The sequence below is a fragment of the Ravibacter arvi genome (assembly GCF_039540405.1).
GTDB classification, from domain to species: Bacteria; Bacteroidota; Bacteroidia; order Cytophagales; family Spirosomataceae; genus Ravibacter; species Ravibacter arvi.
This window is the reverse complement of record NZ_BAABEY010000001.1, coordinates 230,686-288,356: the sequence shown is the minus strand read 5'-3', so window position 1 is coordinate 288,356 and position 57,671 is coordinate 230,686. Positions and strand designations below refer to the sequence as shown.

Here is a 57,671-nt window from a genome sequence, read left to right as displayed (position 1 = left end):
GCAATATCGTACCGATTTACTCACCCGGTCACTTACGCTACTGATCTGGCTATACAGCCATGCGCCCACAAATGCGCCGGTTTCGCCCTGGAGCGACATCTCCGGGAAGACAGACCCCTCCGGCCCTTTTCCGGGCTTGGGATGTGAAGGCTTGCCCTCCTGGTAAATTTCAGCCGGCTTCCCCCTGGGCTGCCATTTGGTCTTCCAGTCATCTTTTCCTCCATACCAGCTCACTGAAAAATCATTGGGGTTGGTCGACATCGGGATATTGCTGTTCCAAAGCACGTAGTCATTGCCCAGCAGGAGCTGAAAGAATGATTCACCCATCATCGTGTGAATCGGCCAATCATTGACAGTCAGCCGCAGAATATCTCCATTACCGAGTCTCAGGCGCTGGAATGTGCCCGCGCCGGTGACGCGGTCTATTCCCAATGCCTCCCCGGCCGCCCATCCGTTTTTGAGAAGCATCCGGTCCGGGACCGCCAGGTTTACTTTTTCAAGGTTGTAAAGGTTTTTGTAAACCCCGCCCTCGTTAATGGTGTTGAACAGGTTACCGAGATACCCCGCCAAACGGAAATTCCGGTACGCATATGCGCCATTGGTGAAATAGCCCGAACGGGGCCAGCCCCCGTCGGTATAGCGGGCCTGTGCGTTTTCAACCGACCTGAGTCCCCGCCGCAATGCGGCCGGCGGCATATTCAGGTTCATTTCCAGGCCATAACCATACAAAGCGCCAAAATAGTCATCGTACAAGCGTGTTTCCGCCGGGGACCGCACCCCTAACTCCCGCTGATAACGGCCGTAGAGTCCTTTGAATACTTCCTCGGCTTTTTGGTAACAACGCGGACAATCCCCCTCCAGGTTGCCGTAATTCTCAGCGAGTTCGGCTATGGTAATGAACCCCTTGTCAATAATCGAATTCCTGACAATCCAATCCGGCTGCTGCATCTGCCCTTTGCCGTCATACACCTGTATATTCTTCCATTTCCGGTTGTGGGGCACCCGATCCAGCCAGTTATAGATGTATTGGAAATGAGTTGCTTTTTTTAAGATCCGGTCTTTGGGAACCCCGGCAACATAACGGGTAACGCCAAATCCTTTATCGGCCGGCAGTTTCAGGTCGTAGGGAAGCAGCTGGTAGTGCGGCAGCCAGCTTGCACGCAGAAGATCCGCCGGGACGGCGATCCCGGCGCCAACCGGTTTACCATCCGTGACCGACAGGTAAATGGTTTCCATCATCGCCGAATTGTCGTCGGCACCGCCGCTTCCCTGCCCCATCAACTGCCACATATTGGCCTTCAATTGTGCGAAATCCGGCGCATTGACATAAATCACCCGAAAAGCATAATTCCCCGGCGGCAGCTTCATCCCGGATCCCAGTAGCTGTGCCGCCTCGGGTTCCGGGACGGGATTATCGTAAAGATCCCCCAACAGGAACCTCCTGCAGCGGTTCTTCCCGTTCCATGACATCTTGCTTTCCGGGACCACCAGCTTTACCTTCCCGTCAAGCACCTGCACATCAGCGTTTTCGCTCGGGATCCACTCAAACAAATACCCGTTGTCCCGGACACTGAAAACACCCGGGTTCTGAAATTGCCCGGCTGCAGACGTAATCAGGCCCAAAAAACAGCAAAGCCAAAGGGGAAATAGTCTCATGCTTTTTTAGTTGTGGGGTGTGAGGTGTGAGCAGTGAGGGGTTAGGGGTGATGAAGGTCTCATTCCTCACACCTCGCCGCTCACACCTCTACCAACACCGCCGTTGCGCCGCCTCCTCCGTTACAGATGGTGGCTATTCCATAACGACCGCCACGCGCGTGTAGTACATTGACGAGCGTTGTCAGGATGCGCGCGCCGGAAGCCCCCAGCGGGTGGCCAAGCGCCACAGCGCCGCCCCAAACGTTCACCCTGTCGGGGTCCAGTTCAAGTAAATTGATATAGGCAAGGGCCACAACGGAGAAGGCTTCGTTTACTTCGAAAAAATCGATTTCGTTTTTCTTCAGGCCTGCTTTTTTGAGCAATTTTTCGGTTGCAAGTACAGGAGTGGTCGTGAACCATTTGGGCTCCTGCTCCGCGTCTGCGTAGGCTACTATGCGCGCCAATGGTTTTTTACCGGCCGCCTCCAGCTGTTCCGTGCCGGCAAGTACCAAGGCCGCAGCACCGTCATTCAGGGTAGACGCGTTTGCAGCCGTCACAGTCCCCTCCGGAGAGAACGCCGGGCTTAAGGTGGGAATTTTCTCGAGCTTTACCCGGGTAAACTCTTCGTCACGCGATACTATGAGCGGTGAACCTTTCTTTTGCGGCACCGTTACGGGCACAATCTCCTGGTTGAAGAGGCCCTTTTCCCAGGCTTCAGCAGCGCGTGCGTAGGAGCGTACCGCATAGGCGTCCTGTTCCTCCCGCGAAATTTTGTACCGGGCAGCCGTTGCGTCACCGCATGCACCCATTGCCGATTGGTCGTAAGCATCCTGGAGCCCGTCCCTTACCAGCCCGTCGATCAGTTGCCCGTTGCCATAACCATAGCCGAAACGGGCCTTGGGAATATAAAAAGGAGTATTCGACATGCTTTCCATTCCGCCTGCGACCACCACGGACGCATCGCCGAGCTGAATGGCCTGGGCGCCCAAGGTAACCGCTTTGAGCCCCGACGCACAAACTTTATTGACAGTGGTACAAATCACTTTTTCGGGCAACCCCGCCAGGCGTACCGCCTGGCGCGCCGGCGCCTGTCCCAGGTTGGCGGAGACCACATTTCCCAGATAAGCTTCGTCAATCGCGTCCGGATCTATGCCCGAGGCCCTGACGGCTCCCGAGACCGCTATCCTTCCCAGTTCCGTTGCCTGCAGGGTAGACAAACCGGCTCCGAAACTTCCCACGGGCGTGCGCACCGCCGACGCTATAAAAACATCCTTTATCATGATTCGTATTAGTTCTTCAATTTGTACAATTATTCAAACATACCGAATCCCGGCATTTTATCAAAACGCAGCCGGTCCGCCCCATTGGCAAAGCTGCTTGTCATAATCTGAAAAGGGCATTCTCAGCAAATGCAGCAACAATTTCATTTACAAGCGACTCCAGGTGCCAACCCATAAAAAAATTGTTTAACGCGCATTTCCATAAAATCATTGAATTCGTGTTATTAAAATTTTTAACTTTGCCACAGGTTCCGGGCTCCATCAGGAATGACATAAGTCTACTATTTTAGTCTACTTTATAGACTAAGTTCATTAAAAGTGGCGCTTATAGAGAACTGATCTAAACCGATCCTTGTTATTCGTTTATTCTTCATAGCTGGCAGAAGAACAATTTCTATTCAAGTGAAAAGGCAAACCAGAATTATCCGTACCCAAACGCAGAAAACAGGTTTCAGGGAGCATTCCACCCCGCTGTTTCTGACAAGCAGCTTTACTTTCGAGTCTGCTGAACAGGGGAAAGCCCTCTTTGACGAAACCGAACAGGGAAACTTGTACAGTCGTTTTTCAAACCCGACCGTCCAGGAGTTCGTAGACCGCGTCTGCGTGATGGAGGGGTACGAAGACGGAGTTGCCACCGCTACCGGCATGGCTGCAGTATTTGCGGGCTTTGCCGCCTACCTCAGTTCCGGGGACCACATCGTCTCCAGCAGGGCGCTTTTCGGTTCGGCACACCAGATAATTACCCAGATCCTGGTGAAATGGGGCATTACCTACACCTATGTGGAAGCAAGCGCTTCGAAGCAGGAATGGGAAGCCGCCATTCGGCCCAATACCAAAATGATCTATCTTGAAACTCCTTCCAATCCCGGACTGGAGCTGGTGGACCTGGAAATGATCGGATCGTTAAGCAAAAAACACGGGCTGATTTTCAACGTGGACAACTGCTTCGCAACACCCGCCCTTCAGAACCCAGTTGATTACGGCGCCGACCTGGTTGTTCATTCAGCCACTAAATTTATGGAAGGCCAGGGTCGTGTTTTAGGCGGCATTCTTGTAGGAAGCAGGGAGATGATCAAACCCGCCCGCTTTTTTTGCCGGCAAACCGGCCCGTCCATGTCTCCGTTCAACGCCTGGGTGCTCACCAAAAGCCTGGAAACGCTCGATTTGAGAATGGAGCGTCATTGCCGGAATGCGCTCAAGCTTGCCCAGGCACTGGAAGCGAATGAGCTCGTCGGCAAAGTCAACTATCCTTTCCTTCAGTCCCATCCGCAATACGAACTGGCTACCAGCCAGATGCGGGCCGGAGGCGGGATTCTGACCGTTGAGCTGGACGGTGGATTCGAACGCATCAGCGCTTTCATGAAGGCGCTTCAAATCGTGTCGCTGTCCTCCAATCTTGGCGACACCCGCACGATTATTACCAACCCGTATACCACCACCCACGCGAAGCTCACGCCGGAAGACAAGCGCTCGCTCGGTATTACGGAAGGCCTGATCAGGGTTTCTGTCGGCCTTGAAGACGTCGACGACCTGATCGAAGATTTTACTAACGCAATTGAAGTATCGGCCTCAGTGACGGCCAAATAAAACCACATAGTCAGGATGCGAACGGTATGAGTAACCCATTTACCAATATTGAATCCCTGAGAGAAGCCATCGCGGGAAAAAACGAAACCGATGCACTGGCTGCGCTGGCCGGGCTATTCCCGGGACGGGTAGTTTTCTCTTCCAGTCTTGGATACGAAGACCAGGTTATTACCGACTTCATCTTCAGGAACAACCTGGATATCAACGTGTTTACGCTCGATACCGGGCGATTATTCGAAGAGAGCCAAAAGACGCTCCAGCGTACCAATAAACGGTACGACACCCATATCAAAACCTTCTACCCCGACCGGGACCAGGTTGAAAAACTGGTATCTGAGAAAGGTCCTTACAGCTTTTATGACTCAGTCGAAAGCCGGAAGGAATGCTGCTTTATCAGGAAAGTCGTCCCTTTGAACCGTGCGCTGAAAGACGCTGCTATCTGGGTAACGGGTATCCGTGCCGAACAATCCGGTAACCGCCAGGCCATGGAGAAACTGGAATGGGACGAGGGGCACCAGCTCTATAAATTTCACCCGCTGCTGGACTGGAGTTTTGACGCCGTCAAAGACTACGTAAAAACCAACCATGTCCCTTACAATCCGTTGCACGACAAAGGATTTGTCAGCATCGGCTGCGCCCCCTGTACGCGTGCCATCGTTGAGGGCGAAGACTTCCGTGCAGGCAGATGGTGGTGGGAAGACGAAAGCAAGAAGGAGTGCGGTCTGCACGCCCGGTAAAAGAATCAGGCATTTAAATTCAATAGTAATTTTCAAGAATGACAGTACAAAGCAATACGCAGATCGACTACCTCGACGACCTGGAGGCCGAAGCGATCTACATCATGCGCGAGGTTGCGGGGCAGTTTGAACGTCCTGCGTTGTTGTTTTCAGGCGGGAAGGACTCCATTACGCTGGTGAACCTGGCCAAAAAGGCTTTTGCACCTTGTAAAATCCCCTTTACGTTGGTCCATGTCGATACGGGCCACAATTTCCCGGAGGCGATCGCCTACCGCGACAACCTGGCTGAGCAGCTGGGTGCAAAACTCGTGGTGCGCTACGTTGAGGACACCATCAAAGCCAAAAACCTGAAAGAGCCCAAAGGCAAGAATGCCAGCCGCAACTGGCTCCAGACTTTTACCCTGCTGGACACCATCGAAGAGTTCGGTTTCGATGCCTGCATCGGCGGCGCCCGGCGCGATGAAGAAAAAGCCCGCGCCAAAGAGCGGATTTTTTCATTCCGTGACGAATTCGGTCAATGGGACCCAAAACAGCAAAGACCGGAGCTATGGAGCCTTTTTAACGGCCGTATCCATAAGGGTGAAAATGTCCGTGTATTCCCCATTTCCAACTGGACGGAGCTGGACGTATGGTCGTACATCAAAAGGGAAGAAATTCAGTTGCCCTCTATCTATTTTGCCCATGAAAGAGAGGTGATACTACGCGACGGCCGCCTGTTGGCCAACGCCGAGTTTATTGAAAAAGACGATCAGGACCGCATCGAAACCCGCGTCGTTCGTTTCCGCACCGTAGGCGACATGACCTGTACCGCGGCAGTCGAATCTGCCGCCTCTACGCTCGATGACGTAGTAGCCGAGATTACCGTCTCCCGCATCAGTGAGAGAGGAGAGACGCGCATAGACGACCAGCAGACGGAAGCGGCCATGGAAGACCGCAAAAAAAACGGGTATTTCTGATTAGTTCGACAGTTTACAAGAGAAATGGATATATTAAGATTTATAACAGCAGGTTCGGTTGACAACGGGAAAAGTACGCTGATCGGGCGTTTGCTGTACGACACCAAAAACATTCTCGCGGACCAGATGAACGCCATCGAAAAAGCGAGCAAGAGCCGTAACAACGGTGAAATTGACCTGGCTTTGCTTACCGACGGCCTTCGCTCGGAGCGCGAGCAGGGAATTACGATTGACGTCGCCTATAAGTATTTTCAGACGGCCAACAGAAAATTCATCAGCATCGACGCTCCCGGACACCTTCAATATACCCGGAATATGGTAACCGGCGCGTCCAACGCCGACCTCGCTATTATACTCGTCGATGCACGCCTGGGCGTAATTGAACAAACCAAACGGCATTCCCTGATTGCCGGGATGTTGAAAATCCCGTACGTGATCGTCGCTATCAACAAAATGGACCTCGTTGATTTTTCTGAGGATACCTTCCTGAAAATAGCTGCAGATTACCGGGAGCTCGCCGATAAACTCAAAATAGAAAACCTGAAGATTATCCCGGTAAGCGCGCTGAATGGCGATAATATTGTGGATAAATCCCCCTCAATGCCCTGGTACCAGGGCGAGACGCTCTTGTCTGTCCTGGAAACAGCCGACGTGCACCGCGGCGCAGCAGAACAAGGCGCCAGGTTCCCCGTTCAGTTCGTGCTGCGGCCCCAAACCAGTGAACTTCACGATTACCGCGGCTATGCAGGTCGCCTGATCAGCGGCAAACTCAGGAAAGGAGATCGGATTTCGGCCCTGCCTTCCGGAAGCTCGTCTGTAATCGCCGGTATTGAAGTTTACGGGAAAGAAGTAGATGAAATTGTAGTTCCCCAGTCAGCCACTATCCTTCTGGAAGACGATATCGACATTAGCCGCGGCGATATCCTGACCGCCGGCACCGATCAGCCAGTGCCCACCCAGGACGTGAAAAGCCTTATCTGCTGGATGGACGACCGGAAGGAATTGAAGCCTGGTAACAAATACCTGCTGCAGCACGGCACGTCGCGCGTCAGATGTTCCGTCAAACAGATCGACTACCGTATCGATATCAACTCCTACGTACAGGAGGAAGGAGTAGAAGCCCTGCGTCTCAACGACGTGGCCAGTGTCTTACTGCGGACAGCCCAACCTATTGCGTTCGATCCGTATTCGCACAACAGGGCCAACGGCGGTGCGATTCTCATCGACGAAACGAGCAATGTAACGGTAGGCGCCTGTATGTTGGAGGAGGTGTGAGGTGTGAGACATGAGGTGTGAGGGTGTGGGCGCTTGTGTTAAAAAAATTCCTATATTTGTTAATCTATTAATTCCATAGGGTATATGAAAGAAGTTAAATTCAGCGACAGGGTCAGTGAACGTGCGAAGAAAGACATTCTCGAACTCCAGGGAAAGATCGAGAACCTGAATAGCGGTGACCTTCCGGCGGAAATGTTCCGAAAATTCCGTCTGGCGCGCGGGGTATACGGCCAACGCCAGCCCGGTGTTCAAATGATCAGGATTAAATTGCCCTATGGAAGGCTTACAGCTGATCAGCTGGTCCGGATTGCCGATTGCTCTGACAAATATGCAACCGGTAACCTGCATGCGACAACACGCCAGGACATCCAGCTTCACTTCGTCAAGCTGGTAGATTCACCCCATTTGTGGGCAGAATTGGAAGATGCGGGCATTACCATTAAGGAAGCATGCGGTAATACGGTCCGGAACATTACGGCTTCCCCTACTGCCGGAATTGACCCCGACGAGCCTTTCGACGTCAGCCCTTACGCGCAGGCCGCCTTCCGTTATTTCCTTCGGAATCCCATCTGCCAGGACATGGGCCGGAAGTTCAAGATTTCTTTTTCTTCTTCGGAAAAAGATACCGCTTTCGCGTTCATGCATGACGTGGGGCTGATTCCTAAAGTCGTCAAAAATGAGAAAGGCGAACCCCAGCGCGGGTTCCAGGTGCTGGTAGGCGGTGGTCTGGGCGCCCAGCCGATGGCTGCCCAGGAATTGTACGAGTTCCTGGAAGAAGAGTATATCATACCATTAATCGAAGCGATTATACGGGTGTTCGACCGCTACGGCGAAAGGACCAAGCGCCACAAAGCCCGTATGAAATACCTGCTGGCCGATGTGGGAATCGTAGAATTCCTCCGCCTGGTAGAAGAAGAGTGGCCCGCTATCAAAAACAAATCTTTCGATATCGATAAGACGGAAGTCCCGGCGCCACCGTCAGAAAGTACGCTTGTCCTCTCAGACCTGCTGAAAGACGAAGATGAATCGTTTAAAAAATGGCTGATTACCAACGTATTCGAGCAAAAGCAGGCCGGCTGGTTTGGGGTTCGGATCCGGGTTAAACTGGGTGATATGCATTCCGACACAGGGCGCGCCCTGGCTTCTGTCGTGAAGGAATTTGCCGCAGATGACATCCGTGTAACGGCCAACCAGGGGTATCTGCTCCGGTTTGTGAATGCACAGAACCTGAAGCCGCTTTACCACAAGCTAACCGAACTGACCCTGGCCACGCCGGGCTTCGACAGCACCATGGACATTACGACTTGCCCGGGAACCGACACCTGTAACCTCGCAATTACCAGCAGTTACGGTATCACCCGCGTGCTGGAAGACCTGATGCTGAACGAATACCCAGATCTCGTCTTCAACAGCGATATCAAAATAAAAATCAGCGGCTGTATGAACGGCTGCGGACAGCACAGCGCCAGCAACATAGGTTACCACGGCAGCTCCATCAAACACGGACAGCACGTTTTGCCTGCATTGCAGGTATTGCTGGGCGGTGGGTTCTCGGCTGTTGGCATCGGGACCGTAGGTGAAAAAGTAATCAAAATACCCGGCAAACGTGGCCCGCAATCACTCCGGCTACTGCTCGACGACTACCAGGCCAATTCGCTTGACGGTGAATATTTCAACAGCTATTACCTGCGCAAAGGCAAGAACTATTTTTACCAGCTGCTCCGGCCGCTTGCAGATCTCTCTACCATCACGGAAGAAGACTTCAGGGACTACGATCACGACGAGATTTTCAAAACCGAAATCGGGGTCGGTGAGTGCGCCGGTGTAATGCTTGACCTGGTGTCGACTACTTTGATAGAAGCCCGTGAGAAACTCGAGCTTGCCCGTGAGCTGCTCGCCGCCGGTTTGTGGGCCGATGCCATCTACCACGGCTACAATACCATGATTACCGGCGCCAAAGCCCTGCTTTTGGGTGAAGGTGTGGCTACGAACACGCAGCATGGGATCATGAAGGACTTTGACGAGCATTTCGGCGACTACTTCTGCCCTTCCGAAACCAACGACGGTTTCAGGCAGATTGTACTCACAATCAATAAAAATGAACCGTCGGAAGAATTTGCCCGTTATTATGTGAGCAATGCAAGCGAATTCCTTACCTACATTCACAGCTTCCGGGAAAAACATAATCATACCGGGGAAGCTGAGCCGAAACTCCAGGAGCTGGTGTTCGGGATGGACAGCTAGGGATCGACAGGGAAAGCAAGACACTATGAAACTCACCCTAATCGGAGCGGGTCCGGGAGATCCGGAGCTAATTACGCTAAAAGCGGTCAAGGCGCTTGGCAGGGCCCGGGTTGTGCTTTACGACGCCCTGGTAACACCCGAAGTGCTGCAGCATTGTGACGATTCCTGTGTCAAAATCCCGGTAGGTAAACGAGGCGGTAAACCCAGCTGCAAACAAGACGAAATTAACCGGCTTATTTTCAAATATGCCACCGAATACGGTGAGGTCGTCCGCTTGAAAGGCGGCGACCCCTTCGTTTTCGGAAGGGGGTATGAAGAAATTGAGTTCGCTGCTTCACTGGGTATTTCCTGTGAGGTAATCCCGGGCATTTCCAGCACTTACGCCGCTCCTGCATTAGCCGGTATCCCCGTAACTTTCCGGGGAAAAAGTGAGAGCTTTTGGGTGATCACCGGGACTACCAGGGACCATGTTCTTTCGTCGGATGTAGCCCTGGCTGCCCGTTCAACCGCTACGGTCATCATATTAATGGGCGTCCACCGCCTGCCTGAAATCGTCGAAACTTACCTGGAGATCGGGAAAGCCGCAGAACCGGTTGCGATTATTCAAAACGGAAGCCTTCCTAACCAGAAGGCCGTCTCAGGTACCATAGATACGATACTGAAAATCGCGCAGGATGCTACCATCGGCGCTCCGGCCGTAATTGTAATCGGCCCGGTAGCCGCTTTCCTCGAAAAACACGGTGACTGGAGCAAGCCTTACTCAGAAACTTCCGCCGCGGTTAACAGGTAGATCATCCTTCCCTGGTCCGTTTCATTCAGCTCCAGCACGCCGTTTAGTGTCCTGATCTCATCGGTTTTGAAGCGCTGTTCCTTGCGCGTGAACACCACCTCCATGAGTGTTTCCGGACCGGCACTTCCGCAAAAGAAGCAGGATGACATGGGATTTTCCGAAATTACGTAAAGGTGGTCCGGCAGACTTACGGGAATCATGTAACCCTTAATAACAATCCGTTTCCCCGCCAGGCGCTTTACCGACGGCCCGAAAGCCGGGATTTTGTAAAAATTTTTCTGACTGACATCAAAGCGCTCCTTAAAGGTCACCTCCTTCAGGTCCCGCCACCCGATCTTCAATACTTCTTCCGAAGCACTACCTATACTCAGCAACACTGCCAGAAACAGTACTAATTTCCCTGTCATTGTGGTGGGATTGGAAGTCGGAAATCGGAAGTCGGAAATCGGAAATCGGAAATCAGAAGTCGGAAATCAGAAGTCGGGGATCGGAAATCAGGGACATGAACCGGACGGAACGGTCTACGCCTCCAGCGCGACGCAGCCGATTTCCGACTTCCGATCTCCGATCTCCAACTCTCCTACTTAACAACTTCTACCGCCGTCAGGATATAGTTAAGATGCTCTACGTCCTCTGCGTTCAATTTTAACACACCCCGCAGGGTGCGGATTTCATCGGTTTTAAAGCGTCTCCCCTTTTTGCGGAAATCAAGCTCAATCAAGGATTCGGGACCCGAACCGCCACAGAAAAAACACTGTGCCATAGGCTTTTCAGAAATTACGTAGAACTCCCCGGTTTCATCCACCGGGATCATATACCCCCGGATGGTCACTACCTTTCCCTCCAGTTGCCGGACTTTGCCGCCGAAAGTGGGGTACATAAAATACATTTCCTCTTTCTGATTGAATTTCCGGTTGTAGGAAACATCGGTAAGCGTTTCCCAGGTAATCGCCGTTTCTCCCTTTTCCACCGGGAAAGAAGAAACAGTGAACCCGTTTAAAACCAGAAAAAAGAAGACTACGCTCAATACACGCACAATTTGCCGGGCTGGTTTCATGTAGGGTGATGTTTTGGGGAAATCGGAAATCGGCGGTCGGAAATCAGAAATCAGCATCGGCAGCCCGATTTCCGACCTCCGATTTCCGATTTCCTTATTCCTTACTCATTGCCAGTAGTTCAATTTTTATCTCTTCGACCGCCGTTTTTGCATTCTTCTGATAGGAAAGCATCGATTCGTCAGTCATTGCGGGAACTGCCTTGTGTTCGTGCTCATGGTTATGCCCGTCCGCTTCATGGTTGTGTTCGAACCCCGGCACCTCGTAAAGGCTCTCTTTCCAGGCGTGAAGCAACTGATGGACCGAGTCGACCCGGACCAGGAGCGCGCTGTCATTTCTGGCTACCGCTTTGCCTTTTGCGGCATCCAGCAGTGTATGCGCTTCATCGTAGATCTCGACGGCCTCGAGGTGGATCTTATTGGCCTCGACCAGCATTTCACCGGGTTGTTTCTTTCCCGAACAGGAACCACTGATCAGGCCCGTAAATAAAATGGCGTACAAAAGCACCTTTTTCATAATCCGACAGTAATAATAATGAACCGCAAATTAGCGCTTTTTATCCGGATCATCCAACCTGGACAGGAGTTAACAGAGCCTGCTTCCATTGGGAAGCGGTCGTTCTACTGCCGTCAGTACGATATCCCCATTTTCATCGGGAAAGCCGGTAACCAGGCATTCCGACATGAAGGAGGCAATTTGTTTCGGCGGGAAATTCACAACGGCAACTACCTGCCGGCCGGCCAGTTCCTCCGGCTGGTAATGCCTGGTAATCTGAGCGCTCGTTTTACGAATCCCGATTTCGGGCCCGAAATCAATCCAGAGCTGGTAGGCGGGTTTCCGTGCTTCCTTGAATACCCGGGCCTCTAATACTGTTCCGACCCTCAGGTCTACTTTTTCAAATTGTGCCCAATCGATGGTTTCCATTTTTTTGAGGGGTGAGATGTGAGATGTGAGGGGTGAGGGGTTATTTGGTGCCTGGGCCGGCTGGCGTGGCTATGGGGGTCAGGATGAGGTTTGAAGCAGACTTGGCAATAATTTTTCCCTGTTGCCCCGTTATTACACATTCGCAATGCACCACGTTTCGCCCTTTTCGCACTACCCGTGACGCCGCCACGAGCCGGGCGCCTACCGGGGCAGGACTCAGGAAATCACAGTTCAGGTTTACCGACGTATGGGCAAATTCATGCCCGAGCAGGTAAACCATAATCCCCATCATTTCATCCATGATCATAGCGGCCACACCACCGTGCAGCACCTGCATCGGATTGGTCATATCCTCCCGCACCACAAATTCTGCCGCCATATGACCGGGTCCCACCTCCTTCAGGCGCCCGTCCAGCCAGCGGGTAACCCCCGCCGGCACTTCTCTGAACGCCAGTTCCGGGTTGTTTTTAAAGTACTCCAGCCTCGGATTCGTTTCCTCAATGTGCATTATTCAAAAATTTTTATTTATTTTCCTTCGTGAGAATCACGCCCGGCCAAAGGGACCGAAAATAGGAATTATCTATGAAAATGTCTTTTACCGGTTCTCAAATTATGCATTTTTTTGGTACGGAGCCGAGGAAACCTTAACTTTGACCGCATATAACGCCCCATGGTATAAAGGATGAATTATCATTTATCGCAAATCCCTGATAGAAATTCAAAACCACGTGAGAGCGGCTTGACCATGATGATGGACAAGGGGCTTAGCATCCGCCAGGTAGAAGACTACCTGTCTGTGGCAGAAAATTACATCGACATTGTAAAATTGGGTTGGGCAACGTCCTATGTTACTCCCAACCTGGAGCAAAAAATAGAGGCTTATCACCAGGCCGGCATACCGGTTTATTTCGGTGGGACGCTTTTTGAAGCATTCATCGTCCGGGATCAGTTCGATGATTACCGGCGTATTCTGGACAAATTCAAGATCTTCCACGCTGAAGTTTCCGATGGTTCCATCGAAATCGAGCATGACGCCAAATGCCATTTCATCCAGGAGCTGTCCAAAGACTTTGTGGTGCTCTCTGAAGTAGGTTCCAAAGACGAAGAGAAAATTATTCCGCCTTATCAATGGATTAAGCTCATGAACGCCGAACTGGCTGCCGGGGCCTGGAAAGTCATCGGCGAAGCGCGTGAGTCAGGTAATGTAGGGCTTTTCAGGGCTTCAGGTGAGGTTCGACAAGGCCTGGTAGACGAAATATTGACCTCCGTCCCCAGCGACAAGATCATCTGGGAAGCTCCTCAGAAATCCCAGCAGGCATGGTTTGTAAAACTGTGCGGGCCCAATGTCAACCTGGGCAACATCGCCCCGGAGGAGCTCATCCCGCTGGAAACCATAAGGCTTGGATTAAGAGGGGACACGTTTTCGCATTTTCTCAATCAAAAAACTAAAATTGAATGGAAATTATCAGCCAGATCCTAGACTTTTTTCTTCATCTGGATCAGCATTTAGCTGCCATCATCGCAGACTACGGCACACTTACCTATGCAATTCTTTTCCTCATCATCTTTGTAGAAACCGGGGTCGTTTTTATGCCCTTCCTCCCCGGCGACTCCCTGCTCTTCGCCGCCGGAATGCTGGCCGCCCAATACCCCGATTCGCTCAATGTGTGGCTGGTAATAGCACTCCTGATCATTGCAGCGATACTCGGCGACACCACCAATTACTTCATCGGCAGGTTCTTTGGAGAAAAAGTACTCCATGTAAAAATATTCGGCAAGAATTTTATCAAGCCCGAACATATTGAAAAAACCCACGGTTTTTACGACAAATACGGCCCGGCCACTATTGTAATCGCCCGATTTGTGCCGATCGTGAGGACGCTCGCTCCCTTTGTAGGCGGTGTCGGCCACATGAATTACCGCATTTTCATTACCTACAACGTCGTCGGCGGGCTGATCTGGGTAATCGGGCTTACGCTGGCAGGCTATTTCCTCGGCAACATCGATATCGTAAGAAATAATTTCGAGAAGGTCATACTGCTTATCATCTTCATATCGGTACTGCCAATGGTCTGGCAGTTTGTCAAAGCCAAGTTTTTTGACACAAAAACAACCTGATCATGCTAAAAATGCCAATCAAGCTGCTGTTTCTGACCTGGGCATTTCTGCAGATCCCGGGCCTGATGACAGAGGCAATTGGCCAATCTAACGGCATCAGGATTGCGAAGCTGAAGTATGGCGGCGGGGGCGACTGGTATGCCAACAAAACCGCGCTTCCTAATCTGATACGCTTCTGCAACGAAAACCTGCGCACGAACATCCGCAGCCAGGAGGAAGTGGTGGAGATCGGAAGCCCGCATCTTTTCAGCTTTCCCTACGTATACATGACCGGCCACGGTAATGTCGTTTTTACAAACCAGGAAGCCTCCAATCTCAGGAACTATCTTCTTGCTGGCGGCTTCCTTCATATCGATGACAACTACGGGCTGGACCCTTTTATACGGAGAGAAATGAAAAAGGTATTTCCGGAGCTTAGCTTTATGGAAATCCCTTTTGATCACGCAGTTTACAGGCAACAGTTCCGCTTCGAGAGCGGCTTGCCGAAAATCCACGAGCACGACAATAAACCCGCCCAGGGTTTCGGCCTTTTCTGGCAGGGACGGCTCGTCTGCTTTTACTCCTATGAGTCTGACCTCGGTAACGGATGGGAGGACGCAAGTGTACACAATGACCCGGAAGAAGTCCGGCAACAGGCGCTCCGGATGGGCGCTAACCTGATTAGTTTTTCTTTTACGAATTTCTGACAGGTGTTAAAAAAACCAGTTAAAATTATTAGATTCGTGCAAATCTGCCTACCGTATTAAGTAATGTACATCGTTTTAGTAGTTTTCATCGTTCACTGGTATCTTTCTCTTTTCTGCCAAACGTTTTTCCTGCACCGCTACTCGGCACATAAAATGTTCACAATGAACAAGTTCTGGGAGCGATTCTTCTATTTCCTGACTTATATTTCGCAAGGCTCGTCGTATTTAAGCCCCCGGGCATATGCGATTCTGCACCGGATGCACCATGCGTTCAGCGATACTGAAAAAGACCCGCATTCCCCCCATCATACCAAAAACGTGTTTACGATGATGTGGGATACCAAAAAAATATACAACGCCGTTTTATCCAGGAAACGGGAGGTCGAACACCGGTTTGAGAGAAATTACCCGGAATGGAACCTGATCGAAAAGCTGGGTGACAGCTGGGTATCCAGAATCGGCTGGGGGCTGCTTTATTTAGCCTTCTATATCCTGGCATTCCTGTACCTGGATATGCATTGGGCATTTTTCTTCCTGCTTCCGATTCACTTCCTGATGGGTCCCATCCACGGTGCTATCGTGAACTGGAGCGGCCACAAGTACGGCTATCAGAACTTTGACAATAAAGACGAGTCAAAAAACTCGCTGATATTCGACTTTCTTATGCTGGGCGAATTGTTTCAGAACAACCACCACAAGCGCCCCAACTCTATCAATTTCGGTCAGAAATGGTTTGAGCTTGACCCCACTTACCCGATCATCCGACTGTTAGATAAACTGAAGGTGATCCAGGTAAAAAAACGGCACTAGGTCGCGTTTTCCTGTCATATAGCCACGAATTCACTAATTTTTATCTTGGTCACGCTGTAAAAATCAGTGAATTCGTGGCTTAATACTTTAGCCGCACGGGATCAATTGACCTCGTGCCCGGGAGGCTACCCTAAAAACAAACTTTGCCCGGCACGACCTGTACCGGGCAAGTTTTCAATACACACCACAAAAAAATGAAAAGAGTATATCGTTATAATCGAATGCTCTAATTCTGATATAACAAAATAACCAGCCTCTTATTAAAATGGAGTTAAAGACAAATTAAAATTTGCTTAATTTCTCAATAAAATATAACAATTCTCTTCTGTCCGGACGGACTCGGCGTGAAACCCTTAATTTTCTCCGGAATTCGTCAAAGCGATTTCAGCTCCAGTAATCCCTCTACATAACTTCGCTCATTGCTCAGCCGGGGTACCTTGTGCTGGCCGCCCAACTGGCCGCGGTTGTTCATCCATTGATAAAACGTACCTTCCGGGACCTGATGAACAATCGGCGGCACCAAAGCGATGTCCTTGTAGCGTTTGGCATCATAATCGGAGTTCACCTCTCTCAGCTTGGCATCCAGCACGCTGCAGAAACGCGAAAAATCGTCGGGCTGCGTCTCAAATTCGAGCACCCACTCATGGCCCCCTTTTCCGGACTCGTCCATAAAGACAGGCGCGGCGGTAAATTCTCTTATTTTCGCATTGGTCTGCAGGCAGGCCTCCGTTATCGATACATCAGCATTTTCCACAATCACTTCTTCTCCAAACGCATTGATGAAATGTTTGGTCCGGCCACTCACCTTTAACCGGAAAGGGTATTTGCTTGTAAATTTAACAGTGTCACCGATCATATAGCGCCAAAGCCCCGCGTTGGTGGACATCAGAAGGGCATAATTGGTGTTCAGCTCCACTTCGTCGAGCGTTAGCGTCTTCGGGTACTTTTTATGCACTTCGCCCATCGGAACAAACTCGTAATAAATGCCATAATCGAGCATCAGCAGCATCTCACCGATCTTCGATAAGTCATCCTGAACGGCAATATATCCCTCGGAAGCATTGTATACTTCCATGTAGTCTACCGATGACGACGGGAAAAATTTTGATTTAAACAGGTCCCGGTAGGGTGCGAACGATACCGCTCCGTGTACAAACACCTGGAAATCCGGCCATATTTCCAACATATTGCCGGCCCTTCGCTTTTCCAGTATACGATCCAGCAAAACGATCGCCCACGTGGGAACGCCCAGCATATTCGTCACGTTTTCCTCGCTGCATACCTCCACCATCCTCGAAATTTTCTCCTCCCATTCATCCAGCAAGGCGATTTCAAGGGGTGGCGTGCGCAAATACTGTGCCCAGGAAGGCAGATTATTCACGATGATAGCCGAAATGTCCCCGGCCTGGGTATCCTTATCATAGGGGTTCGGGTGCAGCGTCCCTCCTATCGAGAGCCCTTTGCCATCAAAGACACTTGTATTCGGGCGATTCTGCACCAGCAGCGTCATCATGTCCTTTCCCCCTTTATAATGACATTCCTCCAGCGATTCGGCCGAAACCGGGATGTACTTGCTGCGCGCGTTGGTTGTACCCGATGATTTGGAAAACCAATCGGCAGAGGAAGGCCACAAAACGTTGGGCTCCCCCTTCAGAACGCGCTCAATAAAAGGGAACAGGTCCTCGTAAGTTGAAACCGGGACCTGCTCCGAAAATTCCTTTGCTGTTTTTATTTGTCCGTAACCGTATCTGATCCCCCATTCGGTAAACCGGGCAGTTTGCAGAAGCTCGTCCAGGACGCCCTGCTGCGTCTCGACGGGGTACTTTTTAAAATGCTCGATGCGCTCAAAGCGCTTCTTCATAAACCAAATGACAATATCATTGATCAGCTTCATTCACGCAATATGGGTTGATGGACAATAGGTACTCGTCCTGGTCGAGGAACAAAAATAACCATTAATCTGAGAGTACCTACGATTTTTACAGCCACTACCCCCTGAAGCGCCGGTAGAGGAACAGGCAAAGTATGGAGCCGAGCACTGCTATCACCAGGCTGCCGAAGTTAAAGCCATCAACACTTCCAACCCCCAATAACGAGCCGATAAAGCCACCGACGATGCCGCCGATTATGCCGATGATGATGGTCACGAAAAAACCGCCCGGATCCTCGCCGGGATGAAGAAACTTTGCAATAGCACCTGCTATCAGGCCGAAAATGATCCAGGACAGAATTCCCATAGCTATTTGGTCGGTTAGGTGAAACTTTTTTTGGTATTAAACTACGAACTTTTTAGCTTAATAAGACAAAAAACTTTTCCCGCCCAACCAAATCGTTAATTCAAATTAACCCGTCCAGAAACTTTTTTGCCATTTGAGCGTATGTCAGCGGGTTCGCCAAAGCCGGGTCCTGCTCGGCTTCAACCACCAGCCAGCCCGAATAGCCCGACTGGCGAAGCACCGAAAACAACCCTTTGAAGTCGATGCATCCTTCGAGATCGCCGGGAACGGTAAACACCCCCTTCCGCACGGCGTCAAGAAAACTCATGGACTCACGCCGCACGCTTTCCAGTACGCCGGGGCGGATATCTTTCAGGTGCACATGTGCGGTCCGCCCCGCAAAACGCCCTAGACACGCTACCGGGTCTTCCCCTGCAAAATAAAAATGCCCGCAATCATAGTTCAAAAAAACATGGTCGGGATGGGTGTCGTTCAGAAAACGCTCCGTTTCTTCGGCAGATTGGATACAAGTCCCCATATGATGATGGAAAGCCAGTTTGAGGCCGCTATCGGCTGCAATTTTCCCAAGCTCATTCATGCCCGACGTAAAGGATTTCCATTCGGCGTTCGTAGCGAGCATTCCCTTCCCGGAGAATACCGGGACGTCGACCCTGCCCTGGCAGCTATTGCCGGTTTCCCCCCCTCCTATCACGGGAGCTCCCATTGTCTTCAGGAAGGACAGGGTTTGACGGAAAGCAGCCACGTTTTCCGCCAATGATTTTGTAGTCAGCTCATAGCTATGCCATTGGTTGCAAATCCGGAGGTTCCTTAGTGCAAGCGCTTTTTTCAGGACCGAAGTATCCCGCGGGAACTTATTCCCCACTTCACACCCTTCAAAACCGGCCAATGCCATTTCACTGATGCATTGCTCGAACGTGTTTTCGGCCCCCAACTCGGGCATATCGTCGTTTGTCCAGTTAATGGGAGCGATCCCCAAAGATACTTTCATCCTGTTCGTGCTTAAGTGTTGGTAAAGTTGAAAGGTAATATCGCTTTAAAGATAAATTTGCTGGGATTTTTTATTCTCCAGATAGGTTTCATAAGCCCGCTGCACGTCGGCATCGTCAGACACCTCGGCTACCGGCACCTCCCACCAGGCATTGTATCCTTTGACAGTCCGGTAAAGGCTGGTTTCGATGTATATCACCGTTGCTTTGTCCGCCGATCTGGCCGCTTCCAAAGCCTGTAGCAACGACGCCCGATCGCTCGCCTTTATCACATTTACCCCCAGGCTTTGCGCATTCAAAGCGAGATCAACGGGGAGCGTTTTGCCGTCAAGCTGCCCGGTTGCGCCCCGGTACCGGTATTGTGTCCCGAAACGTTTACCGCCAATGCTTTCTGAAAGCCCGCCGATGCTGGCAAATCCGTTGTTATTAAGGAGGAGCACCGTAAATCTGATCCCTTCCTGGATCGCCGTGACAAGTTCATGATTGTTCATGAGGTATCCGCCATCCCCGCAGATCACGTACACTTCACTTCCGGGGCTGGCCATTTTCGCCCCTAATCCGGCGGCAATTTCGTAACCCATAGTGGAGTAACCGTATTCCAGGTGGAAGTTCTTCGGCCCGGTGGTCCTCCAAAGCTTATGGAGATCGCCCGGCGCACTGCCAGAAGCATTGATCATAATATCATGGTCATCCATGAAGTCATTCAGCGTACCGATCACGACCGCCTGGTCAATCGGCGGGACCTCCCCGTTCCCTTCGGCATAGATCCTGGTCACCTCACTGTCCCATGCCCTGTTAAATCCTTCCACTTTTTCCCGGTAGGCAGGCGCAACCTCATAGCCCTGCAAAAGCCCGGACAACTCTTCCAGGACCGCGCGGGCATCTCCGACTACCGGAAGCGCGGCGTGCTTGAAAGCATCGAATTCGCTTATGTTTATGTTAACAAACCTTACATCCGGGTTCTGAAAGATCGATTTTGACGCCGTGGTAAAATCACTGTATCGGGTACCGATCCCGATCACGAGGTCCGCCTCATTTGCAAGTTCAATTGCATAACGGGTACCCGTTGCCCCTAGCCCCCCAATGTTATACGGCGCATCGTAGCGGGTCGCGCCTTTGCCGGCAAAAGTTTCCCCTACCGGTATGCCTGTCCGTCCCGCGAAACTGCCCAGTACTTGCGAGGCATCACTGTAAATCACGCCGCCTCCGGCAACAATAACGGGCCTTTTTGACGCCGCAATCCATTCGGCCGCCATTTTTAAAACTGATTGGTCCGCCCTGTTCCGCTGAATTTTCCAGACGCGCCTGCGAAACAACGCTTCCGGGAAATCATAGGCATGGGTCTGCACATCTTGCGGCATAGCCAGCGTCACCGCTCCTGTCTCAGCAGGCGAGGTCAATACCCGCATCACTTCCGGTAACGCATAAATTAACTGTTCCGGCCGGTTAATCCGGTCCCAATACCGGGAAACCGGCTTGAAACAGTCATTCACCGAAAGATCCTGCCCGGCCGGGCTTTCAAGCTGCTGCAGCACCGGGTTCGGGGCGCGGCTTGCAAAAATATCGCCAGGCAGTAATAGCACCGGCAGCCGGTTAATCGTTGCGAGGGCGGCGCCGGTCACCATGTTCGTAGCGCCGGGACCGATTGAAGTAGTACACGCAAAGGCTCCCATACGATTCTTTACCTTGGCGTAAGCCACAGCCGTGTGCACCATAGATTGCTCATTCCTGCACTGGTAGTACTCAAATTCCGGGTATTGTTGCAATGCCTGTCCGAACCCGGCGAGGTTGCCGTGTCCGAAAATCCCGAAGCAGCCACCGAAAAACCTAGCTTCCACGCCATCTCTTTCTACATATTGCTGTTTAAGAAATTCAATGGTAGCTTGTGCCACCGTTAGCCTTCTGGTCATATTTTCCGTGTTTGATTGGAGTAGAAACCCTGGAAAGGCGGAAATTCAGGAAAACTCTGCGGCTTTCCCTTCAGCCCCCAGCAATGCTATTTTTGTACCGATATAGTCCGTGTAAGCTTCCATATATAAGGCCCCGGCGGTGGTGGGTGTGAACTCCTCAGGGCGGTCCCTGAAAAACTCCCGGTTGACCATGGTCCAGAGCAACCGCATGTCAGTGGCAATATTTACCTTGGTAATTCCAAGCGGAATCGCCCGTCGTATCTCCTCGTCCTGAACACCCCTGGCTGCTTCGCCCAACTTGCCGCCTGCCGCGTTGATCCGTTTGATTACACCACTTTGTACATTGCTCCCGCCATGCAGCACCAACGGAAACCCGGGCAGCTTTTCCCCGATTTCTTCCAGGATGTCGAACTGCAATCCTTGCCCGCCCGAAAATTTGTAGGCACCATGGCTGGTTCCTACGGCAATTGCCAAGCTGTCACAACCGGTTTCCCGGACAAAATCGAGAGCCTGTGCCGGGCTGGTGTAAAACGATTTTTCCGCTGATACCAGCAGATCGTCCTCGACACCAGCCAAAATCCCGAGCTCCGCCTCTACGCTTATCCCCTTTTCGTGCGCCATCCGGACTACAGCGGCCGTCCTCTTCACGTTCCGTTCGAAACTGTCATGCGAGGCATCGATCATCACCGAGGTATAACGGCCGCTGCCGATTGCCCCGGTTATATGCGACTCGACGCCGTGATCGAGGTGCAGGGCGAACACTACGTCCGGAAAGGTCCTTTCCGCAGCCTCTACCATAGAAACCAGCATATCAGCCCCCGCATAATCCCTTGCAAACGGGGTGGTCTGTACAATGATGGGAGCTGCCCAATGCTGTGCCGCCCTGAAAAGACCGATCACCTCTTCCATGAAGAAAACATTGACCGCCGGTACCGCATACCGGCCGTAGCACTGGTTCAGTAAGGTTGCTGTTGTTACCTTCATTCTTAATCGTATTTGCTGCAACACGCCTCCTTCCGCTACCAAAAAACTGTATAGAGCCCTGCCAGCACGCCGCAAATCAGCAAAGCCACATAGACAAAACCCGGTGATGTCCTGAACATGGACGGCTCGATTTCGAGGCCTTTCGGGTTGTTTTTGCTTTTCGGGTCCATCAGCGAAAGCACGACGATTATCGCCACCAAAATCAGAAATATGTACCCCATACGGTCCAGGAACGGCACGTTCTCCAGCCAGAATTTAAAGCCTGCGGAAAGCGGAATAGTAAGCAGGGCAGCTACCATAGCCGCCAGGCTGGTGGTTCTTTTCCAAAACATCCCGAGGAAAAAAATCGCGAATACCCCCGGTGTAATAAAGCTGGAATACTCCTGGATAAACTGGTAAGCCTGCTCCAGAACCCGCAATTGAGGCGCAATAACCACTGCAATGGCCATGGCCACCCAAATCGTTATTTTCCCTACGCGCACCAAATGTTTTTCTGAAGCCTTCGGATTAATATATAGCTTATAGATATCCAGCGTAAAAATGGTCGAAATACTGTTTGCCTTGCCTGCAAGCGACGCTACAATAGCTGCCGTCAGCGCCGCAAAGGCCATCCCTTTCAGACCGGCGGGCAACAGGTTTAACAGTACCGGGTAGGCATGATCCGGCTTCACGGTTCCGTGTACATCAAGCATCTCCTGTCCGAAAACCCCTTTCTGGTACAGCACATACGCGGCAATCCCCGGAATAACCACAATAAGCGGTATCAGCAGCTTCAGAAAGGCGGCAAACAGAATCCCTCTCCTGGCCGTTTTCAGGTCCGCCCCCAGCGTCCGCTGGATGATGTATTGATTGCATCCCCAATAATTGAGGTTGTTGATCCACATTGCCCCGACTATCACGGTCAGGCCGGGGAGATCCTTGTAATAAGGATTGTCCCTCGGCAAAATCATATGAAAATGGGTATCTGCTTCGCTCTTCAATGCGCTGAATGCTCCAAGGATATTGGGTTTGTCAAAGAAATCCGCTACCATGTCCAACGCCAGGTAGGTGGTCGCCAACCCGCCCAGCACCAGCACTACCACCTGCACTACGTCGGTATACCCGATCACTTTCATACCTCCGACCGTAATGACTACCGCGAAAACAGCCAGCCCTGCAATGGCCCATGTGAAGTCGATGCCGGCAGTTACCTGCAAGGCAAGCGCTCCCAGGTACAAAATCGACGTCAGGTTGACAAATACATAAAGCAGCAGCCAGAAAATAGCCATGATGGTAGCCACCACCGGGTTATAGCGCTGCCGCAGAAACTGCGGCATGGTAAGTATGTTGTTTTTCAGGTAGATGGGCACGAAAAACCACGCCACTACAATAAGTGCTGCTGCCGACATCCATTCGTACGAAGAGATGGCAAGTCCCATCGCAAAACCCGAACCCGACATACCGATAAAATGCTCGGCAGAAATATTTGAAGCAATCAGCGAAGCACCGATCGCCCAGTAGGTCAGGGCACCTTCGGCCAGGAAGTAGTCGGCAGAAGTGGTCTCGCCTTTCGACTTTCTCTTGTAAATCCAATACCCGTAACCGGAGATACCAATGAAATACAAGAAGAATACAATCAAATCCGGAGTTTCCAATCCTGTCTGCTTCATTCCGTTTTAAGTTAATAGGCTCGGGGTAACTAAACTTTTCCGGGATCAGGGAGTTTCTGCTTTTTGCTCCAATACGGCCAGCACCTCATTCATGGCTACGGGCCTTCCTTCGGCGAGCGAAATGCCGGCAGCCTTCCCGATTGCGGTTGCCATTAGCCCGTCATGGGCATCCACGGTACTGGAAGCACCTGTTTCGACGCAGGTCAGGAATTCTTTCAGGCAAGCCCTGAAAGCCTTTTCGTACCTTTCCAGGAAGAAATAGAGGGGAAGCGCCCCGGAGACACCGTCTTTCCCGGAAAATACCACGTCATTCTCATGGCGGTTTTCAGCCCTCGCCATTCCTTCCGAACCGAAAATTTCCAGCCGCTGATCGTAGCCGTACACCGCCTTCCGGCTGTTGTCAATTACGCCGATCGCCCCGTTCTCAAAAGTCAGAACCGTCACTGCGGTGTCTACATCATCGAACTTAGCGATTTCGGGGTTAATCAGTGCCCCGCCCTTCACATATACTTCGGTTACCTCGCTTCCGACAATGAAACGCGCCATATCAAAGTCATGGATCGTCATGTCCAGGAAAATGCCACCCGATACCTCCAGGTATTCCAGCGGCGGCGGCGCCGGATCGCGGCTCGTGATTTTCAAAAGGTGCGGCTCACCTATTTTGCCGGACGCTACCAGCGCTTTTACCCGCGCAAAATTATCGTCAAAACGGCGGTTGAAGCCTACCATGAGATTGACACCGTTCTGAGCCACCACCTGCCGGGCCTCAGCGATGGCCTTCAGGTCTACATCCAACGGCTTTTCGCAAAAGATATGCTTCCCGTTTTCAGCAGCCAGCTTCACGTACGGGATATGAAACGGGGTGGGAGCGCAAATAATTACAGCCTCCACTTCAGGGTGCATAAGCACTTCCCTGGCATCAAATACGATCCGGTCCACACCCAGCTTCCGGGCAAAATCATGAGACTCTTCAAGGGGGTCAGAAACAATTACAACCTCCGTTTCGGTAAAATACTGAATCAAATTGCCGAGGTGTATCTTGCCGACACGGCCCAGGCCTACCAAGCCGATTTTCATAATGCGAAGTTAGTTTCCCGTCAGAACTTGCGTGACCATTCCTTTGGCCACCGTTCAATCACGACTTTAGTTTGTGTAAAAAATTCGATGGCATGGCTTCCCTGTCCGTGGAGGTCACCATAAAAGCTGTCTTTCCACCCTGAAAACGGGAACTGCGCCACTGGGGCCGCTACCCCGATATTGATCCCGATATTACCGGCTTCGGCTTCATTTCTAAACCTGCGCGCGCTCTGACCGCTGCTGGTAAACAAACAGGCCATGTTTCCGTACCTGTTCCGGTTGATGTAAGTAATGGCGTCGTCGATCGTTTTAAAATGGATCAGGTTCATAACCGGGCCAAATATTTCAGTACCGGCAAGCTGCCCGTCCAGCGGGACATCCTCAATGATTGTGGGCGCAATGAAATTTCCTTCTTCATATCCCGCGACCTTCGCTTTCCGTCCGTCCAAAAGCAGCCGCCCTCCTTCCTGAACGCCCTTTTCGAGGAGTCCGCTGATCCGCTCTCTGCTGGCCGCCGTAATAACAGGTCCCATATGTACCCCTTCGTCCAGGCCGAAGCCGGTTACCCGCGATTTCGCCGCTTCCACCAGGCTTTCAGTCACCTCGCTTCGATTTCCGACCGTGATGATGTCACTGGCGGCGAGGCAACGCTGCCCCGCGCAGCCATAGACGCTGTCGGCTACAATCTGGGAAGTCATATGAAGATCGGCATCCGGTAGAATCACCACAGGGTTTTTCGCGCCCCCCTGCGCCTGGACCCTTTTTCCATGAGCGGCGCCCAATGCGTAAACGTGCCGTGCCACATGTGACGACCCCACGAAACTCACCGTCCTGACGTCCGGGTGGGTAATCAGCGCATCCACCACCACTTGTCCGCCGTGCACCAGCGACAAAATACCTTTGGGCAAATCCAGCTGCTCCATCAGCTCGAAAACCAACACCATCGTCAGCGGAACTTTCTCGGACGGTTTAAGTATGAAGGCATTTCCGCAGGCAAGCGCGTAAGGCAGAAACCAGAAAGGGATCATCCCCGGGAAATTAAAGGGAGAGATACAAATGCTGACTCCGACGGGTTGTCGGATCATAAATTCATCGATTCCTCTTGCAATATCTTCAGAAAAAACACCTTGCATCATTGCCGGTGCACCGCAGGCATTTTCCACATTCTCTATAGCCCGGACCAATTCCGCACGCGCTTCGCCGATGGTTTTCCCGGATTCAAGCGTTATCGTTTCAGCAATCTTCTCACGGTTTTGCTCCAGGATGGTTTTCAGTCTGAACAAAAATTGTATGCGTTGGCTTACCGGCGTGCGGCTCCATTCTCGGTAAGCCTTTACTGCTGCCTCAACGGCATCATTTACATCCGCTGCGCTGCCTGCCGGCACATCCGCCAATACTTCCTGGGTGGCTGGATTGGTTACCTCCAGATAATTGGTGGAGTGACTGTCCCTCCACTCGCCTCCTATGTAATTCCTTAATCGCATGGAATGAATATTTATTTAAAATCAAAATGCAGCTAATCAAATACTAAAGTCCTCCCCTGTCGGCCACAAACTGTTCAACTTCGGCGTAGGTAGGCATAAAATTGGCGCAGCCTTCTCTTGTTACAATGATCGCGCCGCAGGCATTGCCCATCCGCACGCTTTTGTAAAGCGACCAGCCCTTCAGAACGCCATAGGAAAACCCAGCGCAAAATGCATCCCCGGCGCCGAGTACATTTACCACATCCACCGGAAAGCCGGGGACTTCCACCTCCGGTTCACCGGGACGGAACAACGAAGCGCCCGCCTTGCCCCGTTTAACTACCAGGGTATCCGCACCGGCCTTCAACACCCCCGCAATAGCAGCTTCTATATCGCCTCTCAGCTCGGGAGCCGAAATTTGCTGGTGTTTTATTTCGAGCTGCGAGCGATCGGTCAGGTAAGTTGCCAGTAACTCTTCTTCGGTGCCCACTACGATCGAGAACATAGGTAGCACTGAGCGCAAAACAATGCCAAAAGCCCTCGGGTCGCGCCACTGATCGGCCCTGAAGTCAACATCAAGCAAAGTGGCAATACCGTGAGCGCGACATTTCTCAAGGGCAAGCAGCATCGCCGTCCGGCTGGGATCTTTGCTGAATGCCGTTCCCGAGAACACCACCAACCGGATTTTTTCAAACGGGATCGCCTCGATATGGTCAAGGTCGAGGTGAATATCCGCACAGTTTTCCCGGTAATACACCAGCGGGAACCGGTCGGGCGGCTCAATTCCCAACAGTACGGCGGAGGTCCTTGCGTCGTTGATACGGGGGATCCAGGCGGTTTCTACGTTCTCGTTCTCCAGGAAATTGTGAATAAAGTCGCCCACTTTATCATTACCGAGCCCGGTAAGCAGGGCTGATTTTAAGCCGAGGCGGCTTACGCCCGTGGCTATATTAAGGGGGCATCCCCCTACAAATGCATTGAAGGCTGTAATCTTTTCGAATGGCTGCCCGATGTCCGAAGAGTACAGGTCTATTGAAGACCTGCCGATGGTAAGCAAATCGGCGGCAACATCGGTCCGGGGAATGGTAGTCTTCATCACACTCTGCTTTTCCCGTTCATTTCGGCGGTTACCAGGGGTAGACGGGGGTCCCGGCCCTTCCAGGTGCCATAAATCCACTCGTGATCCGGATCGGATGTATTCGCCAGCGACTGATCGCTCCCCGCCAGGAAATTGAGGTAATATACGTTGTATCCGTGCCCGGCTACTACGGGGTGATAACCTTCAGGCACGAGCACCGCTTCATTGTGATGCACCCGTACAATTTCATCCAGGGACCGGTCAGCACTATACACCTGCTGAATGGCGTAACCCTGCGGTTTATCCATCTTGTAAAAGTAAATCTCTTCCAGGTCTGCCTCCAGCAATTCTCCTTCTCCGGAGACGGTCCTTACATCATGTTTATGGGCGGGAAACGAACTCCAGTTGCCCGATGGCGTATACACTTCCACGCAAACAATCCGCTGGCACCCGGCGCCCGGCGGTATCAGGCCGTTAATCTGGCGATTCGCATTGTCACCTCCCCGGATCTCGATGGGAGCATCTTCGGGGCGCTGCATGAAAGTGGGATGATCCTCTTCGGTTTTCACCCAGCAGATCGCGATGTCGGTCTCCTCTTCTGCCGCGGTAAGAACAAAATGTTTATGCCTGGAGAAGTACATGGCATGACCAATTCCGCTAAAAACGTCTTTTCTCCCATTCATCGTTTCCCAAACCCTGCCGTCGCACTCCACGCTGAAATTCCCCCCGAGCAATACTACACAGTATTCGTTTTCGCCGGTGAACTCATCCAGGACCTCTCCTTTTTTCAAGGTTCGGGCTTCAAAATTCAGGTATTCCCACCCGGCCGAGGCGGCATCAATGTGTTGGTAAACCGGCGAACTTTGTGCTTTTCTTAGTAATGACCCCATATGTTTGCCTGGTAGGCTATGGTAAACTACCATTGACACACAATTATAGCAGTACCGATTTTCATTACAAAATGCAATTATTTCAATAAAGCATGCAAACGTTTGAAAAAATTCAACGATTTAAAGATCGCTTTCTGCGCCACTGATTCAACAACGGAGGTGAATCAGGATTTACCGGAAGGAGTACGGTATTTCTGAAAGGGGATTTTAAAAAGGTTCCCGATCCGGCTGTTCTCCTCCTTACTCATGTGGGTGTCCACACCATAGACCAGGGAATGCTGGTCTACCGTCGCGAAGGTGCCGAACAAACGGTCCCAGAAGGAGAAAATATTACCGTAATTGGTGTCGGTATAGGGTTGCCGGTAGTGATGATGCACATGATGCATATTGGGCGTGACGATAACCAGGCTGAGGATTCTGTCCAGTGATGCCGGTAGCCGGATATTGGCGTGGTTGAACTGTGAGAGGAGCACAGATATTGACTGATAAGCAAATACCAGCCACATGGGTGCACCGGTCACCAGCACTGCCAGCATCGTAAAGGCGAACCGGAATACGCTCTCCCCGGGGTGATGCCGGTTGGCGGTAGTCGTGTCGACGTAAGTGTCGGTATGGTGTACCAGGTGAAATTTCCACATCCATTTCACCTTATGTTGAATCCAGTGTATCAACCAGGCCCCGACAAAATCCAGCAAAATAAGCCCGATCAGGAATTCGGCCCATAAGGGTAGTCCGGGAAGCCATTGCAGTATGCCGGTTTTATTTTCAACCACCCACCGGCTGGTAAGGACGAGCGCAAACGCCAGGATAAAATTGACCACTACCGTGGTAAGCGTGAATACGATGTTAACCCCGGCGTGCCTGAATTTGTGATAACGAAACCGGAACAAAGGAAAAGCATTTTCAATCAGCCAGAAAATGGTAATGCCACCGACCAGGATGAGTGCCCTGTGCGTAGAAGGAATGCTGTTAAAATAACCTGCAATCGTTTCCATACTTTGTGTCCGGCGCTATAATAATCGAGTATTCAACGACTATTTACGTAAAATTCTCAACCTGCACAAACAAGCCGGGGCGATCACGAAAAAGCCTGCCGTATCACGTCGAAGGAGCGGAGTTTGGCCTGATGGTCAAAAATATGACTGGTTACAATCAGTTCGTCATAATGAACATCCCTGTGAAAGTCGGCAAATTGAGATCTAAGCGTTTTCCGGTCGCCTATAAAGGTGCAGGCGGCCATCCGCATCACGGCCTGGCGGATTTCCTCGTTCCAATACGCATCCAACGAATCAACCGGCGGCGGAAGCGGAGCACGGCGGTTGGTAACCATCCCGATAAACATCTGGAAAAGACTCGTTGCCAGCCGGTAGGCTTCAGCGTCCGTATCCGCTCCGAATGCGTTGACGCACACCATTACGTGTGGTTCTGCCAATTGTTCCGACGGACGGAATTCGTTTCGGTAGATATTTACAGCAGACCGCAGCTGAGAGGGGGCAAAATGAGCGGCAAATGCATAAGGTAACCCCAGGTGCGCCGCCAGGTGGGCGCTGTCGGTGCTCGATCCAAGCATATAAAACGGAATCTTCAGCCCTTCTCCCGGAAACGCCCTGACCTTTACGTCGGGATCGTCGTTTTTGAAATAAGACATCAACTCCTGCACGTCTGCCGGGAAACTAAAAGCGGTATTCAGGTTGCTTCTGCGCAGAGCCAGGGCGGTGGTTTGATCGGTGCCGGGCGCCCTTCCCAAACCCAGTTCTATACGCCCGGGGTAAATGGATTCCAGGGTTCCGAATTGTTCGGCAACCATGAGTGGCGCATGGTTTGGGAGCATAATTCCCCCGGAACCTACGTGAATCCGGTGGGTGTGGCCCGCTATATGTCCGATCAGTACCGCGGTCGCAGAACTTGCCACATGCTGCATGTTGTGGTGTTCGGCCAGCCATATACTCCGGTACCCCAGTTGCTCCACATGTTTTGCAACGGACACGGTATCGGCTATCGCCTGACCGGCGTTTCCGCCTTGTGCAACAACCGCCAGCTCCAGAACTGAAAGTGGTGTATTTTCAATCGGCATAAAATCCGGCTCAAATTTAAGTTAACGCAAAGAACTGCTACTTCTATTACAAACTGGTATTGCCGGCAGTTCCCGCGTTGCCTGAATTTCTGTTGGCGGTCCTTCATTTACCGGTCCGCCTCCTGCCGCTATTGGCTGTCGTTCCAATATATGAGTACATTAAGTGTAGCACGGCCCGAGGCAATGACGTCGGGCTTTCCGTCCAGGTCCAGATCGGCCACCTTCAGATCTTCACAGGCCATTCGTATGCGGTCATCCAGAGGAAACATCTGCCAGGCGTTATTTTCACGAACCAACAACCTCACCCCAACTTCTTTATCTTTGTTGGGATTACGCCATCCTGCAACCAGCTGACTTTCACCCTGGCTCAAAAAATCGGCGGCGGCTATGGCGTGCCCCTGCGCAAAATCCGCCGTCAGGATGGTCCGCTTACCGTCCTGCTGCGTAACCATCAGCCGGGTGCCGTGCATCGGCTCAATGGTTGCAGTGACTACCTCGCCGTTTTTCTGCCGAAATACCGTCACCTCTCCTGTCTCATGATTCCGGACGAGCCATTTTCCCGTCGCGCGCCAGCGGCTACCCTTGTATTCAATTATCTGAACCCCTTCCTTACCGGCCACGGCTGCCTGCAGTGACTTCCCGTTTTCGTAAACATGAAAATTGTGCGTCAGGTGCATACCAGTGTCCAGAAGGTCGTATTTCCAGGTTTTACGGACATCATCCGGCACCGAAAAAGCAATCCAGTTTACGCCCGCTCCCGCCCCATCGACATTGCCCCGCCCATGCAACGGCAAAACCAGCAACTGAAAGCTGCCGGCAGGCGTCTTTCCCCACGCCATGCGATGAATGGTTACGTCGTGGTACAATTTGACAGGTGACCACTTTTGCGTGGGATCGGCGGGCGGAACCAGGTAGAACACCGCACCCGATTTTGCCGGGTCATTGGTCTCGGCAGGGTTCCACTGCGCACCTACAGCTACCTCCACCCTGCCATCGCCGTTGATATCGCGTGCGGCAATACAAACATTGTCAAACTTCGTCAGGTTTTCAGCCATAATGTGGCATTCCCATTTCTTGTCCCTGGCGCCCGGATTCCTGTACCAGACAATTTCGGTTTTGTCAGCCAACAGAATGTCGGGCAGGGCGTCGCCGTCTACATCCCCTATTGCCAGGCCGTAACCTATATCTATCTGGTTATCTACTACTTCGGCTGAAAACTGAGGGGTTTGAGCCGTCAACGGGCTATAAAAACCGGGAAATAACAAGGCACAAACGCATATCGCGTTAAAAAAGTAAGTGTGTTTCATAAGAGTATCCGAAACGCTGAAAATGATATTTCCTAACGGTAAGTAAGCTACTAAAATTCCGGTAAATTTACGAGTATCAGCGCGGCTGAAATCAACAAACCAATCAGGAACCGGCTCGCCAGGAGGAGCTTCATGTAATGGGAAAAGTAATGAAAAACGAAAGCATTTCGGTTTTTGATATATTTAAAATCGGCGTAGGGCCGTCGAGTTCGCATACGCTCGGTCCGTGGCGCGCAGCACAGGCATTTGTCGGATCGCTGGTGCAAAACGGGGTGATCGACCGGGTTTCACGCATCGGAGTGGATTTGTACGGTTCATTAGCCAAAACCGGGAAGGGACACGGGACCGACCTGGCGGCCATTTTAGGACTGGCCGGCTTTGACCCCGTAACCATTGATACGGCCTCCATTCCGGATGTCCTTGAAAAAATAAACCGGGACGGCAGTCTCACCCTGTCGGATTCATCAATTGTTGCCTTTCTAAAAAAGGAAGATATCCGGTTCCATTTTACGGAAAGTCTCCCGTTTCATCCCAATGGCATCAGGTTTTCCGCCCACCTGGAGGGAGAGACTATTTTTACCGAGACTTACTATTCAATAGGCGGCGGCTTTATCAACCGGGGGGAGGAGGCTCCGGCGAACGATGCAAAGGCCGGCACTTTAGCGCTTCCTTTTCCCGCCGACACTGCCGCGGACCTTCTGAAGCATTGCCGGGAAAACGGCTTTTCTATCAGCGATCTCGTTCGGCGGAACGAAATGGCCTGGCGTGCGGACACGGAAACGCAAAACGGTCTGCTGAAACTTTGGCATACCATGGTAGACTGCATAAAGCGGGGCTGTAGCACGACTACCGGCTTTCTACCCGGGGAGCTCCGGGTAAAAAGGCGTGCAGGAACCATGCACCAGAAACTGCTGTCACAACCTGTACCCGAGAAGACCGATACCTGGATTGAGATGATCAGGAACTCGGGCCAGGGTTTTAACTACACCCTTGACTGGCTCAGCTGTTTCGCACTTGCCGTCAATGAAGAAAATGCGTCATTCGGACGCGTCGTAACCGCACCCACAAACGGGTCTGCCGGCGTGGTCCCTGCTGTGCTGATGTATCACGTTGTGTTCTGCAAAGGCGGCTCCGATGAGCAAATTCAGCGCTTTCTCCTCACCGCTGCCGAGATAGGTTCCATCTTCAAGAAGGGAGCTACTTTATCCGCTGCAATGGGTGGATGCCAGGCAGAGATCGGTGTTTCTTCGGCGATGGCTGCAGCCGGGCTGACCGAAGTGATGGGCGGCACACCCGAGCAATGCCTGATGGCCGCCGAAATAGCTATGGAACATCACCTGGGCCTTACCTGCGACCCCGTTGCCGGCCTGGTTCAGATCCCCTGTATCGAGCGCAATGCGATGGGCGCTATCAAAGCGGTGACCGCGTCCCAGCTGGCCCTTCAGGGTGACCCGTCCGCAGCAAAGGTATCACTCGACAATGCGGTTCAAACTATGTGGCAAACCGCGCTCGACATGAACGAAAAGTACAAAGAGACCTCCGAAGGCGGCCTGGCGCTGCATATTCCGGTGGGGTTGAGTGAGTGTTAGGGAGGGGTGAGATGTGAGGTATGAGGTATGAGGTATGAGGGGTGAGGAGCTTGGAAATCAGAAATCGGCCCGTTTGAGATGTAAACGGGCCGATTTCCGATTTCTGACTTGTCATTTCTGATTACTCTCGCAGCTCAAACCTCACTCCTACTTCACTACTTCCGCATTATCAAGGATATAATTCAATTCGTAGATATCGTCGGCGTTCAGCTTCAGGGTGCCTTTGAAAGTCAGTCTTTCATCCGTTTTAAACTTCGGAGAGCCTTTCGGGAAATTCAGGGTCATGACCGACTCCGGTCCGGCGCCGCCACAAAAGAAGCAGGCACTGAAGGGGAAAGCCGATAGAACGTATAAGCCCGCATCCAGGTCCCGGGGAATTACATAGCCGGTAATTGCCACCTCTTTTTTATCAAGCTTCTTTACGGTCGGCCCGAAAGTCGGGTACAACATATATACCTGCTCGCTTGCGAACCACTTCTTATTAAAGGAAACATCCCTCAGTATCTCCCAGGTAACCTTTTCGGGGTTAGCGGAGAAAGTAAAGGAACTTAACATGAGAACCGCCGCTGCCACTGCTCCCCATTTTCGGCTTAGAGCTTTCATAAAGTCTTTTTTTTGAATCAAAAACCAATCACAGAACGAAAATACGCAAACTTGAGTTCATCTCAAACCGCTCTTTCGTCCTGTTATTTCCTGGCAGCGTCAAACTCTCTGTGGTTGGATTCTTCGTAAAGCCGCTCCTTGGAAAGTCCTCTGAAATAGTCGTAAGTTTTCTTCAGCCCTTCCGCACGGCCCACTTTGGGTTCCCAGCCCAGTATTTCACGCGCCTTTGTAATATCCGGCTGGCGCTGTTTGGGATCATCCTTGGGAAGCGGCTTGTAGACTACTTTCTGACTGGTCCCGGTCAGTTTAATAATTTCTTCCGCGAAATCTTTTATCGTGATTTCCGATGGGTTGCCAATATTAACCGGGTTGGCGTAATCGCTCAAAAGCAGGCGGTAAATGCCTTCCACAAGGTCGTCCACGTAGCAGAAAGAACGGGTTTGAGAACCATCGCCGAATATGGTGAGATCTTCGCCGCGAAGCGCCTGCCCTATGAAAGCCGGCAGGACACGGCCGTCGTTGAGCCGCATGCGGGGGCCATAGGTATTGAAAATCCGGACAATGCGGGTTTCCAGGCCATGATAAGTATGATAAGCCATGGTAATTGCCTCCTGGTAGCGCTTGGCTTCGTCGTAACAGCCACGCGGCCCTACCGGGTTCACGTGTCCCCAGTACTCTTCGGTCTGCGGGTGCACGAGCGGATCGCCGTAAACCTCTGAAGTAGAAGCAATCATAAACCGCGCGTTCTTCACACGGGCCAGGCCCAGCAGGTTGTGCGTGCCCATGGCACCTACCTTCAGCGTCTGAATCGGGATCTTAAGGTAGTCGATCGGGCTGGCCGGAGATGCAAAGTGCAGAATATAGTCCAGATCGCCCGGAACATGCACAAACTTGGTCACATCGTGGTGATAAAACTCAAAATTTGCAAGCGGCATGAGATGTTCGATATTCCGGAGATCGCCGGTTATCAGGTTGTCCATCGCCACAACGCGGTAACCTTCTTTAATAAAGCGGTCGCAAAGGTGAGACCCCAGAAAGCCCGCCGCACCTGTTATCAATACTCTTTTCATTTGTGTTGGATAGTTCCTTGTTAATTTCGCAAGTGCCAAAAATAGCCTGAATTTATTTCAGGTCCTGTTGTTTTGCTAATTTTTGTCCAAATCGGATGGAAGGTTGTTCTATGAACAGGTACATCCCGTAAGAAACAAGAAAGATAATGACAAAAGTAATAACGCCATTAATTACCGGCGTGAAGCGGGAGGAGTCGGCCCAATTAATGTACCGGAGCAGCGGTTCTATGAGCGGCTGATGGATCAGGTAGATGCTATAGCTGCAAAGGCCTACATAAATAAGCGCATTCCTTACATATTCCCAAAATCCGGGTGCGCTTAACCGGGAATGCAACACCAGCTCAAGCAGCATGGCCCATAAGACCGCCGCCATAATATGATTGAAATAAAAAAAGAAGAGGATGAAAGCTTTGGAAGCCGCATAAGTCAGTAGCAGGATCAGCCATTTCCACCAGGAAACATTAAAAACCCGTCTGCCCCGGGAGTAGAAGTCGGCAACCACGGCGCCAAGCACCCAGACAATCCAGTAGTGCAGCACAAAGGTCATTTCACTCAGCCTTTCCGGCGGCCGGCCCCCGTTGCGGTACATGATCCCGAGAATGGCAGCGATGTGGACAAAAAAAAGAGCCGTACAAAGTGCCCGGATCCCTAAGCGGGCCGCAAGCACCAGAAAAAGGGGATACAAAGCATATAATTGCGCTTCCAGCGCAATACTCCAGAATGAAGGATTCACTCCGAAGATAATGCCACTGTCACTAAAAAAATTGTGAACAAGGAAGATATGGGAAACAAGCGCCACCCGCCCCTCCTCGGTAAAGAGAAAGTGGGCGGACTGTTGCTTGTCCACGAAAGCAAAAAAAAGCAGGACCAGGAGATAGGGCGGATAAATCCGCCAGAATCTTCTCGCAAAGAACTTACGGATATTCAATTCGCCGCCGCGCGCCAGCTGACCGTGGTGAATCAGGAACCCACTGATAACCAGGAAGAGCTGAACACCGACATCGCCGTAAGCTAACGGCGAAAAAGTGCCCGCAATCTGTTGTATAGTTGCATTCTCGAATGCAAGAAACGCTCCTTTAACCGGCAAAAATCCCTGCGCTGTTGTCAAATGCCAGTGATAGCCGAAAACCAGGAGAATAGCAATGCCGCGCAGTACATCGACCTGCTCCAGCTTGCCCGGGCTCCCTGAATAAAATTGGGCCATTGCTTCGCCTATATTTAGAAATTCTCATTGGTTATTCTTAAACCTAATAATAGAACTATCGGGTAATTGCCCCACAATCCGGGCTTCGCCAATCCCGGGTCCGCGAAATCCGGTCCCGGGCAGTGGGCAAAACCCTTCCTAAATATAAGCAGACGTGCTTCCGACCTGCGTTACGCAGCCGAACAAGTCCTAGCCGGCCGTCAGCTAACGGTTTCCCGGCCTATGCTGAAATAGGCAAAACCCAATTCTTTCATGTGTTCAGGTTCGTACAAGTTTCTCCCGTCAAAAATAACTTTATTCTTCAGAAGGGCACTAACTTTCTCAAACTCAGGCGTTCTGAACTGCGGCCATTCCGTAAAAATCATCAATGCATCCGCGTCGTCAAGGGCGGCATAAGCGGTATGACAGTAGGTCACACCAGGCAATAGCGCCTTCGTATTGGGCATTCCTTCGGGGTCATAAGCAGTAACTTTCGCCCCTAAATCAAGCAACTCGCGTATATTTTCCAAAGCAGGCGCCTCGCGTATATCATCGGTGTAAGGCTTAAAGGCCAACCCCCAGACCGCTATCGTTTTGTCTTTCAGATCACCGCCGAAATACGCCAGCAAATGCGGCAACAGTTTCCGCTTCTGGTCTTTGTTCACTTCCATAACGGCATTAAGCAGGCGGAAATCGTAGGCATAATCCGCGGATGTCTTTGCCAGTGCCTGCACGTCTTTTGGAAAGCAGCTTCCTCCGTAACCGATACCTGCAAACAAAAACCGCTTCCCGATACGGCTGTCAGTACCAATCCCACGGCGTATATGATCGACATTCGCACCTGTCTTTTCGCACAGGTTGGCGATTTCATTCATGAAAGTAATTTTCATAGCCAGGAAAGCGTTGGCTGCATATTTGGTCATTTCTGCTGACCGCTCATCCATGAAAATAATCGGGTTACCCTGTCTGACGAGCGGCGCATACAACCTTTCCATCACTTTTTTTGCCCGCTCCGAGCCCGTACCTACTACCACACGATCCGGTTTCATGAAATCTTCCACGGCAACCCCCTCTCTCAGGAATTCGGGGTTAGAGACCACGTCAAAGTCTACCGTGGCGTTGCGCGAAATAGCTGCGCTGACGAGTTCGGCCGTTCCCACCGGAACAGTGCTTTTATCCACTATCACCGCATATTGGGTCATCAGTTTACCCAGGTCGTCAGCTACCTTCAGGATATATTTCAGGTCTGCAGAGCCGTCTTCTCCCGGAGGCGTCGGTAAAGCCAGGAAAATAGTTTCGGCGCCTTCAATTCCTTCTTTCAGGCTGGTGGTGAACTTTAACCGTCCTTCTTCCACGTTCCGGTTAAATAACACGTCGAGCCCGGGTTCGTAAATCGGCATAACGCCGTTCTGTAAACCTTTTATTTTTTCTTCATTGACGTCGACGCAGACAACCTGGTTCCCCGTTTCCGAAAAACATGTACCCGTCACGAGTCCAACGTAACCTGTTCCTACAACTGCAATTTTCATCCTTTATTGATGGTGTATGGTATAAGATAATCGCTTGATCCTATTTGCTATTTGTTTAAAACAAAGGTTTTATATACCTTTTGCCATCGCCTCCGGCTCCGGCAAACCGGCGGAATGCCTCCGGCAGGCGAAGGACAAATATAATTTTTTTCCTTTATCACCGGGGAGAATGGCGATCGAATTTATTATCCGTATTGTATTATTTTAATTTGGAAAGGGGAGATAGGATATTGGAAATCGGAAGTCGGAAATCGGCCGCGCCGCGTAAGCCGCGCTGCGTAGGTCGGGCCGTATATGAAGACAATTTCCGATTCCCACGTTCCGATTTCCGATTTCCGATTTCCGACTTCCGCCTTCCGATTTCCGCCTTCCAATCAACAAACCAACCATTATGCTTTATCCATTGAATGAAAACCAGGAAATTATCCGTCAGGCCATCAGGGACTTTTCGGCTTCCAACATTCTTCCTTATGTGCGGCAATGGGATGAGGCACAGCATTTCCCCATTGATGTCTTCAGGCAGCTGGGTAGCCTCGGGGTCATGGGCATGCTGGTTCCGGAAGCTTATGGCGGCGCCGGGCTGGGGTACCAGGAATACGTGACCGCTATTGTAGAACTGTCAAAAGTCGATCCGTCGATCGGGCTTTCTATGGCCGCCCATAACTCCCTTTGCACCAATCACATCCTGATGTTCGGAAACGAAGCGCAGAAGCAAAAATACTTACCTCTGCTGGCATCAGGCGAGTGGCTGGGCGCCTGGGGACTTACAGAACCGGGTTCAGGCTCGGATGCCGGCAACCTGAAAACCGTTGCTTCGAGGGACGGAGACTCCTGGACCCTGAACGGCAGCAAAACTTTTATCACCCATGGAAAAAGCGGAGATGTACTGGTGGTCATCGCACGCACAGGTGAAAGCGGCGCCAAATCCAATGCGACTGCCTTTGTAGTAGAGCGCGGCACGCCCGGGTTTTCAGCCGGCAAAAAGTTGGACAAGCTGGGTATGCGCGCGTCCGAAACTACGGAGCTCGTCTTTGAAAACTGCCGGATCAGCGATACCCAGCGGCTCGGTGAGGTGGGCGACGGCTTTCACCAGGCGCTAAAAATCCTGGATGGCGGCCGTATTTCTATCGCTTCGCTTAGCATCGGCACCGCACTGGGCGCTTACGAAGCGGCTTTGGCCTACGCGAAAGAACGCGAACAATTCGGAAAACCGATTGCACATTTCCAGGGAATAGCATTCAAGCTGGCTGATATGTATACCCAGATACAAGCGGCGACACTGCTTACCTACCAGGCGGCGACCGCTAAAGATCGGGGCGAAAATGTGACTTTGCCGAGCTCCGTGGCCAAGTATCACGCCTCCGAAACCGCTGTGAGCGTAACCGGAGAAGCTGTGCAGATACTGGGCGGATATGGCTTCACAAAAGACTATCCGGTAGAAAAGTTTTACCGCGACAGCAAGTTATGCACCATCGGTGAAGGGACCAGCGAAGTACAGAAAATGGTCATTTCCCGCGAGATCCTGAAATAACCGGGAAATCATTACCGCTTAAAGCAGCTACCTGCCGTATAAACCGGCAGTGAAACGTTTACACTATAATCGTTGCAAAACGGGGATATCATCCGTATCTTCAAGAAAACAATTCATAATATACCCCGAAACTATATGTCCGTAGCCTACGTTTTACTCGTCATAGTGGTTGTTACGCTTTTAATGGCCGTGAAGGTGGTCCCGCAGCAAAGCGCCTACATCATGGAACGCCTGGGGCGATTTCATGGCGTACTTCAACCCGGGATCAGTTTTATCATCCCGTTTTTCGACCGGATTGCCTATAAACATAGCCTGAAAGAAAAAGCGCTGGACATTCCTGAACAGATTTGTATCACCAAAGACAACGTTCAGGTCCGGATGGACGGGGTGATCTTCATCCAGGTGATCGACCCTCAGAAAGCCTCCTACGGCATCAATGACTACAATTTCGCCGTCAGCCAGCTGGCCCAAACCACCATGCGGAGCGAAATAGGCAAGCTCGACCTGGACCGTACCTTTGAAGAGCGTATGACCATCAACCGCGCCGTGGTGCAGGCCATTGACGAGGCTGCCATCAGCTGGGGGGTGAAGGTACTGCGTTACGAAATCAAAAACATTACACCACCCCAGAGCGTATTGGTGGCAATGGAGAAACAAATGCAGGCAGAAAGGGAAAGAAGAGCGGTCATTCTTCAATCCGACGGTGAGAAACAGGCGGCGATTAACCTGGCCGAAGGCCAGAAACAAAAGGTCGTACTGGAATCGGAAGGACTCCGGGCACGCCAGATCAACGAGGCGGAAGGAGAGGCCGCCGCCTTGCTTTCGGTGGCCGAGGCTACGGCTCAAAGCATCCGGCTGGTAGCGGGAGCGATCAATACGGAGGGAGGAATGGACGCGGTTCAGCTCAAAGTTGCAGAAAACCTGGTAGAGCAGTTCGGGAAACTGGCCAAAACCAATAATACATTGATACTTCCGGCTAACTTTGCGGACATGGGCTCGCTCATTGCATCTGCGATGAGTGTGGTAAAATCAGAGTCGAATAAAAAGTAAATACGTACCCACAAGTTTCAACTGTCATGGATTTCCTGTCGTTACCCCAGATTTGGCTCATCATCGGATTGCTGATGCTGTTCGCCGAACTGGTAAGTGTAGCCCTCGTTTTCGTATTCCTGGCCATTGCGGCGTTTATCACCGCCATACTCAGCGCGACCGGCCTCGTACCTTCGCTCGAGTACCAGATCATCATATTTTCGCTGATTTCAATCGGAACTACCATTCTGCTGAGAAAACCGGTAAAAAAATGGGTGAGCCAATCCAAACAGAAGGAATACAGTGAATACGCCGGCGAAACCGCGATGGTCATCAGCGACATCCCGGCCGAAGGAGAAGGCCGGATTTATTACCGGGGCGCCGAGTGGATGGCCATTTCGTCAAAGCACACCCGAATCGAAGCCGGCAGCAAAGTAACTATTGTAAAAGCAGATGGTATCAAACTGCTGGTGGAAGAGGCCGCCTGAACCCTCCCACCCCATATAAAAGCGATGTATAGATTGCCTGGAGCCATCTATACATCGCTTTTATTCATTAGGCCGGCTCCAGACTGTTTTTGTTGATGCGGCGCCTACATGGGTCTTTTCTCAAAAGAGTTCGATTTTCTGTCTCGAAATCATTTGCTCACAAGTCGCTTACAAATATCATTGGGGTGAGGTCGAGTATCATTAATGGGAATCACAGGACGTTCTGTCAAGGAAAGATGCCAAATTCTTCCTGAAGACACTTGAGAGCAATAGACTCTTCATGTCGATATAAACCCCTGTCAGATAATGAATTATTTCCTGAATTTTTTAAGCTCACCCAACTGTGTGTTGCAAAAGGATCATAATCGACATTGTAAAAATTATAACCCACTTGGTTCATCTGCTGAAACCATTTTACACCTGTATCAACAGGGTTATGAATCCCAAAGGGTGTGATTTTACCGCGGGGTAGCGTAACGTTCCTGGCATGCTCCATATTAATCATCCCGACATATTCGTTCAGCCTGCATTCGGGAAGCGGCCAAGGCTGCTCAATATCCACGACTTGTGAATAGATTTTTGTTCTTGCTCCGGGATGTAGGCTCGCGAGCCTGAAAATCTCATCCGCCGTGGGTTTAAAATTCTGATAATTATCACCATTGCAAAGTTGCGCAGCATATGCCGGGCAATTCCAACATTGCCCTATCTTCCCAACGCCAGCATAATCGTCAATGTATTTTAGATATTCGAAAACCAGGTCGCCTTTGAAATAAACATCGTTGTGGACCAGCAATAGGTACTTTTTGTCAGTTTTCTCCCAGGCATATTGGTACCTCACCGACCTACGATAGGGTGCAAAAGATAAGAGTTTTCGGCGAGGCGGTTTATACCCGAACCAGAACATCGGCTTGTAGCGCAATACTCTTTCGCCGAGGACTTTGTAGATAAAGTTAAAATCTGACGGTTCTGGCTGTTTCCGTTCTTCCAGGAAATATATTTTATCTATCCAGAAGTCTGAATGCCTTAGTAGTGTCAACAATGTTACAGCAGTCTGATAAGGTTTACCATAGACAGAGATTGCCACGTCAACACTAGCTTTCCGAAGATTTTGCATCAAAAATGTCTAATAGAGTTAGGGTAGTAATGACTTATCAGAGTACTTTCTCCGTCGGGTAACGTTTTGACCAGACGCTGCCATATTACCAATAACGCGGCGGTTTTCAAAAACCTCGCCTCGTAATTTTCTGATCTGGCGATCTCTGGGAAAAAAGTTTGGAGCCGGCTTGGGGCTATGCCCCAAGCCGGCTCCAAACTTTTTTCGTTTATACACAGAAGGGATATTTCCGGGAAAAGTTCAATCAGCTCCTACAAACAACGTTCATAAAGTTGCTAACACCCTCCTTAAAAATGTGCAATTTGGGGGTAAAGAAGAACCCGGAGGATAAACAAAACCCCGAATTATGCCAGTTTTTGACATATCCGGGGTCTTATTTATCGCAAAATACTCTATTTCAATAAGTTACAACAAACCCAAAGACATTGACCAGAATATCGCGGATACGAAACCCGACGACCCCTACCCGGATGAGCGGGTACTAATCGTTATGGTTACCGTAGGTTTTCTCCTTATAAATTGCACGCAGAATCTGCATACGGCGCCCTACTGATGGCTTCTGGAAAGCAGTCCGGGAACGCAGTTCACGCATTCTTCCAGTACGTTCAAACTTCTTTTTGTACCTCTTCAGCGCACGATCAATCGATTCGTTGTCTTTGATATTGATAATTAACATATTAGATGATGATATTTTATCTCCCTTAAAAGGCCACAAAGTTAATATTTTGTGTTTTACGAATCAATCTTTTTGGTAAAAAAATAGATATTTGAAAAAAAGTACCGTTTATGAGCAAGAAGCTGGCGGTGATTGATCTGGGCACCAATACGTTCCAGATGATCGTAGCCACCCAGGAGCGCACAGGATTCACCATTCTTTTTCAAAAGAGCACGCCTTCAAAAATCGGGAAGGACGGGATTAACCGGAAAGTAATCACAGACGATGCTATTCACCGGGCTGTCTCCATCCTGGCCGATTTTGAAAAGGAGCTGCAGCGCTTTGAAATATTCCCGAAGGACGTGTTTGTATTCGGTACGAGCGCCGTCCGCAATGCCGCCAACCAGGACGAATTCATCGACCGGGTCCGGGATCAAATGGGTTTCAGCATCCGGGTGATCGACGGCAGTACCGAAGCCCAGCTCATCTACTTAGGCGTCCGGGAAGCGGTGCACCTGGGCGCAAACCCGAACCTCATTATGGACATCGGCGGCGGAAGCGTGGAATTTATCATTGCCGATCAGCAGGACGTCTTCTGGAAGAAAAGCTTCGAGATTGGTGGTCAACGCCTGATAGAGCGTTTTGTAAAATCAGACCCGCTAAGCGCGGCGTCCAGAAAGCATATCTTTAATTTTCTCGACGAACAGCTCATACCGCTTTCCAATGCGATCCATCAATACGCCCCGCAGGTACTGGTCGGTTCCTCCGGGACCTTTGAAACACTGGCGGAAATGGATCATTGGAACCGGCTGAACGACTGGCCACCGGCTCACCAGACCGGGTTCGATATCCCGCTTGAAGTGTTTGAAAAAAGCCGGAATCTCATCCTGAGCTCCGACAGGGCCGCAAGACTCAGTATACCAGGAATGAAAGAACTGCGCGTCGACCTGATCAGTGTTGCCGTATGCCTCATCGAGTACATCGTAAACGCCTACCCTATTAACCGGATAAAAGCCTCCCGTTACTCCCTCAAGGAAGGAGCACTATCCATGTTCTGTAACGATAACCTTAACGGGACGTAGTGTCGGGAGCGGGCTCCTTGAACTTCAACAGCGTATCAATCGGCGAAACAGCCGGGCCACGGTCTTTCTTCCCGAAAACAGAAACGTTGATGTAACGCTTGGGGTGCTCCCGGAAATTGGCAAGCAGCTGGTTCAGGCTCATCATCGTATAGTTCAGGTTCTGGTAGAGCGCGTCGTCGGTCAGTAACTTACCGGCGGTCCCCTCACCGGCTTTTATACCCGCCAGGAGCGTTTGCAGCTCTCCTATGGTCTGGTGGGCCTTATTGATCGTAGCACCCAACGAAAGTGCGTTCAAAGAGTCCACCAGCGTATTGGCATTGGCAAGCAGCGGTTTGATCCCCTTTTCGGTCTCTACGAGCGATTCCGAAAGTTTACTCAGGTTAGCCATCAGGCCGGCAATCTTCCCCTTATTCTCGTTCAAAATACTGTTCAGCGAGTTGCCGGTCTGGTCAAAATTGGCCAGCACCTTGTTAAGCGTCTCTCCGGTTTGCTTAAAGCCTTCCGAAACAATCGCCAGGTTGACCATGAGCGAATCAGCATGCGACAATACCGGCGTAGCCTGACTCTGAAGCAGCGCCATCAGGCCGGCCTCTTTTTCGGAAACCAGCAGCGACTTGTTAGGCAGCATTACCTTCGAAGTGCCCATCTGCAGCCGTACCGCTTTGCCGCCAAGCAAACCACCGTCGACAAGCACTGCCTTTGTACCTTCCGGAAGCGGCAAATTCTTCCGTACATCCAGGCTTACCCGTAACATGTTGTTCTTCTCCGGCACCAGGTCTATCTGCACCACCCGCCCTACCGGGTAACCGTTCAGAAGAACGGGATTGGAGGAAGTGAGACCATCAACATTGTCATATTCAACATAATAGATATTGGACCTGGAGAAAATATCCGATCCCTTCAGGAAATGAAACCCGAAATACAAGACAACCAGCGATATTGCCGCTAACAGGCCAACCTTTACTTCTTTAGACATCCTAGCTATAAATACGTTTATACTATTTCTTTAGGTGTGAGGTGTGGGGCGTGAGGTGTTAGGCACACATTCACTCCTCAGTCTCCACCGCTCTTTTATAAGCACCGAATGCTTTCAGGATCCTTTCGGCATTTTCCGCGTTTCCTTCTTCTGAAAGCAGGTAATTTTCTTCCTCCGGGTTACTCAGGAAGCCCACTTCGACCAGCACGCTCGGCATTGTAGTCCGCCAAAGTACAAGAAAACCGGCTTGTTTTACCCCTCTGCTCGTCCTGAACTTCCCGAAATTATTCTCCACATGTTGCGCAAACCTGAGGCTGTTGGTCAAAAAGGCACTCTGGTAGTTGGCCAGCATAATATAAGCGAGCGGAGAATCGGGGTCAAATCCCTTGTATTTCTGCTGATAATTGGTCTCTTTCAGGATGACGGAGTTTTCCCGTTTCGCAACTTCCAGGTTCCCGTCGGTTTTATGCAAGCCCATTACGAATGTCTCCGTACCTTTGACGGCCTTCGACCTGGGGCTGGAGTTGCAATGCAGGGAGATGAATAGATCGGCATTGTTATGGTTGGCATAACCGGAACGATCCGAGAGATCCACAAATTTGTCAGTAGTCCTGGTATAAAGCACCTTCACGTCAGGGTATTCGTCTTTGATGCGTTTTCCAAGCTCCAGGGCCAGTTTTAACACGACGTTTTTTTCCTTGGCGCGTTTCCCGACCGTCCCCGGATCATGTCCGCCATGACCGGCATCAATTACAACCGTTTTAACTTTATATCCCTCTATGGATGGTGTGGGCGTGGTTCCGAGAACCGGATTCCGGTTCGTCAGCAACAACAGGACAATTACGAGAGATTTAATAACTTTTAACATTATTTTGTGTGACGCACATTACTTCATTGATTTTTGTACGCTAATTTTGATCATCAAGATTTTACAAAAGTAAGTTATTTGTTAGAACTGAAAAAAAACCTCTTTATTATATGGATCGGCTCTCTACTTCTTCTTTTACCATTTGATACTTTTTCACAAAGAAGTACCAAATCTCAGAAAGCAAAGAAAAAAGAAGCAGCCGCTCCAGTCAAGGCCCCAGCTCAGGTTGTTCCGCTGACTGCTCCCGGCAGCGCCCGCGACTCAATCCCGGCCGGGGATTCTCTTGTATTACCCAAGGATTCGGCCAAAGTGGACACCGTCGTCGGCGACCTGAGCACCACCGTAGTCTATACGGCCGAAGACTCCACCATAATGGAAGCCCAGAAGAAAGAGGTACACCTCTACGGCAACGCTTCTGTCACCTACGGCGAAATCAACCTGAAAGCCGATTATATCAGGCTCAACTGGGTGTTGAATGAGGTTTATGCCATCGGCCGCGAAGACACCGCTACCAAAAAAATGGTGGGCGAACCCATTTTCCAGGAAGGACAAAGTACTTACAATACCAAGGAAATCCGGTACAATTTCAAGACCAAAAAGGGGATCATCAAGGGAATTATCACCCAGGAAGGCGATGGAAATATCCGGGGGCAGCGGGTAAAGAAAGACAGCCTGAATAACTTTTACCTGGCTAAAGCCATGTACACCACCTGTAATATGGAGCACCCGCATTACTATATCAATGCTCCCAAAATCAAGCTGGTAGAGAAAAAACAGGTAATATCGGGCCTCTTTAACCTGGTCATCAGCGATGTTCCCCTTCCCCTTGGATTGCCCTTTGGTTTCTTTCCTCTACCCAAAAACAAGGAATCCGGCACCTCCGGTATTCTCTTTCCCACCTATGGCGAGGATGCCATGCGGGGATTCTATCTCCGGGACGGAGGCTATTACTTCGCTATCAATGAATATGTAAACGCGGCGATCCTGGGGCAATTCTATACCAGCGGCAGTTGGGGCGTGGGCCTGGAATCGTCTTACATGAGCCGGTACAAATACTCGGGGAACGTAATGCTTCGCTTCAACCGCAACCGGTCCGGCGACGAAGTGAACAAGATTCTCAAGAACGATATCCGGAACGACTTCAAGCTCTCCTGGAGCCATACACCAAAACCGCGGGGAAGTTCTACTTTCTCCGCCAACGTCAACATCGGAAGCGACAGTTACAATAGTCTCAACGCGGCGGATATCAATACCTATATCTCCAATACGGCAAGTTCGTCGGTACAATACAACAAAACGTTCGGTAGCTTCGCCCGTGCCGGCGCAAGCTTGCGCGTCAACCAGAATTTCGGGAGCATTGACGCTCAAACCCAGATCCGGAAAAACGGTACCACCAATGTCAGCTCGGATTTCAACTTCGGGATCAACCAGTTTTCGCCTTTCACCATAGGCGGGCAGGCACGGGGACGCTGGTATGAAAGCTTCCGCCTGGGCATGGATTTCAGCGGAAATTACGGTGTCACCAATACACTGGCTGCCATTGACACCTCCTATGCAACGTTGAGGTTCATCATTGACAACCCCATTGACACCAGCCGGCTCAAACAGAAGGTCCTGGCCATAAACGGACCGAACCTTCCGACGATTTTCGACAACGGAACTTTCCAGGGGCGTTATTCTATCCCGATATCGCTTCCGAACATGAAATTGCTGAAGCACATCAACGTAACACCAAGTGTGTCGTTCCAGGGTGAGCTTTTCAACCGTGCCTATAACTATACCTATCAAGGGAACAACCGGATCCGGATTGACACGACGGAGGCCATCTATACCCAATATGCCTACAATTTCGGGGCCGGTATGAACACCCGTTTTTACGGCCTGTTCCAGGTACGGAAAGGGAGGCTGGAGACGATACGGCATACCGTTATACCCAACGTGTCGTTTAGCTATACCCCCGATTTCTCGCGGAACAGAAACTTCTACCAGGAGGTTCAGATTAATGACAAGGGCGAAAAAAGGACTTTCTCCAAGTACAAAAACCTGGCCACCGGCGGAAACGGCAGAGCCTCGGGAATGGTCAATTTCGGGCTTGGCAACCAGCTTGAAATGAAGCTCCGGAGCAAAAATGATACGGCTGAAAACCAGTTTGAAAAGGTCTCGCTGCTCGATAACCTGAGTATCAACGGTAACTATAACCTGCTTGCCGATTCGCTCAATCTTTCCAATATAAGCCTGAGCGCAAATACCCGGCTGGGAAAAAACCTTAATATGAACTTCAACATGAACTTTGACCCCTACATTTATGAGGCCTACCCGGGTTCCACGTCGGGGGTCCGGGTCAACAAGTTCGCCATTACCCACGGTCAGGGGCTGGCACGCCTGCAGAACATGAACTTTTCCTTAAACACCAGCTTCAACCCGGCTGCCCGAAAAGTCAATACCGAGCAAAACAAGCAGAAAACGGGTGCGTCGGAAGAACAATTGGAGTTCATTGACCAGAACCCCGATCTGTATGTCGACTTTAATATCCCCTGGAACGTGAACGTCAGCTACAATTTTGGCTGGAACCGAACCGGGCTTGCACCTTCCAACACCGTCCAGGCGCTCAATTTCAACGGTGACCTGAGCCTTACCCCCAAATGGAAAATCACTGTGTCTTCCGGGTTTGACTTTGCGGCGCTCAGCCCGACCATTACGCAGGTCACGATCTACAGGGATTTACATTGCTGGGAAATGAGCCTGAGCTGGACCCCCTACGCCGGTAGTTCGGTCAGGGCCAGTAACTACAACTTTACGCTGAAGGTCAAATCGTCTATCCTCCAGGATCTGAAGCTGACCCGGCGCCGGTCGTTCTACGACTCCGGCGGTATGTACTAGCGCATAGCATCCCCGCAAAGCCGCCTATCTGCCGGAAACCGGCAGACTGAGGTCGATATTGAACCCTTTGTATAGAAAATCGTTAACTTTGACACCGGTTTCAAGCAATCGGCTAACAGTTATTTTTTTACAAAAGGTGTCATCGGCCGTTAGCAGGAAAGCGTAGTCGAAATTTTACCTGTTTGAATGGGCCCCGCGAACAGGCAGGGCGTCACTCGGGTGAACCCATTAAAATCTGAGCTATTTGAAAGTTTTAGTAACCGGTGCAACCGGATTGTTGGGCAGCAGGATAACCAGGCAACTTCTCGATCTGGGTCATAGCGTTTCAGTCCTCCACCGGCCGTCTTCAGACCGGTCGCTCCTGGAGGACGCGGCCCGGAAGGTGCAATGGGTGGAAGGCGATATTCTCGACATTGTCGGCCTGGAGGCCATTTTTTCGGAAATTGACTACGTGGTTCATGCCGCGGCCATGGTATCTTTTATCCCCAGGGAGAGGCGCATGATGCGACAGGTGAATGTGGAAGGAACCGCCAACGTCGTCAACGCCTGCCTTCTTGCAGGTGTAAAAAAGCTTTGCTATATCAGCAGTGTAGCAGCGTTGGGAAGGCCTGAGACCCTGCAGAAAAGCGCACCCCGGCCGATTGAGATCAACGAGGAACAACGCTGGACCGACAGTACTTCCAATTCCGAATATTCGGTAACGAAATACAACGCAGAGCTTGAAGTCTGGCGGGGAATCGCCGAAGGCCTTAACGCGGTCATTCTGAATCCTTCCGTCATTTTGGGAGAGGGCGACTGGCTGAAGAGCAGCACAAGGCTTTTTAAATATGTTTACGATGAAAAGCCCTTCTACACGGAGGGCCTTCTCAACTACGTAGATGTTGCCGATGTCAGCGAAGCTGCCTGCCGGCTGCTCCTCTCCGACATTTCGGGCGAGCGTTTTATTGTAAGCGGCGGGACTGTCCCCTATCGGAAATTCTTCGAAGATGCCGCCGCAGCGATGCATAAAAAAGCGCCGAAATGGCGTGTTAATACACTCCTGGCCGAGTGTGTCTGGCGCTTTGAAGCAATACGGAGTTTCCTAACCGGAAGCAGTCCGCTTCTTACCCGGGAGACCGCCCGGGCAGCACAGCACCACTTCAGGTTCGACGGCCGGAAGCTGACCGAAAGAACCGGCATAGCGTATCGTCCCCTGCAGGAAACGCTGACGCGCATTGGCAAAAGTTTGAAACCCGTAGTTTGATTTTAATCTAAAACTCTCTAACTTTCTAAACCCTCTATTTTATTTTTTGAGGGGCGAAACATAAATCTTTTACAAAATGAGTCAGGAGTTTGACGAACGTAAAGATTTTTTAAAAGAGACATTCCGACGTTTTGAAAGAATGATCCAAACGAATGAAAAATCATTCTTTGAGCTGGACGTTTACGAAAAAGCGCTGGAACATTACCTGAATAAAGAAGATTTAATAAAAGCGTTCAAGGTTTGTGAGATAGGTCTTGAAGAATACCCCTATTCTTTGACATTAATGCATGGCAAAGCCAATCTGCTTGCCAACAGGAACGACTTTGATGCCGCAATTGAAATACTGGAGCGGGCATCGCTATTCCACCCCGGCGACACCGATACCCTGCTCACCCAGGCCACGATTTTTAACCTGATGGGCGAATACGAATCGGCTGTCTCGATTCTCAGAGAACTTCTGAACAGCTCCGCCGATCTGGATGAAGTTTTTTACCAATTGGGACAAGCCTATCAAAATTGGGAAAAATATGAAGAGGCGATCGAATTCTACAAAAAATCGGTAGCCATCAACCTCAACAACGAGCCCGCTCTTTATGAGCTGGCCCACTGCCTGGACCTGGTCGGAAAGCTGGAAACCCATCTTGACTACTACCAGGAACTTGTGGACCGGGACCCGTTTTCCTACCTCGCCTGGTACAACCTCGGGATCGCTTTCAGCAAACTGGAAAAGTACGAAGACGCGGTCCATGCCTATGAGTACGCCACGCTGATTAAAGAGGATTTTGCTTCGGCCTATTTCAACCTGGGGAACTCTTATATGAACATGCAGGCATTTGACCTGGCTGTTCCCAATTATCTTAAAGTAATCGAAGCCGAAGGGCCGCAGCCGGAGACCTATTGCTGTCTCGGCACCTGCTACGAAAAGCTGGGCAAACTGGAAAATGCAATCGACTACTACCGGAAAGCTGTTAAGCTCGATGAACAGTGGGATGACGGCTGGTTTGGCCTTGGCATTTGTATGGGTGAAATGGGTCGCTGGTACGAAGCCGTAGGTTTTATCCGCCGTGCAATAAATGTTTCGGAATTAAACCCGGACTATTGGCTGGCGCTTGCCGAAATGGAATTCAAGCTGGGCAACATGGCGTCATCATTAGAAGCCTTTGAAAAGTCAGTTGAAATTGAACCCTCCAATCCCGAGGTATGGTTGAAATGGTCCTATGCCCTTTTTGAGCAGGGAAATCATGGCCGTGCGCTCGAGCTGATCCAGGCCGCCATCGACGACATGCCGGACGAAGCCGACCTGTATTATCGTGCCGCAGCCTACCTGATCCAGACAGGTGAATACCGGGAAGCCCTGCTCCACCTGGAAATCGCGCTCACGCTCGACTACGATGCGCATATTCAGTTGTATGAATTCTTTCCCGATCTTGAGAAACAGAAAGCACTCTTCCGCATCATCGAGCAATACAAAACGAAGTAGGTAAAACGCCATTGTCGCCTGCCGCCGGTCATTCCTGGAAAGAAGTTTTTTACCAAAACACCTTGGAATAGAAATGACAAATAGATGTTGTTAGTGGAAGTCAATAGTAGCCGGAGGCTACCGCCCGGACGGTCATCCTGAAGCGGAGCGCAGCGGAGTCGAAGGATCTCCTGTTGCTATAAAAAAGTCCTCTGAAAGGGATTGGGTACGGGGAGCGGGAGATCCCTCGGCTCCGCTCGGAATAACCGTCCGGACGGCGCGGCCATCCGTAGTATTATCAATAGTAGCGCATCTGCCGAAGGGTCATCCTGAGCGGAACGTAGTGGAGTCGAAGGATCTCCTGTTGTTAGAAAAATCCTATTTAAAGGATTGGGTACGGGGACCGGGAGATTCCTCGGCTCCGCTCGGAATGACCGTCCGGACGGCGCGCCCATCCGTAGTATTGTCAATAATAGCGCGTCTGCCGGAGGGTCATCCTGAGCGGAACGTAGTGGAGTCGAAGGATCTCCTGTTGTTAGAAAAACCCCATTTAAAGGATTGAGCCCGGGGAGCGGGAGATTCCTCGGCTCCGCTCGGAATGACCGTCCGGACGGCGCGCCCATCCGTAGTATTATCAATAGTAGCGCATCTTCCGGATGGTCATCCTGAGCGGAACGTAGTGGAGCCGAAGGATCTCCTGTTGTTAGAAAAATCCTATTTAAAGGATTGGGTACGAGGACCGGGAGATCCCTCGGCTGCGCTCGGGATGACCGTCCGGTCGGCGCGCCCCTCCTTAGTGTTGTCAATAATAGCGCATCTGCCGGAGGGTCATCCTGAGCGGAACGTAGTGGAGCCGAAGGATCTCCTGTTGTTAGAAAAATCCTATTTAAAGGATTGGGTCCGAGGACCGGGAGATCCCTCGGCTGCGGTCGGGATGACCCTCCGGGGGGAGCGGCGCCAAACCTGTTGTGGTCAATGGTAGCGCATCTGCCGAAGGGTCATCCTGAGCGGAACGTAGTGGAGTCGAAGGATCTCCTGTTGCTATAAAAAATCCTCTGAAAGGGACCGGGTACGGGGACCGGGAGATCCCTCCGCTGCGGTCGGGATGAAGGACCTTCACTTCAATCAATATTACGCCCCTCCCCTTGGTTAATTTTCTGAGTAATGTACGCTGAAACGACATCCAGTGCAGCATTAAAGCTGGTGTTGTTATTCACGACAATATCAGCCACTGCACGCAGGGGTTTAATAAACATATCGTAAGTCGGCGCCACGTGGTTTTCCCAACGGTAGAGCACGTCCGCAAGATCATAGCCCCGAAGATCGTTGTCCCTTACGATCCTTCTTTTAATTTTGACATGCTCCTTGGCATCCACAAAAATCTTGAGATCAATCTGTCGGGCGACTTCCGGGTAATAATAGATAAACAATCCTTCTACGATGATAACAGGCCTGGGTTCCAACCGGATTATTTTCGCAACGGCCCCGGGCTTGTTAAAGGTATATTCCTTCTGCTCTACCGCCTCTCCCCTTTTCAGGGCGGCAATATGCGCTGCAAACAGTTCGTAATCAATCGTCTCGGGCAGGTCAAAATTTTCGACCCCGTTGATATCCTTGGGAATCAGGTGAATGGGCTTGTAATAGTCATCCTGAGAAATGCGGCAGACTCCTTTCTCCGGCAGCGCTTCTATCAGCTTTTCCATAAAAAAAGTCTTACCGGACGCACTTCCGCCAGTAATCCCCACCACAAAGGGCTTGTAATGCTCACTCATAATCTTGCCACTGACCGGCACATTTGATTTCGGGCCGCAAGTTAGAAAAACGCGTTAATAACCGCTATCGCTTGATCAAAACCTCATCAAAATTCATGACGGTACTCGCCACCACACTGTAGGCAGCCAGTTGCGGGGCAGAAAGCTTTTTGTTCAGCCCGGCGTCACCGACTGCAAGCAGCGCCTTGCATTTAAGCGGATTGGCCCTGAAATCAGCCTCCTCCTCCTGGTAGAGCCTCCGGAGGACATCCAGTTCAGCATTCGTGGCTTTCCTGCTCACTACACTCTTGAAAAAATACTGCAGCACGGCATCGGTCCCTGCAGGATTTGCCTCCATTGCTTTCTGTGCGAGCATCCTGGCAGCTTCTACAAACTGCGGGTCATTCAGCGTGACCAGCGCCTGGAGCGGGGTACTTGTTTTTTGTCGCTTGACACTGCAAAAGTGCCTTTCCGAAGCATCAAAGTTCAGCATCATAGGCGGCGGTGCGCTCCGCTTCCAATAAGTGTACATGCTTCTCCGGTAGAGGCTGTCGCCGGTGCTGCGCACATATTTCACGGCGTTACGCGTGGCAAGGGCTTCCCAGATACCGTCAGGCTGATAGGGATATACACCGGGTCCGCCTACGGACCGAACCAGCAATCCACTGGAAGCCAACGCATTGTCCCGGGCCTGCTCTGCACTCACTCTACCCGACTGGCTACGCGTATACAGCTTGTTTTCCGGATCTTTTTGAAGCTCATTTCCTCCTGCAACCGATGACTGCCGGTAAGTTGCCGAAGTCACCATCATTTTTTCGAGCGCTTTCACATCCCATCCCGATTTTCTGAACCAGACCGAGAGCCAGTCGAGAAGCTCCGGGTGCGAAGGCAGCTCGCCCTGGTTCCCGAAATCAGCTGTCGTTCTCACCAGTCCGCGCCCGAATGTATTTTGCCAAAAGCGATTGACTGTTACGCGTACAAAAAGCGGGTTGTCGGGGTGCAGCAGCCATTGCGCAAGCCCGAGCCGGTTTTTGGGCAAATCAGCAGGCATCGGGAACAATTGTTCGGGCGTTTCGGCCTTCACTTCATAGTCAGGCGCATCATAAACACCGCGCTTCAAAAGGAAAGTCTTCCGCGGATACTTGCGTTCTTTCATGACCATTACATCGGGCTGCTGGTCAAGGATTTGGGTTTCTTTGCCGATTGCCGCCCGGGCGCTGTCAAGCGCTGCACGATAACGCGGATGGTAGTTATCGAGGAAATAAGTATAAAGCTGCTCCCTGGTTTCCGGTGTATTATTCCGCACTGCCCAAAGCACTTCGTCCTTCTGCGTGTACAATGATTTTACTTCCAAAGGATTGAGACGCCGGGAATAAATCCGAAGCTCGTCAACCTCGAAGTCCTTGGTATACTGGTCGGCCAGCCGGCCGATCCGCATGGTGCTCTCCCCCCAGTTGGATTGCTTTTTCCCGTACAAAAGGCTCTGGTTCAAATGGTCGTTCATCCGGTAGACCTTCATTTCCTGCCCGTTGAGGTACATCCTGGCGCCGCTCGCCCTGCTTAATCCATCGTACGATACCACCAGGTGGACCCACTGGTTTAAAGGAACCTTTTCTTCCGAAGCCAGCTCAATCGAGTTCTCCGGCCATACGTTGCTGAGTGTGAACCTGAAAGTACCGTCTGCCTCTCTGAATACATTCCAACCGCGGTACCCATTAAAAACACCGTTCGATTTGTGGATCAGGGATCCGACAGTCTGATCGCTGTGGAGCTTCAGCCAGATGCTGACCGTAAAAGGCTCATTCCGTTCATACCACCCGACCGGTTTCGGGAAGTTGATGGCGTTTTCGCCGAATATGTACCGTGAACTACCGAATTTCCCCTTCCTGATCGACGCCCTGGCCAGGCTGTCCTCGCCTTCTACCCGCGCTGTATCCTTCATCAGGGCGGTGTTCAGCAACACCCTTCCGGTGGTATCGTCGAAACGGTAATACCCCACGAGCTTATCCGACATGGAAATCAGCGAGTCTTTTTGCCTCGGTATTTCTTTCAGCCACTTTTCAAAAACCGCTCCCGCCGTCCTTCGCGTTTCATTCCGGATGATTGCAGCATCGAGCTTGGCCTGCGTGAGGCGCCGCAGGTGGACCTCGGCTTCCGGGGAGGGCATTACAATTGTAGGGCTGGCTTCGCCGTTATAGGGAATCTGTCCGTTTTCATTATTGTTGTTAAAGAAGGCATAAAGCGAAAAGTAGTCCTTCTGGCTGAACGGGTCATACTTATGATCATGACAGCGCGCACATTCGGTTGTCAGGCCCAGAAAAGCCGCACCAAACGTGTTCACCCGGTCCGATACATACTCGTTCCGGTACTCTTCCGGTACAATTCCCCCTTCCTGGCTTTGCTGATGGTTACGATTGAAAGCGGTAGCGAGCATCATCTCACGGTCCGGGTTCGGCAAAAGATCACCTGCGAGCTGCCAGGTCACAAAACGGTCGAAAGGCATATTTTCATTAAACGCCCTGATCACCCAGTCGCGGTAAGGCCACATCGTCCTCGGACCGTCGTCCTGGTAGCCGTGCGTATCCGCATAGCGGGCCAGGTCCAGCCAGGGAACAGCCCGGTGCTCTCCATAGTGCTTTGACGCCAGTAACCTATCAACTACTTTTTCATAGGCCTCCGGACTTGCGTCTGCTAAAAATGCATCCACTTCTTCTACTGACGGCGGCAGGCCGGTAAGGTCGAGATACACGCGTCGCAGAAGGGTAGTCTTGTCAGCCTCTGGTGCAGGCTTCAGACCCGCTTTCTCCATGCCGGCCAGAATAAACCGGTCGAGGTCGTTCTTTGCCCAGGATTTATCCCGGTTTTCCGGGATTTCAGGTTCCTGAACTTTTACAAAAGCCCAGTGCGGTTTGTAGACGGCCCCCTGTTCAATCCACCGTATGAGAATCGCTTTTTCCTGGGCGCTAAGCGTCAGGTGAGACTCCGGCGTGGGCATCATTTTCTCCGGGTCGTCGGTCAGGATTCTCGCCACCAGCTCACTTTTAACAGAATTCCCCGGGACAATAGCGGTCAGTCCGCTCTCTTCATTTTTCCCGAAGGCTACTTCCGAAACATCCAGCCTCAACCCACCTTGTCTTTTGTTCTGATCCGGCCCGTGACACGCAAAGCACCGGTCGGACAAAATTGGCTTTACATGCAGCGTATAGTCTATCTCCTCCGGTATGGTAGCCAGCTCCCGGTCAATTTCTTCCGGAAGGTCAACCGACTTGTTACACCCGACCAGCAATCCGAAGACCACCGCAACCAACCATGACAGAATTTTCAGTTTCAAAGCAATAAAAGTAATATTGACAATTGTTTTTCTGTGCCTGAACCGGCCTGTAAATCTGCATCAGCCGGCCATCGGAAATTCAACAATTTGCGTTACTTTAGCACTCTATAAAAATACAACAAAAGTTTTGTTCTACTTATATTCTCGCTTTCTTTGCCGGCTGGCAATCAGGCTTTTTTTAAAAAATGTGCGGGTCACCAATCTCCGAAACACGCCGTCCGACCGCCCTCTCCTACTCGCATCCAATCACTCCGGTTCCTTTTTTGACGCTGTAGTGCTGGGTATTTACCTCTCACAACCTATTCATACGTTCACCCGGGCCGACGTATTCCGCAAGCCAGCGGTGGCCAGGTGGCTACGGCGCATTAACCTGATCCCCGCCTACAGAGGTACTGAAGGAGGAAGGGAGCACCTGAAAAAGAACGATGAATCTTTCCGGCAGGTGCGGCAGATGTTCCGGGAGAACGCTTGTATCGTTATTTTCTCGGAGGGTGTTGCGGCAAATGAATGGAATCTTCGTCCGCTCGCAAAAGGAACCGGTCGTCTCGCCTGGCAAACCTGGTTCGGGGAAAACCCGCAGCCCGCTATGGAAGTCGTGCCGACTGGCCTTACTTACGAACACTACAGGGGCGCCAACAAGGACGCCTGGGTTCATTTCGGCGAGCCTATCCGGATCGATACCATCCGGGAGGACCCCGCCCAGCAGGAAAAATGGCTCCGGGCCTTCAATCTCCTCCTGACCGAACGAATGAAAGGTACTATTCTGGAAACGGAAACGGGCGTGCCGGACCCTGACGCATTAAAAAGACATCTTCCGCAAAGAGGGTCGCAGCCGCTGCTTTCCCTGGCCGGAGCGTTCGGAAGAGCCCTGCACCGGCCGCTCTACAGGCTGTACTATAAACGCATCCTGGCGAAAACGGAAAATACGGTATTTTTCGACTCTGTTCTTTTCGGAGCCCTGATGTATACCTATCCCCTGATCATCGGAATACTGGCGATCATTCTCGGAAGCCTCACCTCGTTTTACTGGGGAATTATCTTTTTTATAGCGATGCCGGCGCTGGCGTGGCTGGGGAACCAGTTCAGGAGGGGGTGAGGTTTGGGGGATCAGGGGTGAGGTTTGAGGGATGAGGGATGAGGGGGGGCCGCCGGCCTTGAAAAAAGCCGGCGGACGTCTGGGTGTTTATCAGTCTTTCACGCGCCCGAGCCCCATCAGGCCGAGCATCCAGTTGGGAAGCGGCCGCTGGTGTTTGCGTTTCCTGAGATCAAGGTACCAGCCTATCTTTTTCAGCACCGGTAGTTTATGGGTTTCAACCAGCTCAATCAGGGTTCCATCCGGGTCTTCCACGTAAGCAAAGCGCCCTGCCGCTGATTCCATACCGAAAGACTCACCACTGTCAACGGTAAAGGGGTATCCACTGTTTTCCAGCACCTCTTTCAGGCGGTTCATATCCAGGGTGTCAAAGCAAAGGTGAATATAGCCGCAGTCCCCCCAAAAACGGTCCGCAAACAGCTTTCCCGGGTTTCGTTCCAGGTCC

Annotated in this window: 53 protein-coding genes (2 of these 53 only partly in view); 22 read left to right on the top strand and 31 right to left on the bottom strand. The window is 51.2% G+C overall.

The window, feature by feature from the left end; genetic code table 11:
• Nucleotides 1-1,656: the 5' portion of a hypothetical protein gene (locus ABD852_RS01180; protein WP_345026155.1), read on the bottom strand. It extends 279 nt beyond the left edge of the window; only the first 1,656 of its 1,935 coding nucleotides appear in the window; its start codon is at nt 1,654-1,656; the stop codon falls past the left edge of the window.
• An 80-nt stretch (nt 1,657-1,736) separates the two neighbouring features.
• The gene (locus ABD852_RS01175) at nt 1,737-2,915 is read right to left on the bottom strand and encodes an acetyl-CoA C-acyltransferase (protein ID WP_345026154.1); all 1,179 of its coding nucleotides are present in this window, start codon (nt 2,913-2,915) and stop codon (nt 1,737-1,739) included.
• A 402-nt stretch (nt 2,916-3,317) separates the two neighbouring features.
• Here ABD852_RS01175 and ABD852_RS01170 point away from each other — a divergent pair, with 402 nt between their 5' ends.
• From ABD852_RS01170 to cobA, 6 genes are all read left to right on the top strand, one after another.
• Complete coding sequence (locus ABD852_RS01170) at nt 3,318-4,502, top strand: trans-sulfuration enzyme family protein (RefSeq protein WP_345026153.1); 1,185 nt, start codon at nt 3,318-3,320, stop codon at nt 4,500-4,502.
• Nucleotides 4,503-4,528: 26 nt separating this feature from the next.
• A complete protein-coding gene (locus ABD852_RS01165) occupies nt 4,529-5,239 on the top strand; it encodes a phosphoadenylyl-sulfate reductase (RefSeq protein WP_345026152.1) in 711 nt (236 codons plus the stop codon).
• Between the two features lie 38 nt (nt 5,240-5,277).
• Nucleotides 5,278-6,195 (top strand): sulfate adenylyltransferase subunit CysD, encoded by a 918-nt coding sequence (gene cysD / locus ABD852_RS01160; protein WP_345026151.1) that lies wholly within the window; start codon nt 5,278-5,280, stop codon nt 6,193-6,195.
• Between the two features lie 24 nt (nt 6,196-6,219).
• The gene (locus ABD852_RS01155; RefSeq protein WP_345026150.1) at nt 6,220-7,470 is read left to right on the top strand and encodes a sulfate adenylyltransferase subunit 1; all 1,251 of its coding nucleotides are present in this window, start codon (nt 6,220-6,222) and stop codon (nt 7,468-7,470) included.
• 84 nt (nt 7,471-7,554) lie between these two features.
• On the top strand, nt 7,555-9,714 hold the full coding sequence (locus ABD852_RS01150) for a HEPN domain-containing protein (RefSeq protein ID WP_345026149.1): 2,160 nt from the start codon (nt 7,555-7,557) through the stop codon (nt 9,712-9,714).
• Nucleotides 9,715-9,739: 25 nt separating this feature from the next.
• On the top strand, nt 9,740-10,504 hold the full coding sequence (gene cobA / locus ABD852_RS01145; RefSeq protein WP_345026148.1) for a uroporphyrinogen-III C-methyltransferase: 765 nt from the start codon (nt 9,740-9,742) through the stop codon (nt 10,502-10,504).
• Here cobA and ABD852_RS01140 read toward each other — a convergent pair.
• The 5 genes from ABD852_RS01140 to ABD852_RS01120 form a co-directional block, all read right to left on the bottom strand.
• Complete coding sequence (locus ABD852_RS01140; protein ID WP_345026147.1) at nt 10,471-10,911, bottom strand: DUF3299 domain-containing protein; 441 nt, start codon at nt 10,909-10,911, stop codon at nt 10,471-10,473. The two genes, cobA and ABD852_RS01140, sit on opposite strands and share 34 nt — an antisense overlap.
• 173 nt (nt 10,912-11,084) lie before the next feature.
• The gene (locus ABD852_RS01135; RefSeq protein WP_345026146.1) at nt 11,085-11,561 is read right to left on the bottom strand and encodes a DUF3299 domain-containing protein; all 477 of its coding nucleotides are present in this window, start codon (nt 11,559-11,561) and stop codon (nt 11,085-11,087) included.
• Nucleotides 11,562-11,655: 94 nt separating this feature from the next.
• Nucleotides 11,656-12,075 (bottom strand): hypothetical protein, encoded by a 420-nt coding sequence (locus ABD852_RS01130; RefSeq protein WP_345026145.1) that lies wholly within the window; start codon nt 12,073-12,075, stop codon nt 11,656-11,658.
• A gap of 69 nt (nt 12,076-12,144) precedes the next feature.
• A complete protein-coding gene (locus ABD852_RS01125; protein WP_345026144.1) occupies nt 12,145-12,483 on the bottom strand; it encodes a tRNA-binding protein in 339 nt (112 codons plus the stop codon).
• A gap of 40 nt (nt 12,484-12,523) precedes the next feature.
• A complete protein-coding gene (locus ABD852_RS01120) occupies nt 12,524-12,991 on the bottom strand; it encodes a PaaI family thioesterase (protein ID WP_345026143.1) in 468 nt (155 codons plus the stop codon).
• Between the two features lie 174 nt (nt 12,992-13,165).
• On the opposite strand from ABD852_RS01120, the gene ABD852_RS01115 reads away from it, so the two are divergent.
• The 4 genes from ABD852_RS01115 (at nt 13,166) to ABD852_RS01100 (ending at nt 16,097) form a co-directional block, all read left to right on the top strand.
• Nucleotides 13,166-13,963 carry a phosphosulfolactate synthase gene (locus tag ABD852_RS01115; RefSeq protein ID WP_345026142.1) on the top strand — a complete coding sequence of 266 codons (798 nt, stop codon included), beginning with the start codon at nt 13,166-13,168 and terminating at the stop codon, nt 13,961-13,963.
• Complete coding sequence (locus ABD852_RS01110; protein WP_345026141.1) at nt 13,939-14,601, top strand: DedA family protein; 663 nt, start codon at nt 13,939-13,941, stop codon at nt 14,599-14,601. The genes ABD852_RS01115 and ABD852_RS01110 overlap by 25 nt, the downstream gene beginning before the upstream one ends.
• A 65-nt stretch (nt 14,602-14,666) precedes the next feature.
• Entirely contained in the window at nt 14,667-15,287 is a 621-nt protein-coding gene (locus ABD852_RS01105) for a DUF4159 domain-containing protein (protein ID WP_345026256.1), read from the top strand.
• Between the two features lie 63 nt (nt 15,288-15,350).
• Nucleotides 15,351-16,097, top strand: coding sequence for an acyl-CoA desaturase (locus tag ABD852_RS01100; RefSeq protein WP_345026140.1), 747 nt, complete (start codon nt 15,351-15,353; stop codon nt 16,095-16,097).
• 373 nt (nt 16,098-16,470) lie between these two features.
• Here the strand turns inward: ABD852_RS01100 and ABD852_RS01095 are convergent, their stop codons facing one another.
• The 13 genes from ABD852_RS01095 to ABD852_RS01035 form a co-directional block, all read right to left on the bottom strand.
• Nucleotides 16,471-17,991, bottom strand: a complete 1,521-nt coding sequence (locus tag ABD852_RS01095) for a GH3 auxin-responsive promoter family protein (protein WP_345026139.1) — start codon at nt 17,989-17,991, stop codon at nt 16,471-16,473.
• Nucleotides 17,992-18,085: 94 nt separating this feature from the next.
• Complete coding sequence (locus tag ABD852_RS01090) at nt 18,086-18,334, bottom strand: GlsB/YeaQ/YmgE family stress response membrane protein (RefSeq protein WP_345026138.1); 249 nt, start codon at nt 18,332-18,334, stop codon at nt 18,086-18,088.
• A 100-nt stretch (nt 18,335-18,434) separates the two neighbouring features.
• Nucleotides 18,435-19,322: a myo-inosose-2 dehydratase gene (iolE, locus tag ABD852_RS01085; RefSeq protein ID WP_345026137.1), complete on the bottom strand. Its 888-nt coding sequence runs from the start codon at nt 19,320-19,322 to the stop codon at nt 18,435-18,437.
• A gap of 45 nt (nt 19,323-19,367) precedes the next feature.
• On the bottom strand, nt 19,368-21,230 hold the full coding sequence (gene iolD, locus ABD852_RS01080; RefSeq protein ID WP_345026136.1) for a 3D-(3,5/4)-trihydroxycyclohexane-1,2-dione acylhydrolase (decyclizing): 1,863 nt from the start codon (nt 21,228-21,230) through the stop codon (nt 19,368-19,370).
• A 45-nt stretch (nt 21,231-21,275) separates the two neighbouring features.
• A complete protein-coding gene (locus ABD852_RS01075; RefSeq protein ID WP_345026135.1) occupies nt 21,276-22,214 on the bottom strand; it encodes a class II fructose-bisphosphate aldolase in 939 nt (312 codons plus the stop codon).
• A gap of 35 nt (nt 22,215-22,249) precedes the next feature.
• Nucleotides 22,250-23,863 carry a sodium/sugar symporter gene (locus ABD852_RS01070; protein ID WP_345026134.1) on the bottom strand — a complete coding sequence of 538 codons (1,614 nt, stop codon included), beginning with the start codon at nt 23,861-23,863 and terminating at the stop codon, nt 22,250-22,252.
• A gap of 45 nt (nt 23,864-23,908) precedes the next feature.
• Entirely contained in the window at nt 23,909-24,940 is a 1,032-nt protein-coding gene (iolG, locus tag ABD852_RS01065; RefSeq protein ID WP_345026133.1) for an inositol 2-dehydrogenase, read from the bottom strand.
• 20 nt (nt 24,941-24,960) lie between these two features.
• Nucleotides 24,961-26,424 (bottom strand): CoA-acylating methylmalonate-semialdehyde dehydrogenase, encoded by a 1,464-nt coding sequence (locus tag ABD852_RS01060; protein WP_345026132.1) that lies wholly within the window; start codon nt 26,422-26,424, stop codon nt 24,961-24,963.
• A 43-nt stretch (nt 26,425-26,467) separates the two neighbouring features.
• On the bottom strand, nt 26,468-27,499 hold the full coding sequence (iolC, locus tag ABD852_RS01055) for a 5-dehydro-2-deoxygluconokinase (RefSeq protein ID WP_345026131.1): 1,032 nt from the start codon (nt 27,497-27,499) through the stop codon (nt 26,468-26,470).
• Complete coding sequence (gene iolB / locus ABD852_RS01050; protein ID WP_345026130.1) at nt 27,499-28,371, bottom strand: 5-deoxy-glucuronate isomerase; 873 nt, start codon at nt 28,369-28,371, stop codon at nt 27,499-27,501. The genes iolC and iolB overlap by 1 nt, the downstream gene beginning before the upstream one ends.
• A gap of 164 nt (nt 28,372-28,535) precedes the next feature.
• The gene (locus tag ABD852_RS01045; RefSeq protein ID WP_345026129.1) at nt 28,536-29,366 is read right to left on the bottom strand and encodes a sterol desaturase family protein; all 831 of its coding nucleotides are present in this window, start codon (nt 29,364-29,366) and stop codon (nt 28,536-28,538) included.
• A gap of 83 nt (nt 29,367-29,449) precedes the next feature.
• A complete protein-coding gene (locus ABD852_RS01040; RefSeq protein ID WP_345026128.1) occupies nt 29,450-30,445 on the bottom strand; it encodes an LLM class flavin-dependent oxidoreductase in 996 nt (331 codons plus the stop codon).
• Between the two features lie 128 nt (nt 30,446-30,573).
• Nucleotides 30,574-31,752, bottom strand: coding sequence for an FG-GAP repeat domain-containing protein (locus ABD852_RS01035; protein ID WP_345026127.1), 1,179 nt, complete (start codon nt 31,750-31,752; stop codon nt 30,574-30,576).
• 149 nt (nt 31,753-31,901) lie between these two features.
• Here ABD852_RS01035 and ABD852_RS01030 point away from each other — a divergent pair, with 149 nt between their 5' ends.
• Nucleotides 31,902-33,341 carry an L-serine ammonia-lyase gene (locus ABD852_RS01030; protein WP_345026126.1) on the top strand — a complete coding sequence of 480 codons (1,440 nt, stop codon included), beginning with the start codon at nt 31,902-31,904 and terminating at the stop codon, nt 33,339-33,341.
• 147 nt (nt 33,342-33,488) lie between these two features.
• Here the strand turns inward: ABD852_RS01030 and ABD852_RS01025 are convergent, their stop codons facing one another.
• From ABD852_RS01025 to ABD852_RS01010, 4 genes are all read right to left on the bottom strand, one after another.
• A complete protein-coding gene (locus ABD852_RS01025; RefSeq protein ID WP_425568744.1) occupies nt 33,489-33,896 on the bottom strand; it encodes a DUF3299 domain-containing protein in 408 nt (135 codons plus the stop codon).
• 131 nt (nt 33,897-34,027) lie between these two features.
• Nucleotides 34,028-35,014 (bottom strand): UDP-glucuronic acid decarboxylase family protein, encoded by a 987-nt coding sequence (locus tag ABD852_RS01020; protein ID WP_345026124.1) that lies wholly within the window; start codon nt 35,012-35,014, stop codon nt 34,028-34,030.
• Nucleotides 35,015-35,066: 52 nt separating this feature from the next.
• Nucleotides 35,067-36,218: an acyltransferase family protein gene (locus ABD852_RS01015; RefSeq protein WP_345026123.1), complete on the bottom strand. Its 1,152-nt coding sequence runs from the start codon at nt 36,216-36,218 to the stop codon at nt 35,067-35,069.
• Nucleotides 36,219-36,418: 200 nt separating this feature from the next.
• A complete protein-coding gene (locus tag ABD852_RS01010) occupies nt 36,419-37,726 on the bottom strand; it encodes a UDP-glucose dehydrogenase family protein (protein WP_345026122.1) in 1,308 nt (435 codons plus the stop codon).
• Nucleotides 37,727-38,117: 391 nt separating this feature from the next.
• On the opposite strand from ABD852_RS01010, the gene ABD852_RS01005 reads away from it, so the two are divergent.
• From ABD852_RS01005 to ABD852_RS00995, 3 genes are all read left to right on the top strand, one after another.
• Nucleotides 38,118-39,257: an acyl-CoA dehydrogenase family protein gene (locus tag ABD852_RS01005; RefSeq protein WP_345026121.1), complete on the top strand. Its 1,140-nt coding sequence runs from the start codon at nt 38,118-38,120 to the stop codon at nt 39,255-39,257.
• A gap of 135 nt (nt 39,258-39,392) precedes the next feature.
• Nucleotides 39,393-40,307, top strand: coding sequence for an SPFH domain-containing protein (locus ABD852_RS01000; RefSeq protein WP_345026120.1), 915 nt, complete (start codon nt 39,393-39,395; stop codon nt 40,305-40,307).
• 26 nt (nt 40,308-40,333) lie between these two features.
• Nucleotides 40,334-40,774 (top strand): NfeD family protein, encoded by a 441-nt coding sequence (locus tag ABD852_RS00995; RefSeq protein ID WP_345026119.1) that lies wholly within the window; start codon nt 40,334-40,336, stop codon nt 40,772-40,774.
• A 226-nt stretch (nt 40,775-41,000) separates the two neighbouring features.
• Here the strand turns inward: ABD852_RS00995 and ABD852_RS00990 are convergent, their stop codons facing one another.
• Nucleotides 41,001-41,888, bottom strand: coding sequence for a hypothetical protein (locus ABD852_RS00990; protein ID WP_345026255.1), 888 nt, complete (start codon nt 41,886-41,888; stop codon nt 41,001-41,003).
• Between the two features lie 346 nt (nt 41,889-42,234).
• On the opposite strand from ABD852_RS00990, the gene ABD852_RS00985 reads away from it, so the two are divergent.
• Nucleotides 42,235-42,441, top strand: a complete 207-nt coding sequence (locus ABD852_RS00985; RefSeq protein WP_345026259.1) for a hypothetical protein — start codon at nt 42,235-42,237, stop codon at nt 42,439-42,441.
• On the opposite strand, the gene rpsU is transcribed toward ABD852_RS00985, so the two are convergent.
• Nucleotides 42,370-42,564 carry a 30S ribosomal protein S21 gene (gene rpsU / locus ABD852_RS00980; protein ID WP_345026118.1) on the bottom strand — a complete coding sequence of 65 codons (195 nt, stop codon included), beginning with the start codon at nt 42,562-42,564 and terminating at the stop codon, nt 42,370-42,372. The genes ABD852_RS00985 and rpsU overlap by 72 nt on opposite strands.
• 110 nt (nt 42,565-42,674) lie before the next feature.
• On the opposite strand from rpsU, the gene ABD852_RS00975 reads away from it, so the two are divergent.
• Complete coding sequence (locus ABD852_RS00975) at nt 42,675-43,625, top strand: Ppx/GppA phosphatase family protein (RefSeq protein ID WP_345026117.1); 951 nt, start codon at nt 42,675-42,677, stop codon at nt 43,623-43,625.
• On the opposite strand, the gene ABD852_RS00970 is transcribed toward ABD852_RS00975, so the two are convergent.
• Nucleotides 43,612-44,601 carry an MlaD family protein gene (locus ABD852_RS00970; RefSeq protein ID WP_345026116.1) on the bottom strand — a complete coding sequence of 330 codons (990 nt, stop codon included), beginning with the start codon at nt 44,599-44,601 and terminating at the stop codon, nt 43,612-43,614. The two genes, ABD852_RS00975 and ABD852_RS00970, sit on opposite strands and share 14 nt — an antisense overlap.
• 70 nt (nt 44,602-44,671) lie before the next feature.
• Nucleotides 44,672-45,469, bottom strand: coding sequence for an N-acetylmuramoyl-L-alanine amidase family protein (locus ABD852_RS00965; RefSeq protein WP_345026115.1), 798 nt, complete (start codon nt 45,467-45,469; stop codon nt 44,672-44,674).
• Between the two features lie 78 nt (nt 45,470-45,547).
• On the opposite strand from ABD852_RS00965, the gene ABD852_RS00960 reads away from it, so the two are divergent.
• From ABD852_RS00960 to ABD852_RS00940, 5 genes are all read left to right on the top strand, one after another.
• Nucleotides 45,548-48,349 (top strand): putative LPS assembly protein LptD, encoded by a 2,802-nt coding sequence (locus tag ABD852_RS00960; protein WP_345026114.1) that lies wholly within the window; start codon nt 45,548-45,550, stop codon nt 48,347-48,349.
• Between the two features lie 244 nt (nt 48,350-48,593).
• Nucleotides 48,594-49,592: an NAD-dependent epimerase/dehydratase family protein gene (locus ABD852_RS00955; RefSeq protein ID WP_345026113.1), complete on the top strand. Its 999-nt coding sequence runs from the start codon at nt 48,594-48,596 to the stop codon at nt 49,590-49,592.
• A 76-nt stretch (nt 49,593-49,668) separates the two neighbouring features.
• A complete protein-coding gene (locus ABD852_RS00950; RefSeq protein ID WP_345026112.1) occupies nt 49,669-51,072 on the top strand; it encodes a tetratricopeptide repeat protein in 1,404 nt (467 codons plus the stop codon).
• A 322-nt stretch (nt 51,073-51,394) separates the two neighbouring features.
• Nucleotides 51,395-51,613 (top strand): hypothetical protein, encoded by a 219-nt coding sequence (locus ABD852_RS00945; RefSeq protein ID WP_345026111.1) that lies wholly within the window; start codon nt 51,395-51,397, stop codon nt 51,611-51,613.
• A gap of 36 nt (nt 51,614-51,649) precedes the next feature.
• Nucleotides 51,650-52,033, top strand: coding sequence for a hypothetical protein (locus tag ABD852_RS00940; protein WP_345026110.1), 384 nt, complete (start codon nt 51,650-51,652; stop codon nt 52,031-52,033).
• 139 nt (nt 52,034-52,172) lie between these two features.
• Here ABD852_RS00940 and ABD852_RS00935 read toward each other — a convergent pair whose 3' ends face one another.
• Together ABD852_RS00935 and ABD852_RS00930 are read right to left on the bottom strand one after the other, a co-directional pair.
• The gene (locus tag ABD852_RS00935) at nt 52,173-52,823 is read right to left on the bottom strand and encodes a uridine kinase family protein (RefSeq protein WP_345026109.1); all 651 of its coding nucleotides are present in this window, start codon (nt 52,821-52,823) and stop codon (nt 52,173-52,175) included.
• Nucleotides 52,824-52,887: 64 nt separating this feature from the next.
• Nucleotides 52,888-56,133 carry a DUF1553 domain-containing protein gene (locus ABD852_RS00930; protein WP_345026108.1) on the bottom strand — a complete coding sequence of 1,082 codons (3,246 nt, stop codon included), beginning with the start codon at nt 56,131-56,133 and terminating at the stop codon, nt 52,888-52,890.
• Nucleotides 56,134-56,320: 187 nt separating this feature from the next.
• Between ABD852_RS00930 and ABD852_RS00925 the strand changes: the two genes are divergently transcribed.
• Nucleotides 56,321-57,229: a 1-acyl-sn-glycerol-3-phosphate acyltransferase gene (locus ABD852_RS00925; RefSeq protein WP_345026107.1), complete on the top strand. Its 909-nt coding sequence runs from the start codon at nt 56,321-56,323 to the stop codon at nt 57,227-57,229.
• 90 nt (nt 57,230-57,319) lie between these two features.
• On the opposite strand, the gene ABD852_RS00920 is transcribed toward ABD852_RS00925, so the two are convergent.
• On the bottom strand, nt 57,320-57,671 hold the final stretch of the coding sequence (locus ABD852_RS00920) for a VOC family protein (RefSeq protein ID WP_345026106.1). It continues 707 nt past the right edge of the window; only the last 352 of its 1,059 coding nucleotides appear in the window; its start codon lies off the right edge, out of view — the gene reads right to left on this strand; it ends in the stop codon at nt 57,320-57,322.

Bases quoted from the DNA above. Each gene is read 5' to 3' on its own strand.
- ABD852_RS01025 (WP_425568744.1), bottom strand. From the start codon at position 33,896: ATGTTAAGTTCCTTTACTTTCTCCGCTAACCCCGAAAAGGTTACCTGG.
- ABD852_RS01060 (WP_345026132.1), bottom strand. From the start codon at position 26,424: ATGCGATTAAGGAATTACATAGGAGGCGAGTGGAGGGACAGTCACTCC.
- cysD (WP_345026151.1), top strand. From the start codon at position 5,278: ATGACAGTACAAAGCAATACGCAGATCGACTACCTCGACGACCTGGAG.
- ABD852_RS01070 (WP_345026134.1), bottom strand. From the start codon at position 23,863: ATGAAGCAGACAGGATTGGAAACTCCGGATTTGATTGTATTCTTCTTG.
- ABD852_RS01115 (WP_345026142.1), top strand. From the start codon at position 13,166: ATGAATTATCATTTATCGCAAATCCCTGATAGAAATTCAAAACCACGT.
- iolD (WP_345026136.1), bottom strand. From the start codon at position 21,230: ATGACCAGAAGGCTAACGGTGGCACAAGCTACCATTGAATTTCTTAAA.
- ABD852_RS01015 (WP_345026123.1), bottom strand. From the start codon at position 36,218: ATGGCCCAATTTTATTCAGGGAGCCCGGGCAAGCTGGAGCAGGTCGAT.
- ABD852_RS01130 (WP_345026145.1), bottom strand. From the start codon at position 12,075: ATGAAAAAGGTGCTTTTGTACGCCATTTTATTTACGGGCCTGATCAGT.
- ABD852_RS01030 (WP_345026126.1), top strand. From the start codon at position 31,902: ATGAAAAACGAAAGCATTTCGGTTTTTGATATATTTAAAATCGGCGTA.
- rpsU (WP_345026118.1), bottom strand. From the start codon at position 42,564: ATGTTAATTATCAATATCAAAGACAACGAATCGATTGATCGTGCGCTG.
- ABD852_RS01075 (WP_345026135.1), bottom strand. From the start codon at position 22,214: ATGAAGGTAACAACAGCAACCTTACTGAACCAGTGCTACGGCCGGTAT.
- ABD852_RS01005 (WP_345026121.1), top strand. From the start codon at position 38,118: ATGCTTTATCCATTGAATGAAAACCAGGAAATTATCCGTCAGGCCATC.
- ABD852_RS00985 (WP_345026259.1), top strand. From the start codon at position 42,235: ATGCCAGTTTTTGACATATCCGGGGTCTTATTTATCGCAAAATACTCT.
- ABD852_RS00970 (WP_345026116.1), bottom strand. From the start codon at position 44,601: ATGTCTAAAGAAGTAAAGGTTGGCCTGTTAGCGGCAATATCGCTGGTT.
- iolE (WP_345026137.1), bottom strand. From the start codon at position 19,322: ATGAAAGTATCTTTGGGGATCGCTCCCATTAACTGGACAAACGACGAT.
- ABD852_RS00995 (WP_345026119.1), top strand. From the start codon at position 40,334: ATGGATTTCCTGTCGTTACCCCAGATTTGGCTCATCATCGGATTGCTG.
- ABD852_RS01110 (WP_345026141.1), top strand. From the start codon at position 13,939: ATGGAAATTATCAGCCAGATCCTAGACTTTTTTCTTCATCTGGATCAG.
- ABD852_RS01105 (WP_345026256.1), top strand. From the start codon at position 14,667: ATGACAGAGGCAATTGGCCAATCTAACGGCATCAGGATTGCGAAGCTG.
- ABD852_RS01010 (WP_345026122.1), bottom strand. From the start codon at position 37,726: ATGAAAATTGCAGTTGTAGGAACAGGTTACGTTGGACTCGTGACGGGT.
- ABD852_RS00950 (WP_345026112.1), top strand. From the start codon at position 49,669: ATGAGTCAGGAGTTTGACGAACGTAAAGATTTTTTAAAAGAGACATTC.
- ABD852_RS01155 (WP_345026150.1), top strand. From the start codon at position 6,220: ATGGATATATTAAGATTTATAACAGCAGGTTCGGTTGACAACGGGAAA.
- ABD852_RS00990 (WP_345026255.1), bottom strand. From the start codon at position 41,888: ATGCAAAATCTTCGGAAAGCTAGTGTTGACGTGGCAATCTCTGTCTAT.
- ABD852_RS01125 (WP_345026144.1), bottom strand. From the start codon at position 12,483: ATGGAAACCATCGATTGGGCACAATTTGAAAAAGTAGACCTGAGGGTC.
- ABD852_RS00975 (WP_345026117.1), top strand. From the start codon at position 42,675: ATGAGCAAGAAGCTGGCGGTGATTGATCTGGGCACCAATACGTTCCAG.
- ABD852_RS01120 (WP_345026143.1), bottom strand. From the start codon at position 12,991: ATGCACATTGAGGAAACGAATCCGAGGCTGGAGTACTTTAAAAACAAC.
- ABD852_RS00940 (WP_345026110.1), top strand. From the start codon at position 51,650: ATGACCGTCCGGACGGCGCGCCCATCCGTAGTATTATCAATAGTAGCG.
- ABD852_RS01090 (WP_345026138.1), bottom strand. From the start codon at position 18,334: ATGGGAATTCTGTCCTGGATCATTTTCGGCCTGATAGCAGGTGCTATT.
- ABD852_RS01020 (WP_345026124.1), bottom strand. From the start codon at position 35,014: ATGAAAAGAGTATTGATAACAGGTGCGGCGGGCTTTCTGGGGTCTCAC.
- ABD852_RS01040 (WP_345026128.1), bottom strand. From the start codon at position 30,445: ATGCCGATTGAAAATACACCACTTTCAGTTCTGGAGCTGGCGGTTGTT.
- ABD852_RS01035 (WP_345026127.1), bottom strand. From the start codon at position 31,752: ATGAAACACACTTACTTTTTTAACGCGATATGCGTTTGTGCCTTGTTA.
- ABD852_RS00965 (WP_345026115.1), bottom strand. From the start codon at position 45,469: ATGTTAAAAGTTATTAAATCTCTCGTAATTGTCCTGTTGTTGCTGACG.
- ABD852_RS01165 (WP_345026152.1), top strand. From the start codon at position 4,529: ATGAGTAACCCATTTACCAATATTGAATCCCTGAGAGAAGCCATCGCG.
- ABD852_RS01045 (WP_345026129.1), bottom strand. From the start codon at position 29,366: ATGGAAACGATTGCAGGTTATTTTAACAGCATTCCTTCTACGCACAGG.
- ABD852_RS01095 (WP_345026139.1), bottom strand. From the start codon at position 17,991: ATGAAGCTGATCAATGATATTGTCATTTGGTTTATGAAGAAGCGCTTT.
- iolG (WP_345026133.1), bottom strand. From the start codon at position 24,940: ATGAAAATCGGCTTGGTAGGCCTGGGCCGTGTCGGCAAGATACACCTC.
- ABD852_RS01175 (WP_345026154.1), bottom strand. From the start codon at position 2,915: ATGATAAAGGATGTTTTTATAGCGTCGGCGGTGCGCACGCCCGTGGGA.
- ABD852_RS01100 (WP_345026140.1), top strand. From the start codon at position 15,351: ATGTACATCGTTTTAGTAGTTTTCATCGTTCACTGGTATCTTTCTCTT.
- ABD852_RS00935 (WP_345026109.1), bottom strand. From the start codon at position 52,823: ATGAGTGAGCATTACAAGCCCTTTGTGGTGGGGATTACTGGCGGAAGT.
- iolC (WP_345026131.1), bottom strand. From the start codon at position 27,499: ATGAAGACTACCATTCCCCGGACCGATGTTGCCGCCGATTTGCTTACC.
- ABD852_RS01150 (WP_345026149.1), top strand. From the start codon at position 7,555: ATGAAAGAAGTTAAATTCAGCGACAGGGTCAGTGAACGTGCGAAGAAA.
- cobA (WP_345026148.1), top strand. From the start codon at position 9,740: ATGAAACTCACCCTAATCGGAGCGGGTCCGGGAGATCCGGAGCTAATT.
- iolB (WP_345026130.1), bottom strand. From the start codon at position 28,371: ATGGGGTCATTACTAAGAAAAGCACAAAGTTCGCCGGTTTACCAACAC.
- ABD852_RS01135 (WP_345026146.1), bottom strand. From the start codon at position 11,561: ATGAAACCAGCCCGGCAAATTGTGCGTGTATTGAGCGTAGTCTTCTTT.
- ABD852_RS01000 (WP_345026120.1), top strand. From the start codon at position 39,393: ATGTCCGTAGCCTACGTTTTACTCGTCATAGTGGTTGTTACGCTTTTA.
- ABD852_RS01140 (WP_345026147.1), bottom strand. From the start codon at position 10,911: ATGACAGGGAAATTAGTACTGTTTCTGGCAGTGTTGCTGAGTATAGGT.